The sequence below is a fragment of the Acinetobacter terrae genome (assembly GCF_002135195.1).
Classification (GTDB): domain Bacteria; phylum Pseudomonadota; class Gammaproteobacteria; order Pseudomonadales; family Moraxellaceae; genus Acinetobacter; species Acinetobacter terrae.
The window spans coordinates 1-50010 of sequence record NZ_NEGF01000018.1; the positions used below are offsets into that span (position 1 = coordinate 1).

Annotated in this window: 45 protein-coding genes and 1 pseudogene; 22 read left to right on the forward strand and 24 right to left on the reverse strand. The window is 40.4% G+C overall.

The window, feature by feature from the left end; all coding sequences use genetic code 11:
* Window positions 1-376: 376 nt before the first annotated feature.
* Complete coding sequence (locus tag B9T23_RS15530) at window positions 377-946, reverse strand: peptidylprolyl isomerase (protein ID WP_086194718.1); 570 nt, start codon at window positions 944-946, stop codon at window positions 377-379.
* A gap of 102 nt (window positions 947-1048) precedes the next feature.
* On the opposite strand from B9T23_RS15530, the gene B9T23_RS15535 reads away from it, so the two are divergent.
* Complete coding sequence (locus B9T23_RS15535; protein WP_086194747.1) at window positions 1049-1717, forward strand: acetoacetate decarboxylase family protein; 669 nt, start codon at window positions 1049-1051, stop codon at window positions 1715-1717.
* Between the two features lie 58 nt (window positions 1718-1775).
* Here B9T23_RS15535 and B9T23_RS15540 read toward each other — a convergent pair whose 3' ends face one another.
* Window positions 1776-2846: an alpha/beta hydrolase gene (locus B9T23_RS15540; RefSeq protein ID WP_086194719.1), complete on the reverse strand. Its 1071-nt coding sequence runs from the start codon at window positions 2844-2846 to the stop codon at window positions 1776-1778.
* Between the two features lie 202 nt (window positions 2847-3048).
* On the opposite strand from B9T23_RS15540, the gene B9T23_RS15545 reads away from it, so the two are divergent.
* Window positions 3049-3579 (forward strand): hypothetical protein, encoded by a 531-nt coding sequence (locus B9T23_RS15545; RefSeq protein ID WP_086194748.1) that lies wholly within the window; start codon window positions 3049-3051, stop codon window positions 3577-3579.
* A gap of 237 nt (window positions 3580-3816) precedes the next feature.
* Here B9T23_RS15545 and B9T23_RS15550 read toward each other — a convergent pair whose 3' ends face one another.
* The gene (locus B9T23_RS15550) at window positions 3817-4053 is read right to left on the reverse strand and encodes a hypothetical protein (RefSeq protein ID WP_143222538.1); all 237 of its coding nucleotides are present in this window, start codon (window positions 4051-4053) and stop codon (window positions 3817-3819) included.
* 271 nt (window positions 4054-4324) lie between these two features.
* Between B9T23_RS15550 and grpE the strand changes: the two genes are divergently transcribed.
* From grpE to B9T23_RS15570, 4 genes are all read left to right on the forward strand, one after another.
* The gene (grpE, locus tag B9T23_RS15555) at window positions 4325-4873 is read left to right on the forward strand and encodes a nucleotide exchange factor GrpE (protein WP_086194721.1); all 549 of its coding nucleotides are present in this window, start codon (window positions 4325-4327) and stop codon (window positions 4871-4873) included.
* 122 nt (window positions 4874-4995) lie between these two features.
* Window positions 4996-6939, forward strand: coding sequence for a molecular chaperone DnaK (gene dnaK / locus B9T23_RS15560; RefSeq protein WP_086194722.1), 1944 nt, complete (start codon window positions 4996-4998; stop codon window positions 6937-6939).
* 129 nt (window positions 6940-7068) lie between these two features.
* Window positions 7069-7980: a matrixin family metalloprotease gene (locus tag B9T23_RS15565; RefSeq protein ID WP_086194723.1), complete on the forward strand. Its 912-nt coding sequence runs from the start codon at window positions 7069-7071 to the stop codon at window positions 7978-7980.
* A 120-nt stretch (window positions 7981-8100) separates the two neighbouring features.
* Complete coding sequence (locus B9T23_RS15570) at window positions 8101-8478, forward strand: hypothetical protein (RefSeq protein ID WP_086194749.1); 378 nt, start codon at window positions 8101-8103, stop codon at window positions 8476-8478.
* 84 nt (window positions 8479-8562) lie between these two features.
* Here B9T23_RS15570 and erpA read toward each other — a convergent pair whose 3' ends face one another.
* The 4 genes from erpA to B9T23_RS15590 all read right to left on the reverse strand — a co-directional run bounded on the left by erpA (window position 8563) and on the right by B9T23_RS15590 (window position 12516).
* The gene (gene erpA / locus B9T23_RS15575) at window positions 8563-8898 is read right to left on the reverse strand and encodes an iron-sulfur cluster insertion protein ErpA (protein WP_067723871.1); all 336 of its coding nucleotides are present in this window, start codon (window positions 8896-8898) and stop codon (window positions 8563-8565) included.
* 117 nt (window positions 8899-9015) lie between these two features.
* A complete protein-coding gene (locus B9T23_RS15580; protein ID WP_171255166.1) occupies window positions 9016-10026 on the reverse strand; it encodes a putative solute-binding protein in 1011 nt (336 codons plus the stop codon).
* A gap of 238 nt (window positions 10027-10264) precedes the next feature.
* Window positions 10265-11275, reverse strand: coding sequence for a putative solute-binding protein (locus B9T23_RS15585; RefSeq protein WP_086194724.1), 1011 nt, complete (start codon window positions 11273-11275; stop codon window positions 10265-10267).
* Between the two features lie 233 nt (window positions 11276-11508).
* Entirely contained in the window at window positions 11509-12516 is a 1008-nt protein-coding gene (locus B9T23_RS15590) for a putative solute-binding protein (protein WP_086194725.1), read from the reverse strand.
* A 212-nt stretch (window positions 12517-12728) separates the two neighbouring features.
* Between B9T23_RS15590 and abc-f the strand changes: the two genes are divergently transcribed.
* Window positions 12729-14663: a ribosomal protection-like ABC-F family protein gene (gene abc-f / locus B9T23_RS15595; RefSeq protein WP_086194726.1), complete on the forward strand. Its 1935-nt coding sequence runs from the start codon at window positions 12729-12731 to the stop codon at window positions 14661-14663.
* Between the two features lie 340 nt (window positions 14664-15003).
* Here abc-f and B9T23_RS15600 read toward each other — a convergent pair whose 3' ends face one another.
* The 5 genes from B9T23_RS15600 to dnaA all read right to left on the reverse strand — a co-directional run bounded on the left by B9T23_RS15600 (window position 15004) and on the right by dnaA (window position 21813).
* On the reverse strand, window positions 15004-15369 hold the full coding sequence (locus B9T23_RS15600) for a hypothetical protein (protein WP_086194727.1): 366 nt from the start codon (window positions 15367-15369) through the stop codon (window positions 15004-15006).
* 173 nt (window positions 15370-15542) lie between these two features.
* The gene (gene gyrB, locus B9T23_RS15605; protein ID WP_086194728.1) at window positions 15543-18014 is read right to left on the reverse strand and encodes a DNA topoisomerase (ATP-hydrolyzing) subunit B; all 2472 of its coding nucleotides are present in this window, start codon (window positions 18012-18014) and stop codon (window positions 15543-15545) included.
* A 54-nt stretch (window positions 18015-18068) separates the two neighbouring features.
* Window positions 18069-19151 (reverse strand): DNA replication/repair protein RecF, encoded by a 1083-nt coding sequence (gene recF / locus B9T23_RS15610; protein WP_086194729.1) that lies wholly within the window; start codon window positions 19149-19151, stop codon window positions 18069-18071.
* 27 nt (window positions 19152-19178) lie between these two features.
* Window positions 19179-20324, reverse strand: a complete 1146-nt coding sequence (dnaN, locus tag B9T23_RS15615; protein WP_067723863.1) for a DNA polymerase III subunit beta — start codon at window positions 20322-20324, stop codon at window positions 19179-19181.
* Between the two features lie 109 nt (window positions 20325-20433).
* Window positions 20434-21813, reverse strand: coding sequence for a chromosomal replication initiator protein DnaA (gene dnaA / locus B9T23_RS15620; protein WP_067723862.1), 1380 nt, complete (start codon window positions 21811-21813; stop codon window positions 20434-20436).
* A 658-nt stretch (window positions 21814-22471) separates the two neighbouring features.
* On the opposite strand from dnaA, the gene rpmH reads away from it, so the two are divergent.
* The 5 genes from rpmH to mnmE all read left to right on the forward strand — a co-directional run bounded on the left by rpmH (window position 22472) and on the right by mnmE (window position 26570).
* On the forward strand, window positions 22472-22606 hold the full coding sequence (gene rpmH, locus B9T23_RS15625) for a 50S ribosomal protein L34 (RefSeq protein WP_000831329.1): 135 nt from the start codon (window positions 22472-22474) through the stop codon (window positions 22604-22606).
* Window positions 22607-22635: 29 nt separating this feature from the next.
* A complete protein-coding gene (gene rnpA, locus B9T23_RS15630; RefSeq protein WP_004650901.1) occupies window positions 22636-23025 on the forward strand; it encodes a ribonuclease P protein component in 390 nt (129 codons plus the stop codon).
* Between the two features lie 9 nt (window positions 23026-23034).
* The gene (gene yidD, locus B9T23_RS15635) at window positions 23035-23355 is read left to right on the forward strand and encodes a membrane protein insertion efficiency factor YidD (protein WP_086194730.1); all 321 of its coding nucleotides are present in this window, start codon (window positions 23035-23037) and stop codon (window positions 23353-23355) included.
* Between the two features lie 5 nt (window positions 23356-23360).
* Window positions 23361-25115 carry a membrane protein insertase YidC gene (yidC, locus tag B9T23_RS15640; RefSeq protein WP_086194731.1) on the forward strand — a complete coding sequence of 585 codons (1755 nt, stop codon included), beginning with the start codon at window positions 23361-23363 and terminating at the stop codon, window positions 25113-25115.
* Between the two features lie 99 nt (window positions 25116-25214).
* Entirely contained in the window at window positions 25215-26570 is a 1356-nt protein-coding gene (gene mnmE, locus B9T23_RS15645; protein ID WP_086194732.1) for a tRNA uridine-5-carboxymethylaminomethyl(34) synthesis GTPase MnmE, read from the forward strand.
* A 41-nt stretch (window positions 26571-26611) separates the two neighbouring features.
* Here the strand turns inward: mnmE and B9T23_RS15650 are convergent, their stop codons facing one another.
* Both B9T23_RS15650 and B9T23_RS15655 read right to left on the reverse strand, forming a co-directional pair.
* Complete coding sequence (locus B9T23_RS15650) at window positions 26612-27784, reverse strand: MFS transporter (RefSeq protein WP_228145946.1); 1173 nt, start codon at window positions 27782-27784, stop codon at window positions 26612-26614.
* Between the two features lie 117 nt (window positions 27785-27901).
* Window positions 27902-28168, reverse strand: coding sequence for a metal/formaldehyde-sensitive transcriptional repressor (locus B9T23_RS15655; protein ID WP_086194750.1), 267 nt, complete (start codon window positions 28166-28168; stop codon window positions 27902-27904).
* A 56-nt stretch (window positions 28169-28224) separates the two neighbouring features.
* Here B9T23_RS15655 and dmeF point away from each other — a divergent pair.
* Together dmeF and B9T23_RS15665 are read left to right on the forward strand one after the other, a co-directional pair.
* Window positions 28225-29201 (forward strand): annotated as a pseudogene (gene dmeF, locus B9T23_RS15660) (CDF family Co(II)/Ni(II) efflux transporter DmeF).
* Between the two features lie 81 nt (window positions 29202-29282).
* Window positions 29283-29984: a DsbC family protein gene (locus B9T23_RS15665; RefSeq protein WP_086194734.1), complete on the forward strand. Its 702-nt coding sequence runs from the start codon at window positions 29283-29285 to the stop codon at window positions 29982-29984.
* A gap of 87 nt (window positions 29985-30071) precedes the next feature.
* Here the strand turns inward: B9T23_RS15665 and B9T23_RS15670 are convergent, their stop codons facing one another.
* The 5 genes from B9T23_RS15670 to B9T23_RS15690 all read right to left on the reverse strand — a co-directional run bounded on the left by B9T23_RS15670 (window position 30072) and on the right by B9T23_RS15690 (window position 35239).
* The gene (locus B9T23_RS15670) at window positions 30072-30329 is read right to left on the reverse strand and encodes a GlsB/YeaQ/YmgE family stress response membrane protein (RefSeq protein ID WP_067723856.1); all 258 of its coding nucleotides are present in this window, start codon (window positions 30327-30329) and stop codon (window positions 30072-30074) included.
* 178 nt (window positions 30330-30507) lie between these two features.
* Window positions 30508-31035: a hypoxanthine phosphoribosyltransferase gene (gene hpt, locus B9T23_RS15675; RefSeq protein ID WP_067723855.1), complete on the reverse strand. Its 528-nt coding sequence runs from the start codon at window positions 31033-31035 to the stop codon at window positions 30508-30510.
* A gap of 222 nt (window positions 31036-31257) precedes the next feature.
* Window positions 31258-32574, reverse strand: a complete 1317-nt coding sequence (gene guaD, locus B9T23_RS15680; RefSeq protein ID WP_086194735.1) for a guanine deaminase — start codon at window positions 32572-32574, stop codon at window positions 31258-31260.
* Between the two features lie 207 nt (window positions 32575-32781).
* Window positions 32782-33738 carry a TerC family protein gene (locus B9T23_RS15685; RefSeq protein WP_086194736.1) on the reverse strand — a complete coding sequence of 319 codons (957 nt, stop codon included), beginning with the start codon at window positions 33736-33738 and terminating at the stop codon, window positions 32782-32784.
* Window positions 33739-34048: 310 nt separating this feature from the next.
* Entirely contained in the window at window positions 34049-35239 is a 1191-nt protein-coding gene (locus B9T23_RS15690) for a sugar transporter (RefSeq protein ID WP_086194737.1), read from the reverse strand.
* Window positions 35240-35412: 173 nt separating this feature from the next.
* Between B9T23_RS15690 and B9T23_RS15695 the strand changes: the two genes are divergently transcribed.
* Both B9T23_RS15695 and B9T23_RS15700 read left to right on the forward strand, forming a co-directional pair.
* Window positions 35413-35697: a GNAT family N-acetyltransferase gene (locus tag B9T23_RS15695; RefSeq protein ID WP_086194738.1), complete on the forward strand. Its 285-nt coding sequence runs from the start codon at window positions 35413-35415 to the stop codon at window positions 35695-35697.
* A gap of 52 nt (window positions 35698-35749) precedes the next feature.
* Window positions 35750-36034, forward strand: coding sequence for a GNAT family N-acetyltransferase (locus B9T23_RS15700; protein ID WP_086194739.1), 285 nt, complete (start codon window positions 35750-35752; stop codon window positions 36032-36034).
* Window positions 36035-36107: 73 nt separating this feature from the next.
* On the opposite strand, the gene B9T23_RS15705 is transcribed toward B9T23_RS15700, so the two are convergent.
* Window positions 36108-37190: a zinc-dependent alcohol dehydrogenase family protein gene (locus B9T23_RS15705; RefSeq protein ID WP_067723849.1), complete on the reverse strand. Its 1083-nt coding sequence runs from the start codon at window positions 37188-37190 to the stop codon at window positions 36108-36110.
* Window positions 37191-37730: 540 nt separating this feature from the next.
* Between B9T23_RS15705 and B9T23_RS15710 the strand changes: the two genes are divergently transcribed.
* Window positions 37731-38648: a hypothetical protein gene (locus B9T23_RS15710; RefSeq protein ID WP_086194740.1), complete on the forward strand. Its 918-nt coding sequence runs from the start codon at window positions 37731-37733 to the stop codon at window positions 38646-38648.
* Window positions 38649-38685: 37 nt separating this feature from the next.
* Here the strand turns inward: B9T23_RS15710 and mpl are convergent, their stop codons facing one another.
* The gene (gene mpl, locus B9T23_RS15715) at window positions 38686-40050 is read right to left on the reverse strand and encodes a UDP-N-acetylmuramate:L-alanyl-gamma-D-glutamyl-meso-diaminopimelate ligase (RefSeq protein ID WP_086194741.1); all 1365 of its coding nucleotides are present in this window, start codon (window positions 40048-40050) and stop codon (window positions 38686-38688) included.
* A 253-nt stretch (window positions 40051-40303) separates the two neighbouring features.
* Between mpl and B9T23_RS15720 the strand changes: the two genes are divergently transcribed.
* The 4 genes from B9T23_RS15720 (at window position 40304) to B9T23_RS15735 (ending at window position 44424) form a co-directional block, all read left to right on the forward strand.
* Entirely contained in the window at window positions 40304-40642 is a 339-nt protein-coding gene (locus tag B9T23_RS15720; protein ID WP_067723880.1) for a DMT family protein, read from the forward strand.
* 180 nt (window positions 40643-40822) lie between these two features.
* Window positions 40823-41335: a 5-(carboxyamino)imidazole ribonucleotide mutase gene (gene purE / locus B9T23_RS15725; RefSeq protein WP_067723847.1), complete on the forward strand. Its 513-nt coding sequence runs from the start codon at window positions 40823-40825 to the stop codon at window positions 41333-41335.
* 27 nt (window positions 41336-41362) lie between these two features.
* Complete coding sequence (locus B9T23_RS15730) at window positions 41363-42484, forward strand: 5-(carboxyamino)imidazole ribonucleotide synthase (RefSeq protein ID WP_086194742.1); 1122 nt, start codon at window positions 41363-41365, stop codon at window positions 42482-42484.
* A 653-nt stretch (window positions 42485-43137) separates the two neighbouring features.
* Complete coding sequence (locus B9T23_RS15735) at window positions 43138-44424, forward strand: lytic murein transglycosylase (RefSeq protein WP_086194743.1); 1287 nt, start codon at window positions 43138-43140, stop codon at window positions 44422-44424.
* A 74-nt stretch (window positions 44425-44498) separates the two neighbouring features.
* On the opposite strand, the gene B9T23_RS15740 is transcribed toward B9T23_RS15735, so the two are convergent.
* Window positions 44499-45509: a zinc-dependent alcohol dehydrogenase family protein gene (locus B9T23_RS15740; protein ID WP_086194744.1), complete on the reverse strand. Its 1011-nt coding sequence runs from the start codon at window positions 45507-45509 to the stop codon at window positions 44499-44501.
* Window positions 45510-46120: 611 nt separating this feature from the next.
* Window positions 46121-47248 (reverse strand): anhydro-N-acetylmuramic acid kinase, encoded by a 1128-nt coding sequence (locus tag B9T23_RS15745; RefSeq protein ID WP_086194745.1) that lies wholly within the window; start codon window positions 47246-47248, stop codon window positions 46121-46123.
* Window positions 47249-47328: 80 nt separating this feature from the next.
* On the opposite strand from B9T23_RS15745, the gene tyrS reads away from it, so the two are divergent.
* Window positions 47329-48543, forward strand: a complete 1215-nt coding sequence (gene tyrS, locus B9T23_RS15750) for a tyrosine--tRNA ligase (RefSeq protein WP_067723842.1) — start codon at window positions 47329-47331, stop codon at window positions 48541-48543.
* 458 nt (window positions 48544-49001) lie between these two features.
* Here the strand turns inward: tyrS and B9T23_RS15755 are convergent, their stop codons facing one another.
* Window positions 49002-49283, reverse strand: coding sequence for a hypothetical protein (locus tag B9T23_RS15755; protein ID WP_086194746.1), 282 nt, complete (start codon window positions 49281-49283; stop codon window positions 49002-49004).
* Between the last annotated feature and the right edge of the window lie 727 nt (window positions 49284-50010).

Consider the following 50010-nt stretch of genomic DNA (forward strand, 5'->3'; position numbering starts at 1 on the left):
GACTTTAATTTCTCAAATAAACTTCGAGTAATTTCTACCATCAATCAATGAAAATAATTTCGATCGATCAACCGGTAAAAATCCACACAAGTTGTTCTTCATAATCTCTTAATGATCTATCTTGCTCTTCGTCAGAGACAAGAAGCAACAAGATAATCTCAACAACTCAACGCTTCGCGCTTCGTTCGTTTCAACATATCTCGTTGGTATGCGCCCATTATAGGGCAATTTCCTACACGTGCAAGTGCTTTTAACCGCTTGCTTTATCAAGTGTGTTTTTTTTATGCACCAATTTGGGTCATTTTTATACAAAACCAATCTAAGATGTTGTTTTAAAGCAAAAATATTAATTTAGATATTTCTGCTTTAATTTGTATTAGTTTTTCTCGGGTGCTGCTTTAACAGTCACACTGACGATTTTCACTGCTTGCTTTGGTACATTTTGATGCATTCCAAAGTTTGCAGTCGGAACTTTCGTGATTTTATCGACCACATCCATTCCTTTAATGACTTTACCAAACACGGCATAACCCGCATTCATCTGGCTTTTATTTAGAAAGTCGTTATCTACCGTATTAATAAAGAATTGGCTGCTTGCTGAATTAGGGTTGTTGGTACGCGCCATCGCTAAGGTGCCACGGGTATTTTTCAAACCATTATAGGATTCATTTTGAATTGGAGCTTTGGTTTGCTTCTCCACCATGTTGGCATCCATTCCTCCACCCTGAATCATGAAGCCCGGAATCACGCGATGAAAAATAGTGCCGTTATAAAAGTTATCCTTTATATAGCTTTCAAAATTTTTCGCTGAAATAGGTGCTTTATCGTTAAAGAGCTCTATTTCAATATTTCCCATGGATGTTTTCATTTCTACAACCGAGTTTGCAGCGATCGCTTGCAAACTGATAAAGGCAGCACCAATAGCGAATAGGGTTTGTTTTAACATTTCTTTACTCTTCTACTTCAAGTTGTAATTGTCAATGTCTATATATTAATCGTTCACTATAAATAAAACAGCATCTCTTTTTGAGATAAAACGAGAATGACAATGAGTGAAGAATTAACCACTACAACTTTTCATCACCATCCACCGCGGCATTTACTGGGTGATGCCTTTATTTTGAATTATTGGTTAACGCCAAACTTTATTAAATCTAATCAAGCTTTCCACCTTGCTCCCTCCCCCATTGGACGAGTGATACAGGTTATATTGGTTCGCTATCATGAATCCCCAGTGGGTCCCTATGATGAGCTTCTGATTTTAGATCATCCTTTAATGAGTAAAAGACGTTTATCTTCGATTCCTAAAATTTATGTATCCACGGAAACTTCTGTGGTTCATGGTCAACATTTTTGGGGAATTCCGAAACAACTGGCTCAATTCGAATGGTTGATGAAAGATGATGTTGTGTATTGCAACGTTTTATTTGAACAGCAAGAAATGAGCTTGTGTTTACAGAAGTACAAACATAGTCAGGCTTTCTATATTAATAGTCATCATTTACCCGCACGACTGCTCAACATTCATCAGACCTGGCAAGGTTTGCATTATCAATTCATTCCTCAATTTCGTGGCAAGCTATGTAAACTTAAACAAGTCTCTTGGAAAAATACGCTGGATGTCTTTCCAAATTTTTCTCAAGCCAAATATTTGCAGAGTTTTTATGTTCCGGAATTTAGACTCACACTACCTACAGCCAAGATTGAGAAAAAATAAAAAGTGTTTCACGTGAAACACCCTCTATATAGACAGTCGAATTTATTAAAAAAAAAGCTTAAGCGTGTTTATCCCAAAACTTTCTATAGTTCTTACTGATTTCAATCACGTACTTTTTAGCTCGATAAGAAATTGGGGTTAGGTTTACAAAGCCATGGGCTTGATCACTGTATTCCTGATAATGCACTTTCACACCACGATGACGTAACTTGTAGGCATAAATTTCACCTTCATCATGCAATACATCATGACCTGCTGTAATCACAAATGCAGGAGCTAATTTGTCATGTTTTCCATAGGTTGGTGAAATAATCGGATCATCCAATTCGACTTGATGAGTTTCTGCATAATAGTGCGTTACAAAATCAATATCCGTCCCTGTTAAAACCAGCCCTTCTTTATAAGCATGGAACGATGGATGACGGCTTTTAAAATCTACCGCAGGATAGAGCAGCAATTGCGCTTGCGGTGCATGAACTTTATTAGCACTACGCTGAGCAACGACTGCACTAATATTGCCGCCTGCACTATCGCCTGCGACAGAAATTCTGTTTTTTAAGATTTTAAGCTGTTTTCTGTTTTGATATACCCATGCCAGTGCATCTTCACAGGTTTGGATCAGTTTTGTCGGGCTGGCTTCTGGCGCTAAAGGATAGTCAATACTCAGCACCTGAACCTTCGCATAGACCGCAAGTAAACGACAAACCTCATCATGAGAGTCTAGACTCCCCACCACAAAACCACCGCCATGATAAAACACCACCATGGGAAGTTTTTTATTCGGTGCAGGATGATAATGTCGCGCGAAGATGGTGCCACTATGTAAAGGTAGCCGTAAATCTTCAACACGATTTACTGGGGTGGGTTTACTCTTAATCGACTGCATTTGTAAATCAAAGGTTTTACGCGCGTGGATAACATCTTCACCGACGAAACCACTATTCCCTTGTCTTAACTGTGCTGCCATCATGCATTGAATTAAAGGGTCAAGCTCAGGATATTCGTGGGGATATCTTAAAATTTTAACTAAAGATTTTTGTGCAAAACTCGGCAATCGATCCAAAGTGCGTGCTGCCGTGCCTTGCCCTTTTTCTATCATCGTCTGTAGCGTTCGATTAAAAGCACCCATAATGTAGCTTCCCTTTATTATATTCTTCACATTTTCTACATGATCAGCCGATACGTGACCATAATCTTATATAAGTCTAATCATCTGTATACACAGTAAAAACATTCATACGCTAATCTTCTTTTTATACCTTGTCATTGACAATTTTCATGTATATTTCGGAGTGTTTTTGCTACTCCTTAAAAGAAGAAGGATGCAAGCCATGACTAAAAAACTGATTATACTCTCTTTAGCGACCACATTTTTAGCCGTAGGTTGTGTGGCATTTCCAGAAGATGGCGGTTATTACGATGGAGGTTATAATGATCGCTATGACCGGCGTTATGATCGGGATTATGACGATCGATATGACCGAGAGCGGGATCGTCAACGTTGGGAATATCAACAGCGTCAAAACCGCTTGGAATTGGAACGTAAAAAACGTGAGCTTGAGCGTCGTCAGTGGGAACAGAATCGGCAAAAACAATCTGATTGGGAGCGTAAAAAACGTGAACAACAGCATCAATTAGAACAGCGTAAGAGAGCTGCCGAACAAAATAGAAACAACCAATCCAATTGGGATCGCAAAAAGCGTGAACTTGAACGCCAACGCCAACGCTCAGAACAACAGCGTAAAAAAGTGGATGTACCACATCGTCAAAAAACGCAACAGCAAGGTAAATACCAAGAAAGACGTTGGGATGATCATCGTCGCGATACTGATAAGCGAATTGGTGATCGTCGCGATAATTAAAATCCTTTCTCTGCTCAATGCCCTTCCAGTAAAGGGTATTTTTTTGATTTTATAAAAATCATGATCATCAAAAGTTAATACTATAAGGATTTAACCGTTATTCAACACCAAAACTATAGCTAAACAGATATATTAGAGCAGTGATTAAGGATAGCTTGCTTTATTTTAGGCAAAAAAAAGGCTTACCCATAGGTTGGGTAAGCCTAGAAAACACATTTCAAAAATACCAAGAAGAAACTACAGCGATAGAATCTGGGTGAAATAATAATCAGCCTGTGCTTTTTTGTAAAATAGATAATTTATTTCATAATGATCGTTTTTAAGTATAAGTTGGATATTACCCATCATAATATGAACCGTCTTTGTATTTTCTTTCTCTTTTCCTATCTCATTCCTAACGCCCATCCTCCATACAAATTGAGGTAGAGCAACAAAACTTGATTCTTCCATTAACTGATCATCAAGCTCTGACAATAAGCTGCTTTGTTGTTTTATCCCCTAGCTCAATTTTGACCATAAAGAACCTTATAATTTTTGCCTCAATGTTCGAAAAACCAGGTTTTTTGATAATTTTAATCAAATTAAACAGATTTAATTGATTGTGTCGCTTGAATTTTTATCGCCTGCCCCGACCTTTGTATTAATCATGAATTTTATCACTCATGGCAGTTCAGGATTAACCCAGTTAGCACTGAAGCCAAAAGGACTGTACATGTTTAAGAACCCATTTAAACGGAGTAAATCTATGGCGGCTGAGCAAAACGAACAAGCTCAAGATCTAGGGCAAGAGCAAGCTGATCAACAAACAGCACAAACTCAAGCTGAAACGGAGCAAGCTGAAGTTTCAGTTGAAGATTTACAAGCACAGATCACTAATCTGGAAGAAAGTTTAAAACTTGAAAAAGCACGTACAGCCAATGCGGTATATGAAGCGCAAAAAAGCGTGGAACGCATTCAACGTGATGCTGAAAAGCATAAAGAAACGGTGATTGAAAAATTCGCCAAAGAATTACTCGACACCGTCGATAATTTAGAACGCGCCATTCAAGCTGCGGGTGATACTGAATCTCCATTACTTGAAGGTGTGCAACTTACTTTGAAATCACTGCTCACCACACTAGAAAAATTCGGTGTAGTCGAAGTGAATATGAACAACGGTTTCAATGCAGACTTGCATCAAGCAGTGGGTATCGCACCTGATGCTAAAGCAGGTGAAATTGGTACTGTATTGCAAAAAGGTTATACCTTGTCGAACCGTTTACTTCGTCCAGCAATGGTCTTAGTGGGTCAATAAGGTAAAGAAATTTGAGAGTTTTTCACTTTTTTTAATGAAATAAACTTGAAAAATTTTGAATGGCTCTCATATCGGATAACAAGCAAAAGCATTGCAAAAAATAATTTTGAGGAAGCATCCAAATGGCTAAAATCATTGGTATTGATTTAGGTACTACAAACTCTTGCGTAGCAGTACTTGAAGGTGACAAAGTTAAAGTTATCGACAACGCTGAAGGCACTCGTACAACTCCATCAATTATTGCGTACAAAGATGGCGAAATTTTGGTGGGTCAATCTGCTAAACGTCAAGCGGTAACCAATCCTAAAAACACATTATTCGCGATCAAACGTTTGATCGGTCGTAAGTACCAAGACCAAGCAGTTCAAAAAGATATCGGTCTTGTACCTTACAAAATCATTCAAGCAGACAATGGCGATGCTTGGGTTGATGTAAACGATAAAAAATTGGCACCACAACAAGTTTCTGCTGAAATCTTGAAAAAGATGAAAAAAACTGCAGAAGATTATTTGGGTGAGACTGTTACAGAAGCGGTGATTACTGTTCCTGCTTACTTCAATGATGCACAACGTCAAGCAACCAAAGATGCAGGTCGAATTGCAGGTCTTGATGTTAAACGTATCATCAACGAACCAACTGCTGCTGCGCTTGCGTTCGGTATGGACAAAAAAGAAGGCGACCGTAAAATCGCGGTTTACGACTTGGGTGGTGGTACTTTCGACGTATCAATCATTGAAATCGCTGACCTTGATGGCGACCAACAAATCGAAGTATTGTCGACTAACGGTGATACCTTCCTGGGTGGTGAAGACTTCGATAACGCTTTAATTGAATACTTGGTTGAAGAGTTCAAGAAAGAACAAGGCTTTAACTTAAAACAAGATCCACTTGCGTTACAACGTTTGAAAGAAGCTGCTGAAAAAGCGAAGATCGAGCTTTCTTCTTCTAATGCAACTGAAATCAACCTACCGTACATCACTGCTGATGCGACTGGTCCTAAACACTTGGTGATCAACGTAACTCGCTCTAAACTTGAAGGTTTAGTTGCTGACTTAGTTGCTCGTACGATTGAGCCTTGCCGTATTGCGCTTAAAGATGCTGGTCTTTCGACTTCTGACATCTCTGACGTAATCTTGGTTGGTGGTCAATCACGTATGCCAATGGTTCAACAAAAAGTTCAAGAATTCTTCGGTAAAGAGCCACGTAAAGACGTGAACCCTGACGAAGCTGTAGCAATGGGTGCTGCGATTCAAGGTGCTGTACTTTCAGGTGACAAAACTGACGTATTGCTTCTAGACGTAACGCCATTGACTCTTGGTATTGAGACTATGGGCGGCGTGTTAACAGCGATCATCGAGAAAAACACCACGATTCCTGCGAAGAAATCTCAAGTGTTCTCAACAGCTGCAGACAACCAGCCTGCTGTAGACATTTCTGTGTTCCAAGGTGAACGTAAAATGGCGCAGCAAAACAAATTGTTGGGTAACTTCCAATTAGGCGATATTCCACCTGCTCCACGTGGTGTGCCACAAATTGAAGTATCTTTCGACATCAACGCTGATGGTATCTTGAAAGTGTCTGCGAAAGACAAGAGCACTGGTAAAGAACAATCAATTCAAATTAAAGCAAACTCTGGTTTGAGCGATGCTGAAATTGAAGCGATGATTAAAGATGCTGAAGCGAATGCTGAAGAAGACCGTAAGTTCGAAGAACTTGCTAAAGCACGTAACGAAGCAGATGCACTTGTTTCTAGCGCGCAAAAAGCAGTTAAAGATCTTGGCGAACAAGTGACTGCAGATGAAAAAACTGCAATCGAAACTGCGGTTTCTGAGCTTGAAGCTTCAACCAAAGAAAATGACGTTGAAGAAATCAAAGCAAAAACTGAAGCACTTCAAAACATCATCATGCCAATTAGCCAACGTGCTTATGAAGCGGCTCAAGGCGCTCAAGGTGGTGCTGAAGGTTTTGACCCGAACGCTTTCCAGGGTGATGCAGGTCAATCTCAAAAAGCGGACGATGGCGTTGTAGATGCTGAGTTCACTGAAGTTAAAGATGACAAAAAATAATTTGTCGCTTTAATTTGGCTCGAAAGAGTTAAAAAAACCGCGCGAAAGCGCGGTTTTTTATGTTTAAAAAGATAGGATTAGCTGAAATTTTCAGCTACATTAATTTAAAAATAATGATTTTAAAATGCTATGCGTGCTCTCTTCTTTGCCATCGGGGCTTTATTGTTCATTTGGTTATTCTTTCCATCGCAACAGGATAATAAGCGAGAACATCGCACGGTCACAGATAAAATACTTCATCCTTTTGATTCAAGTGTGCGATTTCGCTTAGGCGATGTCGACCCACGATTTGGCATGAGCCAAGCAGAACTGATTCAGCTCTGTAAAGATGCTATCGGCATTTGGCAGCAAGGCTCAGAAAAACCTCTGCTGGTTTATGATCCAAAGGCAAAATTAACGGTCAATTTGATCTATGACCAACGCCAAGCTGACCATAAAGCGCATAAAACCAGCCAACAACTTCTGGAGGCGGCTCAAAATGTGAATCAACGGATTTCAGAGAATTTAGACAATCGCTATAGCTACCTAGAACAACGCCATCAACAACTGCAAGCCCAGCGAGATCAGTTATCCAAGGACGTTGAACAACTCAACCAACAACGCGTGAGTTGGATGCGTATTGAAAACGAAAATGGGCCAAATCGACAACGCATAGAACAACAATATCAGCAATTGAAAGCCCAAGCACAACAATTAGACCACGACATTGCTGAGCTTAAAGATCAAAACAACCAATACAATCAACAAGTCGAGCAGCACAATCAAAATATTGATTCCTACAATATCAATGTGAATCATCTCAATCAACGCTTCCCGGCACGCGAATTTCACAAAGGCATATACAATGGAAAGCGCATTGAAATTTATCAATTTGATACGATGGATGATTTACGTCTAACCATTGCACATGAGTTAGGACATGCCTTGGGCTTAGCACACAATCAAGATCCTCAAGCGCTGATGTACCCTGTAATGAAAGATCAGCAACTGCAAAATTTCAGATTATCGGCAGCAGATTTAGCCTTGTTGCAGGCACGTTAAGCCACGACCGAGATACAATGCAAAAATCCCTTACTTTTTATAAGTCTATGCATGGCAATAGAACGGAAATCAGGCTCATTTCATGTTATTGTAATGGGAAGAAATGACAACATAAAATCTCTGGAGACGCGTGTGAGTTACTACCATATTCTGATTGAAATGAATGATCACATTAGTACAATTGAGCAAACACGTGAGCTTGAAATCTTTGATATTATTGAGATTCAGCCTTATCTGCATTCTATTTTATTGCCATTTTTAAACGAACAACTGATTGAGCTGGAAGATGAAAATATTGAGTTTAAAGATATTCTGCATTTAGAAATAAAACAGACTTTATTACCCATTCAGCATTTGATTGAAGAAGAACAACGCTTACTTCCAAGTGATACAGATGTAACGATTACAGCACATGAAATTTTTAACAATCGTGATTTAAGCCAAGATGTGACAACTGTTATTTTTGATATTTTAGAAGCCGCTAAATTAGAACCATAATTTTTAATGATGTTCTCACACAATCATAAATTCTATTTTTCATAAAAAAGCCCTCCAAACAAGGAGGGCTTTTTTAGTTTTTTATTAAAGAGAGAAAGATGAACCACAGCCACAGGTTGTTGTTGCATTTGGGTTTTGAACCACAAAACGTGAACCTTCCAAGCCTTCAATATAATCGACTTCTGAACCGACAAGATATTGATAGCTTAAAGAATCAACCAGCATTTTTACGTCGCCATTCACAAATTCAGCATCATCTTCATTCATGCTTTCAGCGAAGTTAAAGCCGTAAGAGAAACCAGAACAACCGCCACCTGTAACATAAACGCGTAACATTAATTCTTGGTTGCCTTCACTATCACGCAATTGGCGTACTTTATTCGCAGCATTGTCGGTCAGCACCAGAGCTTGGGCATTCATGTTGGATTCCTCTGTTCAATTCAGTTGTCTTTAAAAGATAAAGACCATATTTCAAGTATAGCATACCCAATATATGGTCAGTATTTGAAGATTTAAAGTCAAATCTGAGTATTTTTCTCAAGATTGTTTGTAGTTCTCATCTTGAAGACTACATTCAAAATTCTTTGGATCTTCCTTACAACGGAATTGCCATAACAATTTCATCATACGTTTATCATATACACCACGTTTGGTTAAATCGACACGCGATTCGCGCATCAATTTTTGATAGCCTGGCTTATCTACTGCAGGAATTTGCATCCAATATTTTTGTGGAATATCCGCTTTCATTTTGCCCAAAATACCAAATGCACGCGGTAACTGACCTCTTACCCATTCACGTGATTTTTGTCCATAACCTTCCGGGAATTTATCTGGACGGATAATAATATTACCGGTCACTTGTAGAATTGGATAATTCACAATCGCGCCTTTATTACCCAAACCTTTGTGTAATTCTAGCGGTTTAAATACAGCAGCAGGTGCCCCAATAATATCGACCTGACCATTGTTAAATTTGGCCCCGAAATTGGTTACATCCGCACTGACCGCCTGTGCACCAATTTGCTGAACCATAATTTTTTGTGCTTCGTCATAATCCAGGACTGCAATTTTTTTACCTGCAGCTTTAGCAACCGTGTTGATGTTACGGTCATTCACCATTAAAAAAGCATCACCGACTGGAATGACACCCACCACTTCATATTTGCCACGTACCATATGTTTGGCAAAAGTCGGGCTGGCTAAGCCTTGCATCACTTTAACTGCAAGTTTTAAATCAGGAATCGCACCAATGGCATCTAAAGAGCCGGTAAAATCGTTGAACTGACGCCCACGCATCCCTGTGACACTAATCGCATCACATTTACCTGCTTTAAAATCTTCAGCAATGACCGCTTCGTTTTGGCCGACACGTAATTCAATATCTGCACCCCAATTTTTGGCTGCTAATTGATAATCTTTCATCAGGGTAAACACATCACCACTTTTACCCACCAAATCGAATACGCACATCACTTGTTTTGCTTGGCTAACACCGGTTACAGCACACAGACCTACACCAAGTAGCAGTGCTTTAGACCATTGCATCATGACTTTTTCTTCCTTGTGTCTTTGTTTTTATTCAGTCGAAGACTGAATCTTTTTGAGTTTTTATTCATCACGAAAAACAAGCATAGAAAGCTTATTTTCATTTTTATGATAAAAATTTTATATCATTATTTTTTAAGATTACGCCTTTTTTGACTGACAACAATGGCAAAAATGACATATTAAACTTGACAAAAAAGCCTAGAGTTAATCTAGGCTTTATTCTTTAAAATCAAAGTTATTCACCACCAAGTGAACATTCAAAATTCGCCTTATCGACAGAACAGCGTGCTTTTTTCAATACGGTCATCATGCTGGCATCATAAACTCCACGTTTGGTCATATCCATACGACCTTCACGTAACATTTTTTGATATTTAGTTTTATCTTCTGCGGTTAAATTCATTTTAAACTTGGCTGGAATACTGGCTTCAAGACGATCAATCATCGCAAAACTTTTTGGCAAGTGTTTCACGAACCAATCACGCGATTTTTGCCCAAAGCCCGCTGGGAACTGATCAGGACGGATAACAAAATCTGAGGTCACTTGCAGTACCGGGAAATTGAACATTGCACCATTTGTGCCTAAACCTTTATAGATTTCCAAAGGTTTGTACGCATAGGCAGGTGCACCCACCATATCGACCTGACCATTATTGAATTTCGCCACAAAGTTCGATACATCCGAGATCACGGCTTGTGCGCCTACACGTTGCACCATGATTTTTTGCGCATCATCATAACCTAATACTGCAAATTTTTTGCCTGCGGCTTTTTCAATTGAATCAATACTCTTATCACGTACAAAAATAAAAGCTGAACCTAAAGGTGCAATACCGGCAACTTCATATTTTTTACCGCTTAAATTGCTGACCATTTTTGGCGCATTACGTTTATCGAGCGCAAATGTAATCGCACGCTGAGCAATGGCATTGCTCGGTGCACCGCCTAAAGCATCAATAGAACCGACAAATTTATTGTATTGACGTGCACGCATTGCCGTCATAAAAACGCCATCACATTTGCCTGCTTTAAAATCATTATCAGCAACAGCTTCGTCTTGACGCGGAATTAAATTAATATCGGCTCCCCATCCTTTGGCAGCCAGTGCCCATTCTTGCGCCATTTGATAAGATTCACCAGATTTACCCAGTAAATCGAATACACAAACATTCACCTTTTCTGCTTGTGCAGTTGTGGCTAAACCAAGAGCAGAAAATGCTGCTAATGCGAGAATCGTTTTTTTCATTGTAGTGGTCCTTTTCAGAATCTTGTTGTTTGATGAGTGTCCATTCATGGCACAAATATTATGCAAGTTTATTTAAAATAAATAGAGCATTTACTCCATTTATTTTCAACTTAAATGTCAGTTGATTCACATTCTTTTAATTTACTAATAAAATCATAAATTTAACTAATAATAGTTTTAGGTATTACTTAGAAAATTTTAGATATTTTACAAATTACTACACAACACTCGAGTTATTCACCACTTAAAGAGCACTCAAAATTGGTTCGCTCCACAGTACAACGGGCTTTTTTCAATACAGTCATCATGGTCTGATCATAAATTCCTTGTTTGGTTAAATCAATTCGCCCTTCACGCAGAATTTTTTGATATTTCATTTGGTCTTCCTTGCTTAAATTCATGCGGTATTTTGCCGGAATTTCAGCTTCCATACGCTTGACCATCGCAAAGCTTTTCGGCAATTGTTTTACGAACCAACTACGCGATTGCATGCCAAAACCTTCGGGGAATTTATTTTTACGTATAATCAGATCGGCGGTGACATTCACCACGGGGAAATTTATCATCGCACCGTGCGTACCTAAACCTTTATAAATTTCTAGCGGTTTAAAGGCATAAGCGGGTGCAGCAACAATATCGACTTCAGCTTGATTAAATTTTTTGATGAAATTTGAAATCTCGGACATGACTGGAACAGCGCCAATACGCGTCACCATAATTTTTTGAGCATAATCATAATGTAATACAGCGAATTTCTTGCCTTCTGCACGGGCTAAAGAATTAATCGATTTATCACGGACAAAAATATAAGCTGAACCAATTTGTCCAATCCCTGCCACTTCAAAGGTTTCTTTCCCCATGGTATTGATCAGGCGTTTTTCATTACGTTTATCGAGCACATAGCTAATAGATTTTTGCGCAATATCATTGGTCGGTACGCCGCCAATCGCATCAATTGAACCTGCAAATTTATTGTAGGCACGCGCACGCATGGAGGTCATATAAAAGGCATCACACTTCCCGGCTTTAAAGTCTTGTTCGACTTTGGCTTCATCTTGATAAGCTATTAAATTGACATCTGTACCCCAGTTTTTACTGGCCAATGCCCATTCTTCAATCAGCTTATAAGATTCACCCGATTTTCCTAACAAATCAAAAACACAGACATCCGCTTTGGCATGCAATATATTTGATGTTATTAATGTGGCCAGTGCAGATAAAATCAAAAATCCTTTTTTCACGCTCAATAATCCTTATTTTTATTCGTCATTTATAGCGTGTGACTATAAGCATATTTACTGATAAAACCTAGCACAGAGCATCAATTTTAATAATCTGTACTGTACACAAAATGCACTTGAAATAATTCATCGATATAAAACAGTTTAGTTTTTTGTTTTCGCGGTTACTTCCTTTAGAATACGCACACTATTCTTGTTATTTAGATATTTTAATGATTCAGTTAGATCAACTTTCTATACGTCGCAGTGGACGTGTTTTATTTCAAAAAGCATCCATGCAACTCCATCCAGGCTGGAAAATTGGTTTAACTGGTGTAAATGGCGCAGGAAAATCCACGCTATTTTCTGCACTGCTCGGTGGTATGGAATCGGATGGTGGTTCTTTAACTCGCCCAGCGGTTTGGACCGTTGCACATATGGCTCAGGAAATCAAAGCTTTAGATATGAAAGCCATTGATTTTGTATTGTCTGGCGATGAAGAATTTTGGGAAATTCAAAATAAATTAGATCACCCAGAAAGCTTAAGCGATGATGAGCTTGCACATTTATACGGTCGTTTTGACGAAATTAATGGCTATTCTGCACCGTCTAAAGCATCGCAATTAATGGCGGGTTTGGGTTTCTTTGAACATCAGTCTCAACTCGATGTTTCAAGTTTCTCCGGTGGTTGGCGTATGCGTCTGAACCTTGCGCGTACCTTGATGAGCCGTTCAGACTTGTTGTTACTCGATGAACCGACCAACCATTTAGATTTAGATGCCATTTTATGGTTAGAAGACTGGTTAAAAGCCTATGAAGGCACACTGATTCTGATTTCGCATGACCGTGATTTCCTAGATGCAATTACCGATCATATTTTACATATCGAAAATCAAGAACTGATTCTTTACACAGGCAACTATTCAACTTTCGAACGTACCCGTAGTGAACGCTTGGCTCAGCAACAACAAGCTTATGAAAAGCAGTTAGAAACTCGCGCGCATTTGCAGAAATATATCGACCGTTTTAAAGCGCAAGCAACCAAAGCAAAACAAGCGCAAAGCCGTATTAAACAACTTGAACGTATGCAAGAGTTGTCTGCAGCGCATGTCGATACACCCTTTACCTTCTCATTCCGTGAACCGACTAAGATGAGTTCGCCACTGCTTGAACTTGAGCATGCGGATATTGGTTATGGTGACAAACTGATTGTGACCAATGTCAGTTTACAAATCACCCCCACCAGTCGTATTGGTTTACTGGGGATGAATGGTGCAGGTAAATCCACGCTGATTAAATCACTGGTCGGTGATTTACAACTGCTGCAAGGTACGCGTAACGATTCTGAACTGTTAAATATCGGTTACTTTGCCCAGCATCAAATGGATGCTTTGGATGGTAATGCTAGCCCAATGCTACAATTATCTCGTATTGCCGATAAAAAAATCAGTGAAGCCAGCTTGCGTTCTTTCCTCGGGAGTTTCGGTTTTAGTGGCGAACGCATGGATACCCCAAGTGAAAGTTTCTCGGGGGGTGAACGTGCCCGTTTAGCACTGGCACTGATTGTATGGCAACGTCCAAATGTGTTGATTCTGGATGAACCGACCAACCATTTAGACTTGGATATGCGTCATGCATTAACCATGGCATTACAAGATTTTGAAGGCGCTGTGGTGCTGGTATCCCATGAACGTCAACTCATTGCCAGTGTGTGTGACGAGTTGATCTTGGTGCATGGCGGTCAAAGCCGTGAGTTTGATGGTGATTTGACTGCATATGCAGACTGGTTACGCCAAGCGCGTATCGAGATGATGAAGTCAGGTCAACAACCTGCTGCACCTGTGAAATCTCAAGTGGAAGTTAAGCCTACGATTTCTAAATTGGATAAAGAAGCACAACGTAAAGAAGCTGCGCGTCGTCGTGAACTCAGCCGCCCTGTTCGCAAGAATATTGAAAAAATTGAAGCTCAGATTGCCAAAACGCAACCTCGTTTAGCGGAAATCGAAACATTACTCGGTGATAGCGCATTATATGAAGCAAATCGTAAAGATGATTTGTTGAAGCTCATGAACGAGCAAACCGAGTTAAAAGCGAAATTAGCTCAAGCTGAAGAACAAATGTTAGAGCTGATGATGGAGTTGGAAGAGCTGGAAGGTGCGTTCGAATAAGCCCATTTACCACTCTTAAGCAAAACTAAAGTGATGCTTATTTTATGATCGCAGTACAATTTCAAACGTGTACTGCGATTTTTTAATTTTTCTACACAACACTTTTATAGCGATATCCCTTACCCAGATGTCAGTGTGTTTAAATTTAAAAATCACCACCTATTAATTTTAAATTCAAAACAGACTTTTAAATTTAAAAACTTATCCACAATACACACAAAACCAACTTTGAATTTAAAATAAAAATGCCATTTTAAGCTGTGGATAAATTACTTTTCACATTTTTATTCAATAAAAATAAACTTATCCACATTCGTGTTTTCAAAGAAAATAAGACTTTTTATTCATCCTGCTTTGGCTTTTTGCGTTTTAAAAACCTGAGTTCGATAATTTTCCAAGCACCTTCAATGACCCATAATTCCTGAATTTTGCTCTGATCTTCTAAACCAATTAAAACCTTACAGTGCTTCAAATCTCGATCAAACTCAAACTCTTCAAATTCAACGTTAGGCTTTTGCGGTTTCCATACGCCATTTTTCACTGCATGAGCAATACGTTCATAACGGGTAAAATTGCTTTCAACTCGACCTTCCTGCTCATAAACCACCTTAAATTGTTCATGTTCATACCGAGCCAACACCTCAAAATTACCGGTAAAAAATGCATTGCTCCAAATATCCCGGATCTGTTCCAGTTGATTATCCATTGTACTAACCTCGTAATATTGCATGATGATCTCCTATGTATATGATTCATCATGACAGAGGAATAAGTCATTTTTATAAAACAAATATGGCTAAAAGTTAATCGTATTTAAATAAAAATAGCATAAAAAAAGCACCCCGAAGGATGCTTTTTACAATTTAACTCATCAATAGATTAAGCGTCGATATCCGCATTTAAGGCATTCTCTTCAATGAAGGCACGACGTGGTTCTACATCATCACCCATCAAACAAGAGAACATGCGATCTGCTTCAATCGCATCATTAATGGTGACTTGCAACATGTTACGGTTTTCAGGATCCATGGTGGTTTCCCAAAGCTGTTCCGCATTCATCTCACCCAAACCTTTATAGCGCTGGATCATCATGCCGCGACGTGAATCGGCTAAAATATGCTGCCAAACCTGATGGAAAGTGGTGACATTAATTTTGCGATCGCCTTTCTGCAAATACGCACCGTCTTCAAGCAAGCTAAACCAGCTCTTCGAATTTTGCAGTAAACGCTTATATTCACCTGAAGCCAGTAGTCCAGAATCAAGTAAATACGAGTGCGGCAAGTTATGTACATATACGGTCACACGTGGCCAGTAATGTGCAACTTTTTCACCGTTGGCATGTTCTTTTTCAAACACTTCCAAAGTGATTTCAGGACGTAAGCTTGGTTGATATTTTTCAATCGCAGCACGTAACTGTTCAGACCATTGTTTCACATAATTTTCATCATGATTTTGATCAAGTTTGAATGCATCCAGACCCAACAAACCATCAAGCAAACTTGCAGGATAGCGGAGGGTTAAACGGTTCAAACTTTTCTGTGAAACCTGGTAATCTTCAATGACTCCTGCCAGTGCTTGACCTGTAATTGCAGGAGATTCAGCACTGATATGCAGGGATAAATCATCAATCGCATTTGAAATCAGGAAGGTTTCTAAAGCATCATTATCTTTAAGATACTGCTCCTGCTTGCCTTTTTTCAATTTGTACAACGGTGGCTGTGCAATATAGATATAACCACGTTCCACAAGTTCAGGCATTTGACGGAAGAAGAAAGTCAACAGTAGCGTACGAATGTGCGAACCGTCGACGTCAGCATCGGTCATGATGATGATTTTGTGATAGCGTAATTTGTCTGGATTGTATTCTTCACGACCAATACCACAACCGAGTGCAGTAATCAGGGTGCCCACTTCTTGTGAAGAAATCATTTTGTCGAAACGTGCACGTTCCACGTTCAGGATCTTACCTTTCAGTGGCAGAATCGCCTGCATCTTACGGTTACGACCCTGTTTTGCAGAACCGCCCGCAGAGTCACCTTCGACCAAGTACAATTCAGACAATGCTGGATCTTTTTCTTGGCAATCAGCCAATTTACCTGGAAGACCTGCAATATCAAGTGCGCTCTTACGGCGCGTCATTTCACGCGCTTTACGTGCCGCATCACGCGCACGTGCCGCATCAATAATTTTGCCGGCAATTGATTTTGCCGCTTGTGGATTTTCCAGCAAATAGGCAGAAAATTCCTTGTTCATCGCCTGCTCTACAGCAGGTTTAACTTCACTTGAAACCAATTTTTCTTTGGTTTGTGAAGAGAATTTTGGATCTGGCACTTTCACTGAAACAATCGCAGTTAAACCTTCACGTGCATCATCACCAGTAACCGCGACTTTTTCTTTCTTCAGAATATTTTCGCTATCCAGATACTGGTTTAAACCACGGGTTAATGCTGCGCGGAAACCGGCTAAATGCGCACCACCATCTTTTTGTGGAATATTGTTGGTAAAGCAGCGCACGTTTTCTTGATAGGTATCATTCCACTGTAAAGCGACTTCAACAGTAATCCCTGTTTCCGGCACTTGGCTGGTGAAATGGAAAATATCATTTAAATGGGTTTTGCCTTGATTGATATATTTTACGAATTCAGACAAACCGCCTTCATAATCAAACACATGTTCAGCATTAATACGCTCATCACGCAATACAATGCGAACGCCGGCATTCAAGAATGAAAGTTCACGCAAACGACGCGCTAAAATATCAACATTGAAAATGGTTTGGCTAAACGTTTCTGGACTTGGATAGAAACGAACCGTTGTTCCTGTTTCCTCAGTGTCGCCAATGGCACGTAACGGATATACTGGATCGCCGTGACAATACTCTTGCTCGTACACTTTACCTGCACGACGAATATTCAGTAATAATTTACTCGACAATGCATTTACAACAGAAACACCTACCCCGTGCAAACCACCTGATACTTTATAGCTATTATCGTCAAACTTACCGCCGGCATGAAGAATGGTTAAAATTACTTCAGCAGCAGATACGCCTTCTTCTGGGTGAATATCAGTTGGAATACCACGACCGTTATCTGAAACACTTACCGATTCATCTTCATGGATGATGACTAAGATTTCATCACAGTGACCCGCCAAGGCTTCATCAATTGCATTATCGACAACCTCAAACACCATGTGATGCAAACCTGAACCATCGTCAGTATCACCGATATACATACCTGGACGCTTACGAACAGCATCGAGGCCACGTAATACCTTGATACTAGAGGAATCATAAGCCTTTTCATTGGTTGGTTCTGTTTGAGAAGCAGCTTGATCTTCTGAACTCATGGTTTCTCCCTAGTGAAATATAGGTCTATCCAAAGATGGGTAAAATCTAAAAAACTATTGCACGACAACTTGAACTTGACCGTTTTCAACATTGAATAATTGATATGAAATAGACAAATCATGTAAATGTTTTTTTACTGATTCATGCTCTAAAGTGGTAATAAAAACTTGACTACCCAGTTGGCTCAATCGCTCAATTAATCGTCGTTGTGCAGTTAAATCTAATTCTGCTGTCACATCATCTAATAATACCACAGTTTCCTTATTACAGGCATGTAGCATTGCAATCTGTGACAGTTTTAAGGCGACAATCAACAGCTTTTTTTGACCGCGTGAAAGCACCACATCAGCATCACCCAGCGTTGTTTTTAAACGTAAATCTGCACGGTGTGGACCATACTCGGTATAGCGCCTATCGAGGTCTTTTTGATGATGTACAGTTAAGTCATGCAGCAAGCCAAGCTCGGTATGAAAACCGGGAACATATTCCATTTGAATATCGAGATTGGGCAATAACTGTTTTAAATCCTGTTCAAAATAGACTTTCCACTGTTCCACAATTCCACTGCGCTGTGAATGCAGCATTTCGCCATATTCAGCCAGCATTTTATTCCACGGCTCCAAATCATTCAGGCTGAGATTTCGTCTCGATTTCAGCAAACTGTTGCGTTGTTTTAAAGCGCGCGAATAATACTGCCAGGCATGATAAAAATCCGGTTCCACGTGGAACATCAACCAGTCAATCAGTTGGCGGCGAGGTTTGGCCCCATAGTCGATAATATCGGTACTTTGTGGATCAATATGCTGCAAAGGTAATATTTTAGCCAGTTGCCCTTGGGTCGCAATATGATCGCCATTGACTTTAATCAGTTGCTCACCGGACAAAAATTTTTGCATGCCAATTTTTTCGGTCGCAGATTGCGCAAAAACAATCGCGTCACTTGTTTCATTTTGAATATAGTTTTTCGGGATATGGGTGCGGAAAGAACGCCCGGTCGCCAGCAAATGAATCGCCTCTAGAATCGAGGTTTTACCTGAACCATTCTGGCCATAAAAGACATTAAACGGCTGCAACTCTTGGAGTGCAACCGTTTTTAAGTTTCGAACACGTTCTATATTTAAACGCGTGATAAACATAATGTGATCTTGTCAAAAATCTGCAAATTAAACCCGCATCGGCATCACAACATAGGTCTGATCTTGTTGTGCCGGATCGTGTACCAATACAGATTGATTGGCTTCAGTCATGGTCATATAGACATCATCACCATCCAAAGCACCTAATACATCCAATAAATATTGCGCATTAAATGACATTTCCATCGGTGCATCCGCATATTGAATGGCTAGATCTTCAATCGCCTCATCTTGCTCTGGATTATTGGCGCGAAGTTGTAAACAATCAGCACCAAAATTCAGGAACACACCACGTAATTTTTCATTACTCAAAATCGCCACACGTTGCAGAGATTGTTTAAATACATCATGTGCGATCAATACGTTTTTATCGCCACCACGCGGAATTACACGACGGTAATCCGGGAATTTCCCGTCAATCAACTTGGTGGTGAAACGAACCGTAATATCACCCTGCTCTTTGTCGCGGCTTGGTGTGCTAATGGTCACATTTAACAATTCACGACCAATCAGCAAAGATAATTGTTCATCTTCAATACTGAGTAAGCGTTGCAATTCCGCCACTGCTTTGCGTGGCACAATTGCTTGAATAGCTTGAGTTGCAGTTGAAGTTGCTGCTGTTTCACACAATGCTAAACGATGACCATCGGTGGTGACTGCGCGAAGCTGATTTTGATCAATTTCAAGTAATGTACCAGTTAAATAAAAACGGACATCTTGCACTGCCATCGCGAAAGCGGTTTTTTCAAACAGGCGTTTTAACTCGCGCTGAGTCACAGTCACCTGGGTACCTTGAGCATTTTCAGTGCTCAATAACGGATAGTCTTCCGCAGGCAAAGTTCCCAACACAAAACGGCTATTACCCGATTTTAAAATGCAGCGATCTTCAGTAATTTGCAGGTCAATCAATGCCGCAGTCGGTAAAGATTTACAGATGTCCATCAGCTTACGTGCAGGAACAGTGGTCTCGCCCACTTGCAAGCATGCACCTTCAGCCAGCGTAGTACTGGCAACCAGTTCCACTTCCAAATCGGAACCGGTAATAGTTAACGACTCGTTACTGACCTGGATCTTTACATTAGAAAGAATGTTTAAAGTATGGCGACGTTCAACCGCTCCTACGACATGTGACAGAACATTAAGTAAGCTTTCTTTCGCGATTTTCAAACGCACGATACATTCCTCTAACTACTGAAGATAAATAATAAATAAATGTGTTTTTAGCAGTGTACTATGCGGCAGAATATGCCGCATTGCAAGAATAGAATTTGATCAAATTCGATCAACTTTGCAACAAACGTTGCAAGTTTTTATAGTCTTCATTGAAGATCGGATCTTCTTTACGAAGGCTTAATACTTTCTCACAGGCATGCATCACGGTACTGTGATCACGACCACCGAAGGCCATGCCAATTTCGGGAAAACTATCGCCGGTCAATTCACGCGCAAGCCCCATTGCCAACTGCCGTGGACGGGCATAAATACGGGTACGTTTCGGACCAACAATTTCTTTTAGCGGAATACGGAAATATTCACTTACCACGCGCTGGATATTTTCAGTACTGATGGTTCTGGCACGAATCGCCAACACATCTTTTAACGATTCACGCACCACATCCAGATCAATTGGGGTGCCTTTAAAACGTGAAATAGCCACGACTTTATTCAACGCACCTTCAAGCTCACGAACATTGGCCACGACTTGTTGTGCCACAAACAAAGCACAATTACGCGGCAACTCAACCCCGATGTTTTCAGCTTTTTTCAACAAAATTTCAATACGGGTTTCAATATCTGGTGGTTCCACACCCACCGACAAGCCCCAAGAAAAACGCGAAACCAAACGTGCATCCAGTTCAGTCAATTCTTTAGGATAACGATCTGAAGTCAAAATGATTTGTTTCGACTCATCCAACAAGGCATTAAACGTATAGAAAAACTCCACCAAACTGGCTTCTTTGCCGGCCAGCAAATGAATATCATCGACTAGCAACAAATCCAACGAGCGGCAATTTTTCTTAAATTCTTCCACTTTGCCTTGTTGTAATGAGCTGACAAAATCCTGGACAAAACTTTCGGCAGTCATATACATCACGCGCGCATTAGGTTTGGCTTGTAATAAAGCATTCCCCACCGCTTGCATTAAATGGGTTTTACCTAAACCTGTCGGACCATACAAAAATAAAGGGTTATGTTGAGAAGCACCCAATTGGGTTAAAACTTTACGACAAGTTTCCGCCGCCATCTGGTTCGAGCGACCTTCCACAAATAACGAAAAGGTAAATAATGGGTTTAATAAACGCTTACGGCTATTTTTAACGCCTGATTCTTCTTTTTCTTTTCGCGGTCTGGCCATCGGCGTGGCAACCGATTGCAAAGCAGCAGTCGTCGTTGCCGGTTGTTCATGGGCGGATAAAATTGCACCTGGACGGGAATCCACCAAAATTTCAACTTTGCGCACCCGGCCTTCAGACATTTGCTCTGCCAAAATCGTGATCAGCTCAAGATGATGTTCCTGAATATAACGGGTCCAATACGGATTGGGTGCATAAAGTTTTAAGGTGTCGTTAAGCTCTTCAGCCACCAAAGGGCGAATCCACATTGTAAAGACATTACCCGAAAGCTCTTGTCGCAAACGAGTTAAACAGTCAGTCCAAAGCATGTGAAACCCCTATTTATTCCATTAGTTATAAAAAATCATTTGAGCCCGACCAAGCGGGTCGCCATTCTATCGAAGTTATCCACATCTGTCATGGCAAAATTAAAGAAATATCACTCAAAAAAGTAAATTCCAGTTTAAATTTAAATTTAAATCATGGTGTGGATAAGATTATCCGCAAGCTGTGGATAAAATATACCACAAAGTTATCCCCAATTTAACAAGGTTATAAAAACATGGATATCCACAACCTAACTTTATGTTTATGAAGATTAAAAATAGCTTTTCCACAGAAAAACAGCTCCCTAATAGTAATAAATTTAAATTTATAAATTTGAATTTAATTATAAGAACGGTTGTTGATGGGGATAACTCTGAATATTTTTAAATTTAAATTCAAAAGTGAAGAAAACAATCTTACCAATACTAAGTTGTGGATAATGTTGTGAATATTTCTGTTTATAACTTATGTTGCATTATTAATCAATAACTTATGTTGTGTGTAAAATTAAAACAATTTTTAATGTGATAAAAAATCTCATATTTTTCATTTTTTTAAAAAATACCTTATTTTGAAAGAAAGTTTGTTTTTGATTGACAGCTCACTGAATGAACACTAAAATCGCGAACCTTCATAGAAGATCATTTTTGGAGTTTCAATATGAAACGTACATTTCAACCATCAGAATTAAAGCGTAAGCGTGTTCATGGTTTCCGTGCTCGTATGGCTACTAAAGCTGGTCGTCAAGTATTAGCTCGCCGTCGTGCAAAAGGTCGTCATAGCTTAACTGTTTAATTAGTTAAGTTATTACGATTTTGGGTGTCATGACACTTTATGGCTTCAGCACAGACGTACGCATACGCTGTGCTGCCGATTATAAAAGTGTGTTTGATGGTGCGCTTTTTAAAGTGCATCAACCCCACTTCTTATTTTTGGCAAAAAATTCCGAACAGCCTTCCAGCCGTTTGGGTATTGTTGTTGCCAAGAAAAAAGTGCGTCGCGCACATGAAAGAAATAGAGTAAAACGTCTTGCTCGCGAAAGTTTTCGCCTTCATCAACAGCAATTAGATTTATTAGATATTGTGGTCATGCCTAAAGTCGGCATTGAAGCAATCCCTAATGCAGAATTGCAACAGCAATTACAATTTGCTTGGCAGAAATTGCAACGCCTTGCCAATAAGCATAAAAAGATAGCTCCCTCCCCACAAAAGTAGAGAAGGCCAATGGTACGTTTACTGCATTGGTTGATTCGATTCTATCAGATCGCGATTAGTCCTTTATTGGGACCCCGTTGTCGTTATATTCCAACATGTTCTCAATATTCTTTAGAAGCAGTCCATTCTCATGGTGCTGTGCGTGGTGCGTGGTTAGCTAGCAAACGTATTTGCCGTTGTCATCCTTGGGGTGGTTCGGGTTATGACCCTGTTCCTCCAAAAGCAATTCGTTTTATTTCATTTCAGCAAATGGATTCTCAAACGCTTCACGTTGCTGTACCCTTTCGTGATCGTTTATTGAACCGAAATCACTCTAACTACTTGGGATAATAGATATGCAACAATGGGCCAGGTTTGCAATTCTAGGGGCTATGTTTGTCGTCGCATATTTGCTTATTTTGGCTTGGCAAAAAGATTATGGTCATGCAGAGACTAAACCGCAGCAAGAAGCTGCCGTGGTTTCACATGAAGTATCTGCAGATTTGCCAAATGCTCAAACAGCTCCAGCAGCGTCTGACGTGCCTCAAGCAAATATTGCCACTCAGCAAACTACAACAGATGCCACTGCACCTGTAAGTCAACAGCTTATTTCAGTACAAACTGACCTTTATCATCTTTGGATTAATCCTAAAGGTGGTGACATTGTTCGTATTGAATTATTGAACCACGATAAAAATAAAGACAGTGATGAACCGTTTGTCATGCTGGAAAGCGATGCAAAACGTACTTACGTTGCTCAGTCTGGCTTGATTGGTTTAAATGGACCTGACAGCAACCGTAATGGTCGTCCGGTTTATGAAGTTGAAAAAGCAGCTTATAGTTTGGCTGATGCAAAAGCTGAAAAAACCAAAGATGGTAAAGCGGTTAAAGTTTTATCTGTACCGATGGTTTATAAAACGGCTGATGGTGTAGAGATCATTAAAACATTTACCTTTAAGCAAGGTGAATACCCGATTATTGTCAACCACAAAGTTGTGAACCGTAGTGCTCAGAACTGGCAAGGTCAAATGTTTGGTCAAATCAAACGTGATAATTCGGACGATCCAGGTAAATCAGACCAAGGCATTTTCACACTAGGCACATTCCTAGGTGGTGCGTGGGGTACACCTGAAGAACACTACAACAAGCTTAAATTTGACAACTTCAATGATGAAAAATTGAATGTTGAAGCAAAAGGTGGCTGGGTTGGTGTTGTTCAACACTATTTCGTAAGTGCTTGGATTCCAGGTGATCTTAAACTGACTCAAGCCAATGGTCAGCCGTATAGTGCGAAATTGGAATCGCGTCAATCCACTGATAATATGAATATTATTGGTTTCACTTCACCGATGATCAATGTACCTGCAGGTACTGCGGCTGAATTGGATGCGACGTTCTATTCAGGTCCTAAAATTCAGTCTGAACTGAAAGATTTGGCGATCGGTTTAAACCAAACTGTGGATTATGGTTGGTTGTGGCCAATTGCGAAGTTATTGTTCCTGGGTCTTCAATTCTTCCATAACATTGTCGGCAACTGGGGCTGGTCAATTATCCTGTTGACTGTGTTGGTGAAACTGATTCTTTGGCCATTATCTGCTAAGAGCTATCGCTCTATGGCGAAAATGCGTGTGATTGCACCTGAAATGCAACGCATGAAAGAAGAGTTCGGTGAAGACCGCATGCGTTTCTCGCAAGAAATGATGGCGCTGTATAAACGTGAACAAGTCAACCCATTATCAGGTTGCTTGCCACTGCTTTTACAAATGCCGATTTTCTTGGCCTTGTACTGGGTATTGATGGAGTCGGTAGAACTTCGTCACGCACCGTGGTTAGGCTGGATTCAAGATTTATCTGCAATGGATCCATGGTTTATCCTGCCGTTATTGATGGGTTTGACCATGTTTATTCAGCAGTCATTAAATCCGCAACCGGCTGATCCGATGCAGGCGAAAGTCTTCAAAATCATGCCAATTATCTTCACCGTATTTATGTTGTTCTTCCCTGCGGGCTTGGTAATGTACTGGATTGTCAACAACAGTATTACTATCTTGCAGCAAAGTTTGATCAACAAAGGTGTTGCGAAAGAACGCGAAAAACGCGACGTTGTTTAAGTAACGACTGATTGCGAATAGCTGAATAAATCCGCTTAAGATGGTAATCTTAGGCGGATTTTTCTTTGGCTGTAATTTAGGACTTTTTAGGTGAATTTTATGCAAAACCGAACAACGATTGCTGCAATTGCAACTCCGCCTGGACGTGGTGGTGTGGGGGTGATTCGTCTGTCTGGTCCAAAATCCTATGCCATTGCAGAAGCATTAACTCAAAAGGCTTTACCAAAAGCACGCTTTGCCGGTTTCCGTCAGTTCTATGATGCTGCGGGCGAAGTCATGGATGAAGGTTTAGCCATCTGCTTCCCCAATCCAAACTCGTTTACCGGTGAAGATGTAGTTGAGTTGCAAGGTCATGGTGGACCTGTGATTCAAAATGCTTTGCTGGGGCGTTTGCTTGAATTGGGTGCGATTTCGGCCAAAGCCGGTGAATTTTCGATGCGTGCCTTTGAAAATGGCAAGCTGGATTTGGTTCAGGCCGAAGCGATTGCCGATTTGATCGATGCCACTTCACAAGCCGCTGCACGTTCTGCGGTACGTTCTTTACAAGGGGCGTTTTCGACCCGAGTAAATACCGTATTAGAGAAATTGATTCATCTACGTTTACATGTGGAAGCTGCCATTGATTTCCCTGAAGAAGAAATAGACTTTTTGGCCGATGGTAAAATTTTAGCTTTGCTTGAAGATGTGCAAAGTTCAGTGACGGCAGTACAAAAGTCGGCACGTCAAGGTCAGTTATTGCGTGAAGGCTTACAGGTGGTGATCGCCGGTAAACCGAACGCAGGTAAATCTTCCTTGTTGAATACTTTGGCCGGAAATGAACGTGCTATTGTGACCGATATTGCTGGTACCACCCGTGATGTCTTGCATGAAAAAATCACCTTAAATGGCTTGCCGATCACTCTGACCGATACTGCAGGTCTGCGTGAAACTGGGGATATTGTCGAGAAAGAAGGCATTCGCCGCGCGATTAAAGAAATTGAACAAGCCGATTTGTTACTGTTGGTGTATGACTTAAGCCAAGGTGAAGATCCACTGCAACTGGCACAAAACTATTTTGCCGAGCATCTGGAGCCACGCCGTCTAATGTTAATCGCCAACAAGTGCGATTTAACCGGTGCAGTTGCTGAAATTGGCGATTATCAGGGATTTCGTCATATTACCGTCTCAGCCAAGCAGGAAACTGGTGTTCAGTCGCTTATAGATGCGATTACAGCGCATGCAGGCTTCCAGCCAGAAGAAGATACCTTTATTGCACGTACACGCCATTTAGACGCAATGAAACGTACTCAAGTGTATCTTGCAGAAGCACATGAGCAGTTGGTGGTGTATCAAGCGGGTGAATTGGTGGCAGAGTCTCTTCGTCTGGCGCAAAATGCCTTGTCCGAAATTACTGGGGAATTTAGTGCAGATGATTTGTTAGGGAAAATTTTTGGATCATTCTGTATTGGAAAATAATCCAGTCGATTTTAAAAACCGCCTTTATAAAGGCGGTTTTTTTATGATGTAATTTTCTTATGCCAAAATATCAGCGAAAGACAGAGTAAACCAACGCCTACGCAAAATCCTAAAACCCCAATGGTTAAACCAAAATGATCAGCTAAATAACCCACCGCAATAATCGGTACAATCGTGCCTAAATAACCAATAAATAAATAGGTCGACATCACAGCTGCACGGTTATCCGTGGTCGTCATCTGGTGAATTAAACCGAATGCACCCAATAAGCCCAGTCCATGTCCTACACCGACCATAATGTCGCTGATAAAGAACAAAATACTCCACTGCATACTCATGCATAAGCCTAGTAAAACAAAGCTTACAACTAAAGTTATCAGCCCTAAACTCAGGCTTTTTGCTGCAGGAAGATGTTTAGCGGAAAATTGTACGACAGCAGAAACCAGTAAAATACTGGCAATCGCTGAACCACTGACCAATGGTCCATGCCAGGGAATCAGGTTTTTTACGAAGGATGGCGACAGAGAGGCAAATAAACTAAACGCCCCAAAAGCGCTGAATGCAGTTAAACCGGCAATAAAAAATAAGGCTTGATGCTGGGCTGCAGGTATTTCTAAACGTGGTGCAATTGAAAAAGGCTGGGCTTTAAATCGTGGGACTTTAACCAGAAATAAACCAAAAAAGCATAAAATCGCGGCTGCAATAATGGGTAAATAAGGGGTAATTAACGGTTGGGTAGAGAACTGAGCAATCAGCCCGCCAATAAAGGGTCCCAAGCCAAAACCAATCACGGTAATGATGGAACTTAATTGCGGTGCATTTTGTTTATGACTATCTGGAATGGTGGTGATTAATCCAAGCATCGCAGAGGTACTGATCAGCCCTGATGCAATCCCAATAATAAAGCGACCCAAAGCCAACCAAAGTGCATTCGATGCAATGGATGAGAGCGCTAAGCCCAAGATGACAAATACGATACCGATTTGTAAGGTACGTAGGAATCCAAAACTGTTGCTGGTTCGACCTAAAAATAGCAAGGTCGCCAGACAGCCAAACATATAGGCCACAAAGATATAGGTAATATGGCTAGGCAGTAAATGCCACAGTTCTTGATAGATCGGATATAAAGGGCTCGCGAGTGCGGTTCCAATGGTTCCAATACAAAGTGCCAGACTGACCATTAAAAATGGTCGCCATGATTGTTGAGTCGTCATGTAGAGTCACAGAAACACCCGCCATAGGTTTGAAAATAGCGGATATTTGGAGAGGAAAGAAGAGCTATAGATTAATTCTTATCCGCCTAGGGCGTCAATTTATAAGATGTAAACCATTTAACTATAACGCTTTAATAATTTTAAAAATTCAGCAAGTTCCTGTTCATTAATTTCAGTTTCTTCACTAATCACGTGATGACGTAAATGTGATTCGATCAATTCACTCATTAGGCCATTCACGGCGCCTTTAATGGCAGCAACTTGCTGTAATACCGTAATACATGAATGCTCAGGGCTGTTTAAGGCTTGCTCTACGGCGTTAATTTGTCCTTGTAAGCGTTTGACTCGATTATGAATTTTCTTATCTTGATGTAAATGACCCAACACAATTCTCCAAAAAATAAATATACTATGGGGGAGTATATTTAAGCGCTAAAATTATGCAAAAAGCCCCATTGACCAGAACACACGCTCATCAGTTTGATGAAGGTAATCCCCTCGCCCAAAAACGTATTCTATTGGCGACTATTCTAACGGCAGTGATGATGCTATTAGAAGTGATTGGAGGCTGGATTTACAACTCTATGGCGTTGCTTGCCGATGGTTGGCATATGAGTTCACATATGTTGGCCTTGGGACTGGCTTATTTTGCCTATCGTTCTGCACGTCATTATGAACATGATGCCAGATTTAGTTTTGGCACCTGGAAAATTGAAATTTTAGCCGGATATAGCAGCGCGATCTTATTGATGGTGGTGGCGATATTTATGGCATTCCAGTCGATAGAACGACTCTTAAATCCCATAGATATCCATTATAACCAGGCCATTCCCATTGCAATTCTGGGTTTGGTGATTAATCTAATCTGTGCTTGGTTACTGCATGATGATGATCACCATCACCATCACCACGAACATGAAAATGAGCACGCTCATACACATCACGACCTAAACCAGAAAGCTGCATTTATGCATGTAGTGGCAGATGCAGTGACTTCAGTGTTTGCGATTATTGCGCTGTTTGCTGCAAAGTATTTAGATTGGGGTTTTCTGGATGCAGTACTCGGGATTGCAGGTTCGATTTTGGTGGCAAAATGGGCCATTGGCCTGATTAAAGAAACAGGAAAAACTTTACTCGATGCGGAAATGGATCATCCGGTAGTGGAAGAAATCCGGGAAGTGATTGCTGAATTTTCAGTGGTTGAAATTACCGACCTGCATGTTTGGAAAGTCGGTAAAGGAAAATTTTCCTGTATTTTAGCTTTAGCAACCGATTCCAATTTGAACGCAGACCAAGTCCGTAAAGCACTGTCTATTCATGACGAAATTGTGCATATTTCGGTAGAAATAAATCCGCTATAAATCATGTCAATGTTCCACGTGAAACCTTGATGATGAAATATGTGTGCTTTCAGTAAGGACTGCTAAAATTAACTGAATCTGTCGTTAAATTTTAAGTAGAATCGCGTTGAACAATTGGAATCTATGAGCAAAAAAACATGATAAAAAAAACATTGGCATTCGCCTTGGTCAGTTTTATTTCAAGCTTAAGTTTGGCGAATGTTGATACGGTCAAAAGCAACCTCACCAAACAACACCCAAAATTGAACATTGAAAATATTCAAGCCACCGATATGAAAGGCATTTATAGCGGTTCAATGGATGGTCAAGTGGTGTATGTAGGTGAAGATGCGCAACATATTCTGGTGGGTTCAATGTACCGTTTAAGTGATCAGAAAAATTTGACCAAAGATTTAGTGCTTAAACAAAACAGCATTGATTGGAAAAAATTGCCTTTACAGGATGCAGTGAAAAGTGTGCGAGGTAATGGGAAACGCCAGATCGCGATTTTTTCTGACCCAAATTGCCCGTATTGCAAACAACTTGAGACTGAATTAAACAAATTGAATGATGTCACGATTTATACTTTTATTTATCCAATCAAAAACCAGTCAATTGCTGTTTCAAAGCAAGTTTTTTGTGAAAAAGATTCTGCCTTGGCTTGGTCAAATTTGATCAGTAAAGGGATTCAGCCAAGTTCTAAAAAGACCTGTGCCAATCCGGTTGAGCGTAATTTGAGTTTAGGAAAATCATTGGGTTTAAATGGAACACCAGCCATTATTTTTTCCAATGGTTTTAAGGTGATGGGTTCCCACCCTGCTCAAGAAATAGAAAAAATGTGGAAAGAGCTGGGTCTATAACAGGTTTATTTCCTGATGAATTAAGCCATAAAAAAGCACCTTAATAGGTGCTTTTTTATTGGAGTAACTGAGCATTTGAAGACGGATTTAAACCCCTGATTTTTTTGCAATCAGATTATAAAGGAATAGGATAATGATGGCGCCGATCACCGAAGCAATAAAGCCTGCGGCAGAGTTTTCACCATAGAGGCCGAGTAAACGTCCACCGTAAGTTGCCAATAAAGAACCTGCGATACCCAACAAAGTCGTAACAATAAATCCTGATTTATCATTTCCAGGATGAATTGCGCGTGCAATTAAACCCGCAATAAAACCGACCACGATCGCAACTATAAGTGACCACATATATCTTCTCCATTTATCGTTTGTTTATAGACTTTCATTACGCTTTCATTTTTATAATTAATCATTTATAGAAAATGAAACAGGCGAATCCTGCTAAAAACTGTTGTGTTTTTGTTCTTGTTGAAATGTGAATGATAAAAAAAAGTGGCCTTCGGCCACTTTAAGTATCTGGTGGGTCTTATAGACCAATTTCGCCAATAAATGGAATGTGGCGATATTTTTGGTCGAAGTCCAAGCCATAACCGACAATAAACTTATCTTCCACTTCAAAGCCTAAAAACTTCACTTCAAGTTCAATTTCACGGCGTGAAGGTTTGCTAATTAAAGTACACAGTTCAATTGAATTAGGATTACGCGTCGTTAAAATTTCCAGAACTTTGCTGAGGGTATTCCCTGAGTCAATAATATCTTCGATAATAAGAACATCTTTACCGCGAATTTCGCCGTCCAGGTCTTTTAAGATTTTGACATCACGTGTTGAAACCGTACCGCCACCGTAACTTGATACCGTCATAAAGTCGAGTTCATGCGGTTTGGTAATTGCACGACATAAATCAGCCATAAAAATGACTGAACCACGCAGTAAACCAATCAGAACAAGTTCTTTGTCACTATTGGCATAGTGAGCATCAATTTTTGCACCAAGCTCTTTGACTTTCGCGTGAATTTCTTCAGCTGAGATCATTACGCTCATATGAACGGTCATGGGTAGATACCTAAAAGCAAATCAAAAAATAAAAAAGGTGTTGACCAGCAACACCTCAAAAGACGTTTTAATTTTAATACATCTGCTCAAGAGATGCATCTTTTTTGCGGCTGAAAATGTAATCAGGCCTTGGTTTGTGGGGTATCACGCTTAAGCAACACAGCACAAGCCACACCTATTGCAACCAACAACAACATCTTTTTATAGGATCTTTTTGTCGTCTTATTCTTTGACATACGCCGGTTCTCCATAAATATAAGTCGCCTGGATATTACGATCATCGCCCATGATCATCAGTGCAAATAATGCATCTTCAATGCCTTTGGCGCGTTCTTGACGCAGTGCCTGTAGTGCGGTGGCCTTTAAATCGAGCACAATAAAATCGGCTTCTTTACCCAGGTTAAAGTTACCCAGTTTATCGTCCAGATCTAAAGCCTTGGCTCCGCCCAATGTGGCGTGATACAAGGATTCAAATGCAGAGAGTTTATCACCCTGAAGCTGTTGCACTTTGTAGGCTTCATTTAGAGTTTGCAGCTGGTTAAATGAAGTACCGGCACCAATGTCTGTACCCAAGCCAACTTTAACCTGCTTTTCCCAGGTTTTTTTCAAAGGAAATAAACCACTGCCCAAGAACAGATTTGAGGTTGGGCAAAAGGCAATCGCTGAGTTGGTCTGATGCATACAGTCCCATTCAGCATCTTCTAAATGCACGCAATGGGCAAATACCGAACGCTGCCCGGTTAAGCCATAATGATGATAAACATCCAGATAGCCTTTTTGTTCTGGAAATAAATCTTTTACCCAGGCAATTTCATTCTTGTTTTCACTTAAATGGGTGTGTACATACACTTCAGGATATTCAGCTTTTAACTGTCCTGCTTTTGCAAGTTGTTCTGGTGTAGATGTGGGGGCGAAACGCGGAGTAATCGCATAGAGGTTACGACCTTTGCCATGCCATTTTTCAATTAGTGCTTTAGAGTCGTGATAAGAACTTTCTGCTGTATCACACAGGTCTGCAGGGGCATGACGGTCCATCATCACCTTGCCGGCAATTAAACGCATTTGATGCTGTTCAGCCGCTTCAAATAAGGCATTGACTGATTCAGCATGTACACTACAAAAAACCAAGGCAGTTGTCGTACCATTTTTCAATAATTCCTGAACAAAAAATTGCGCAATTTTGTCGGCATAGGCTTTGTCCTTAAACTGCAATTCTGTAGGAAAGGTATAGGTGTCGAGCCATTCTAGTAGTTGTTCCCCATAAGCACCAACCATCTCGGTTTGTGGGAAATGGATATGGGTATCGATGAATCCCGGCACAATCAGTTGCTCAGGATAATGTTCCAGCGGCATATCTTGATTCAGCAAATTTTGCCCATCTTGCCATGTCCCAAACCATGTAATTTTCCCAGCGTGAGTGATGAGCAAGCCATCTTCAATATAACGAATGGCTTGAGCAATATCGGAGGCTTGGGAAACAGTGTGTTGAATATCAAGAAAGCGACCACGAACGGCGCGTTGAGCCTGAATAGGAGACATGCAATAACCTTTTAATTTCTCATTTTTTCAATTGATTGTACCTGAAATATTTTGCTTAAACCCTATCGCATCAGTTTTAAGTCCTCCCCCTGTTCTATGGATCAAGCATGATGTTTTGGCTTTGAAAAAGCAGCCGTAAATTACAATACATGGCATAAAAAAGCCTTCCATCTATGCGATGAAAGGCTGGATCATTTTATTTAAAGATTACAGTTGCTCTTGCTGCTTGTTATAGCGAATTGATAACCACGCGGTAATCGCCAGTACAATCACAATAAAGCTGAGTGATATCCAGATGGGCATATGGAACACATCGAGCATCAACATTTTAAAACCAATAAACAGCAAGATAATTCCTAAGCCATAAGGTAAGTAATGCATTTTGGATGCTGCACCTGCCAGCAAGAAGAACATGGCACGCAAACCCAAGATCGCCATGAGGTTGGCTGTCAAGACAATAAAGGGATCACTGGTGACCGCGAAAATAGCCGGAATGGAGTCGACTGCGAAAATGACATCTGAGCCTTCAACCAAAATCAACACCAGAAATAGTGGCGTTGCCCATAACACACCGTTTTGACGCACAAAGAAGTTATGCCCATCTAGCTGAGGGGTAATACGCATATGTTTGCGTAACCACTTCAATATAGCCATATCTTCAATATTGGGATTGTCTTCGTGGCCTCTAAGAAACTTAAAGCCGGTATAAACCAGGAAGGCACCGAAGATATAAAGCACCCAAGAGAATTCCTGAACGAACCATGCACCGATAAAAATAAACAGGGTGCGCAATACAATGGCGCCCAGTACGCCATAGAGCAAAATTTTACGTTGCAAGGCTGGAGGAATGGCAAAGGCGGCAAAAATCATCAACCAGACAAATACGTTATCAATCGCGAGGGATTTCTCTAACAGATAACCTGCAAAGTATTCCATGGTTTTTTGATTGGCTAAGGCAATACCCGCCGTTTGCTGCAAATACAGCCATAAAGCGCCAGCGAACAGTATGGACACACTGACCCAGGCAATGCTCCAGTAGGCTGCTGACCTAATTTTAACGGGCTGGTCTTCTTTATTTTTGAAGCCGATAAAGTCGACGATGAGCATCACTGCCACCATCGCAAAAAATGCCAGATACAACCCAGGGTTGCCGATGGATTCCATAAAAAATCTCCACATCCGACAACTGGTCATAAAAAAACCTTGACCTGTTGCCAGATGATATAAACATCTGTGTCAACATGATCAAGGTCTTGCCTACATCTGAATATCCATATTTGGTAATTTCAGATGCTCAGATACCGACTTTTTGCAAAGTGTAATGACGATATTCTGACACGTCGGCTAGAATTACTTCTAAGGACGCTTGGAGGAGGCTACTCCCCTTGTTCAACTCAATTTTGTTTTGGATCTAATCCAAATGTGGCGCAAGAATCGCATATTTATGTGAATTGTGCAAATTTTATCTAGCGACTTACATTTTAATAAAATCTTTACGTTGCACCAAAATGAATGCCAAGACTGTACCTACAACAGCAACCAAGCCACCCACGATTCCAATCTGACTTAAGCCATAATTGGCCGTGACCACGCTACCTAATAATGCCCCAGCGCCAATCCCGACATTATAAAGGCCTGAATAAATCGCCATGGCGACATCGGTCGCATCCGATGCAAGGTTGAGGGTTTTAGCTTGTAGTGCCAAGCTAAAGCAAATAATACTCATGCCCCAAAATAAGCTCAGCACACTCAAACTGTTAAAACCTTGAGCAAGTGGCAACAGTAGCAACATGGACATCGCCAATAAAGCACTGCTTAAAGGAATCGCAATTTTGGGATATTTATTGCCAAACTTACCAAACAGATAAGACCCAATAAAACCGGCACCGCCGTAAATGAGTAATAAGCTGGTGGTCTGAGAAGAACTAAAATGGGCAATATTTAAGGCAAAGGGTTCGATATAACTGTATGCGGTAAATTGTGCAGTAATGATGATAATGGTCAAGACAAACACGATCACCAAGCTGGGGCGTTTAAATAAAATGCCAATACTTTTGAGTGAACCTGAATTGACACTGGGCAATTTGGGTAAGGTTTTTGCCAGTGTCAGACAGACGATTGCAGCGCCAATGGCAATTAGAGCAAAGGTATTGCGCCAGCCATAGGCTTCGCCAATCATGCGACCAAATGGAATCCCCAAGACCATCGCTAAAGCTGTACCTGTCGCCAGTAAACCCAGCGCCTGAAATTCTTTACCTTTAGGCGCAACACGTACTGCTAAAGAGGCGGTAATAGACCAAAACAGCGCATGGGAAAATGCAATCCCGATTCGGCTAGCTAAAAGCACATTAAAGTTCCAGGCAAAATAAGATAAGCCATGACTGAGAATAAATACGACAAATAAAGCAATCAGTAGAAAACGGCGTTCGACATTGCGCGTCATCAGCATCATCGGTAATGAGATCGGTGCAACCACCCACGCATAGAGGGTAATCATGATGCCGACATCAGTGGCTGGCATATTGAAACTGTGGCCAATATCACTCAGCAATGCCACGGGGATAAATTCGGTGGTATTAAAAATAAAGGCTGCAAAGGCTAAGGTAATGACACTGATCCATTGCCGCGTGGGATTGGGTGGAATTTCAGAAGATAAGGATGACATAGTTAGAGGGTTTGAGAAGTAACGTTAAAGTTTAGGCTTAAAGCTTAAAATTGTTAAGTTTAATCCTCAGTAGCAAAAGTGCTAACCATATATAGAGAAAGCAAAAAACTTAACAATATTCAGCAAGCGTTTATGGCATGTTTATTCATCTTCGCCCAAATGAGAGAATAAAAATGTTAGAAATTCAGCAAAAAGATGATGGTAAAAAAGGTGAATTTTACATTGGTGACAATGGGCAACATTTAGCGGAAATGGTCTATACCTGGGCGGGTGAAAACGTATTTATTATTGAACATACCGATGTAGATGATTCCCTGCGTGGACAAAGTGTGGGCAACAAATTACTTGAGCGTGTGGTCGCTTTTGCACGAGAGAAAAATGTCAAAATCATTCCGCTCTGCCCTTTTGCCAAGTCAGTTTTTGATAAAGATTCATCTATTCATGATGTGTTGAAATAAGTTATTTTTAAAGTATTCTAATTTCAGTCAAGTAAAAAATTGAGGGATAGCGATGCAGTTTCAACATGATGATAATGGTCAAAAAGGCGAATTTTTTACTTTGAATGATTCAGGTCAACGGATTGCAGAAATCAGTTATATCTGGACAGGTGAGCATCAAATTATCGCCAATCATACTTGGGTGGATGATGCCTTGCGTGGACATGGCGTAGCACGCCAGTTGCTGGATGTTTTAGTGGAATTCGCACGTCAAAAAAGATTGAAAATTGTCCCAACCTGTTCATATGTCGAGGTAATATTTAAACGCGACAAAAGCTTTGCAGATGTTGTGGCTTAAGTTTGTCGTGATTTAAAAAAGCCCAAAAAACTTGGGCTTTTATCATTTTGGAGATTTATGTTTTTTGAGCCAATTAAGCAAGATCGATAATCACCTTCATCGCATTCTCATCTGCGGCATGTTTAAACACATCATAGGCTTTCTCAAATTCAGCAAATTTAAAGTGATGGCTGGCCAAGCGTTCCAAAGGCAGTTTTCCGGAACAGCAGGTTTTCAGCAACATGCCTGTAGTATTGGTATTCACCAAACCAGTGGTGATGGTCAGGTTTTTAATCCAGAGCTTTTGCAGTTCAAAATTAACCGGCTTGCCATGTACACCGACATTGGCGATATGACCGCCTTCTTTTACCACGTTCTGGCATATATTCCATGTTGCCTCTGCACCCACTGCCTCTATCGCACAATCGACACCACGACCTTCGGTAATCTCTAGAATACGTGCGATTGCATCTTCCTTGCCGGAATTAATGGTATGCGTTGCGCCTAGTTCTTTTGCAAGTGCGAGACGGTTATCATCCATATCTACCGCAATAATTTGCGCGGGTGAATAAAATTGTGAGGTCAGTAAGCAACCCATCCCGATCGGGCCTGTTCCCACGATTGCAATGCTATCCCCCGGTTTGACATCGCCATATCGAACGCCAATTTCATGCGAGGTCGGTAATACATCGGATAAAAACACGGCGATATCTTCGTTTAAACCTTCCGGTAAGGGATAAAGAGAGGTATCGGCAAAAGGAGTCCGCACATATTCTGCATGGGCACCATCAATCATGTAACCCATAATCCAGCCACCTCCGTTACGGCAGTGAGCATAGAGTTGTTTCTGACAATTTTCACAAGTCCCACAGCGGCTGACGCAGGAAATAATCACCCGATCGCCTTTTTTAACGTTCTTGACGGCCGAGCCGACTTCTTCAACGATACCAATACCTTCATGGCCTAAAATACGACCGTCAAATTTACCGGTCTTCTTCTTGGCCTCTTCCTGAATTTCGGGGTTTTTACCTTTCCAGATGCCTAAATCTGTACCGCAAATGGTGGTTTTGGTGACCCGGATAACCGCATCCGTTGCATCAATAATCTGGGGGATGGGACGGTCTTCAAAACGGATATCATTTTCGCCGTAGTAGACCATTGCTTTCATTGTTGTCATCAGCTTATTCCTTTTAGTATTCGCCTACTTTCATTACGTATTGATATATTTTAAATTTTTCTCAAAATTGAAGCCTGTTTCTTTAAATTGAGTCTAACCAAATATGAGCAGTAGCATGAAAGAAGTATATTGGAGGCTCTGCGGTATTTGTCGCTTGTTTAATTGGATACACAGAGCTTCGCTCTCTAAGCTATCAACAGTAATTGATGAAGTCATTACGTGGACAGGTTTGCTTACATAATGATCTGGTTTAATGACGACTGAACTGGTTAAAGACAAAAAATTATCAATACGAACTTTTATTTCAGGTTATTTGGGGGAAGTTCTTATAAAAATGATTAAAAACTATGCCTGAAACTTGTTATGTCATTGTGATGTTTGGATGGGATTGGAATTTGGAGGATTTAGCTACTTAAATTTAATTGTGTAAGAAGATCAGCAGATATTGGGTTTTAAAAAAATATAATTTAAATAATTACTTGAATAAATATTATTCACACCAATTGAATAAAAAATATACATTTTTATTTGGGGTTGTTAATGAAGTTTAAGCAGAAATCTTTTAGGAAAATTCCTGATAGTTTGTCTCAGTTCGGAAAGGATTTTTTATTAGGTGTGAAGTTATCAACTTTAGAGGATAAACATATTGAAAAATTTTCAGATAAATTGAATTGGAAGGATGGAGAGAGTTTTTTACCTAATAAAATAGGAAGATTTAGTAGAAGAAATGCAGATGGTAGAGAAATTATTCGTAAAGACTTGCCGAAAGAAAAAGTAACACGTTCTTTTTGGACTACTAGATCTCAGTTTGATGGTAGGGATAGTCGAACTACAGTTTCAGATTTTATTACTAGAACATATGAACGTTATCCAAGAGAAACTATTGCAGCACAGAATATTCCAGTTCTATGTATTGAGAATGATAAGGAACTATTTTTCTTTATAAAAATTGATCCTATTGATAGTGATGAATTATTTATACATAAAGTGAATTTAGCGCTTGAAGTCTTTGGTAGTGAATTAGATATCCATATTCCAGCTAAAGATGGTTTTGTGGCTTTGCCAACCAAAATGCATTTTGTTAATTGGGTCATTTTGCCGAAAGGTACAAAATTAGAAATGGAAGAAGCAATAAGGAAATCCTTATCACCAAAATTGAAGCCTTCAATTCGACCTGTGATAGAAAAAAGAATGTCTGAAATTCATAATTTTGGGCCTGATGAAATTGTATTAGGTTTTGGTGGGTACAAAGGTTATGTCGTTTATAACTTTCCATCTAAAGGAATATCAGTTTTAGAAAGTGATAATCCAAATAATGCAACATATGTATTTGAACACTCTAAGTGGAAAGATTTGTCCAAATTATCTAAAACAGAAATATTAGCTAATGATTTATTTAAAGAAAGAATTATTCATGACCAATCTTGGAAAGTTCAAGTTAATAAATTATTAGCCTAAAAAAAGCCCGCTTCGCGGGCTTCTTCATACTTCAATCTTACGCTTTCAACGCCGTAATCAACTTCTGATGTAAACCGCCAAAACCGCCATTCGACATAATCACCACAGCATCGCCCTCGCCTGCTTCACTGCTTACTGTATTAATGATGTCATCCAGTGAACGCGCAACAACTGCTTTATTTGGTGCAGCGTCAATCACCGGTTGTAAATCCCAGTCCAGACCTTCAGGTTGATACCAAATCACTTCATCGGCCAAACGTGCAGAATGGGCCAAGCCATCTTTATGACTCCCCATACGCATGGTGTTTGAGCGCGGTTCAATAATTGCCCAAAGTTTACGTTCGCCTAAGCGTTTACGTGCGCCGTCTAGCGTAGTTTCAATCGCGGTTGGGTGATGGGCAAAGTCGTCATAAACTTCAATACCTTTCACAGTATCAAGCAATTCCATACGACGTTTTACACCGCCAAAGTTTGACAATGCTTCACAAGCCGTTTCAATTGAAATGCCAACATGTTCAGCAGCCGCAATGGTCGCCAAGGCATTGGCGACAGAGTGCTGACCGGTCATGTTCCATTTAACAATGCCTTTAACCACGCCATTTTCTAACACTTTAAAGTGTGAACCATCAGCAGAGAGTTGTTCCGCAGAAAGTGAGGCTTTCTCATTGGCATCCAATGAAGTGCGAACCACAGGTGTCCAGCAGCCCATGTCCAAAACTTCATCAATATTGGTTTCAGTAATTGGTGCAATAATGCGGCCTTCACTTGGAATGGTACGTACCAGATGATGGAATTGTTTTTGAATTGCAGCCAGATCATCAAAGATATCGGCATGGTCAAATTCAAGGTTATTTAAAATCGCCGTTTTAGGATGGTAATGCACAAACTTGGAACGCTTGTCGAAGAATGCAGAATCGTATTCATCCGCTTCTACACAGAAGTATTTACCACCACCTAAACGTGCACTTTCACTAAAACCGAGTGGTACGCCACCAATCAAGAAACCAGGGTTTAAACCGGCCTGATCAAGTACCCAGGCGAGCATAGTCGTTGTGGTAGTTTTACCATGCGTACCGGCTACGCCAAGGACATGCTTACCTTGTAATACGTGATCTGCTAAAAATTGCGGACCTGAAATATACGGTAAACCTTCATTCAGCATATATTCCACAGCATCAATGCCACGTTTCATGGCATTTCCGACAATCACCAAATCTGGATGTGGCTGCAAATGGCTACGGTCATAGCCTTGCATTAAGGTAATACCTGCATTTTCCAGTTGGGTCGACATGGGTGGATAGACGTTCGCATCTGAACCCGTCACCTTATGTCCTAAATCACGTGCTAATAATGCCAGCGAACCCATAAAGGTGCCACAGATACCCAAAATATGCAGATGCATTCGTTTTAACTCCACTGCTTTTTTGACACATCACGGTGTTGTTGGTGGTGTCATTATTGATTCAATTTGAAAGCAACGATATCAAGGGTTTTGCGGAAAAGATAGTCTTTCTTGTATCTATTTATGGGATTGCATCATGCGTTTTATATCGCTGTTAGAGGTGTAGGGTTTGCTGGAAAAATCATGGATAAAATGACATGCTTTTTCAGTGGAAAAACGTAAAATATTCACGATTATTCCAGATAAATTGACTATGTTCTTTCCGCTGCTGCTTTTAATTATTTCTAACTGTTTTATGACCTTGGCTTGGTATGGTCATTTGAAGTTTTTACATGGTGCACCGCTTTGGCAAGCGATTTTATTTGGCTGGGTGATTGCGCTACTGGAATACAGTTTTATGATTCCTGCAACTCGGTTGCTTGCACAACAAGGCTGGGCTGTGGGACAAATGAAAATTACCCAAGAAGTGGTGACGTTGCTGGTGTTCGTGCCTTTTATGATTTTTCTTTTTAAACAACCTTTTAAACTGGATTATTTGTGGGCAGGTCTATGTTTAGTGGGCTGTATTTATTTTGTCTTTCGTAGTCAATAAACTGAGCACTGCCCTGTTTTTATCTATTTCTATAAAAAATACTGAAAATATCAGCCTGCTTGAGCTGTTAAATTTTGGTGAGATGAAAAATCAGTCTATAATATCGGGCTTGTGATTCATTTAAAGCTTGGCATTTGTCGAGATTTATCCTTCCTTACATTCGTTTATGGAATATTTGCAATGAATGCGGCTGCTGCAGACACTCAACCTCTCGTTGGAATTATCATGGGTTCTCAATCTGATTGGGCAACTCTCGAACACACTGCCAATATGCTTAAACAACTTGGCGTCTCATTTGAAGCGGAAGTTGTTTCTGCGCATCGTACGCCAGACCGTTTATTCGAATATGCCGAAACAGCACGTGATCGTGGTATTCAGGTGATTATTGCCGGTGCCGGTGGCGCAGCGCATTTACCAGGTATGTGTGCAGCAAAAACTGATCTACCTGTATTAGGCGTTCCAGTAAAATCTTCAATCTTGAATGGTGTAGATTCATTGCTTTCAATCGTACAAATGCCTGCAGGTATCGCAGTAGGTACATTGGCGATTGGTCCTGCTGGTGCAACCAATGCCGCGATTATGGCAGCACAAATTTTAGGTTTAACACGTCCTGAAATTGCAAAAAATGTTGCTGAATTCCGTGCTGCGCAAACTGAAAAAGTGGCGAGCAAAAATATTCCGGGTCAAATCTAAAGCCAAGCTTAAAACGGGACACACGTTATGGATAAAACCATCGGTATTTTTGGTGGTGGTCAACTCGGCCGTATGATGGCACAAGCTGCCCTACCGCTGAATATTCAATGCACCTTCTTTGAAGCCAATACAGATTGCCCTTCCGCCGCGATGGGTCAGGTGATCTCAAGCAAAGCTGAAAATGGCTTACAACAGTTCATCGAAAGTGCAGATGTTTTCAGCCTAGAGTTTGAAAATACACCGCTTGCAGATGTTGATGTTTTAACCAAGCAAAAAGAATTGCATCCGCCACGTCAGGCTTTGGCCACTGCGCAAAACCGTTTGCTTGAAAAAGCTTTATTCGATCAACTCGATATTCCTGTTGCGCCGTATAAAGCAGTCAATTCTTTAGACAGTTTAAAAGCTGCGGTGGCTGAATTAGGTTTACCGATTGTTTTAAAAACAGCTACTGGCGGCTATGACGGTAAAGGTCAATTCGTTCTTCGTACTGCAGATCAAATTGAACAAGCATGGGCGGAACTTGGGCCTGCGGGTTCACTGATTGCTGAAAGCTTTGTGACGTTTTCGCGTGAAGTATCGATTATTGCGGTACGTGGTCAAAACGGTGACGTGAAAACGTGGCCTTTGGCCGAAAACCATCACCACAACGGCATTTTATCGCATTCGATTGTTCCTGCACCGAACAGTGCAGATTTACAACCTGTGGCGCAAGACTACATCACTCGCCTGCTTAATCATTTGAATTATGTCGGTGTGTTGACGCTTGAGTTGTTTGTGACTGATAAAGGCTTGTATGCTAATGAGATGGCACCACGTGTGCATAACTCAGGTCACTGGTCAATTGAAGGTGCTGTCTGCTCGCAGTTTGAAAACCACATTCGTGCGGTTGCGGGTTTACCTCTCGGTTCAACTGAAGTGGTTCGTCCAACAGTGATGGTGAATATTATTGGCAAGCATCCGAAATCTGAAGATGTCTTGGCTTTAAATGGCGCACATTTGCACCTGTACAACAAAACTGAACGTACAGGCCGTAAAATTGGTCATATCACTCTGATGCCAAACGATAGCGCTGAATTAACCACTTTATGCCGTCAATTGGCGAAAATCTTGCCAGAACCTTTGGCATTGACTCAAGATATGAGCATTTAATCCTTCGATTGAATGATAAAAAAGCGGTCATGCCAATGACCGCTTTTTTTATGCCTGAAGTTCGGGCATGATTGCGCCTCTTTTGAGCTTATGCACCGTTTATCGGAATAGAATAAAAAATAACTGTATGTAAATTGTACAATCCTTTATAAATAGGCTGCATAAAAAAAACAAATAGAATTGTGCTGTATTTCAGTTTTACTGCTGTAAAACGATGCAGAAATTTTTAAATTCAAAAGATAAAAAATAAATTCAAAGCAATATGAATTTAAATTCAAACTAGTGTATTTGAATTTAAAAAATATGAATTCAAAGTTATATCTGGTGATATGAATTTAAACTTTTAAATTTAAAAACAGACTTTTGAATTTAAAGTTTTATGCATTTAAGAGCATAGAAATAAAAGAAATTAACTTATCCACAACCTGTTTGAATTTAAAAAACGCGGTTTAAATTTAAATTCATATTTTGAGTGTTTTTTGAATTTAAAAGTTTTAAAAATATGGATTGTGGATAACTTTTTAAATTTAAAAACAGAATATGAATTTAAAATGAAGGAAAATGAATTTAAATTTACGATTTGATTCAGAAATTAACGACTGATGGTGGTATGGTAAAAACATAATTTAAATTCAAATGCCATCAGGGATACTATGCGTCGCTTAGCTTTCGTTTTAGGTTCAGTTTTTCTTGCAATGACTCAAGCCAATGCTGAGCTGATTATTAATGGCCAACGTGTCACAGTGACTTCAACTACGCCTACAAATCAAATTTTTAGCCCGCAAAATAATTTTCAGCAATGTATTGCCAATTTACGTACTCAAGCCATAACTTCTGGTGTGAATGGGTCGACCTATGACCGCTATACGCAAAATTTAACGCCTGATTATTCCGTCATTGAAAAACTAAATTATCAACCTGAATTTTCTACCCCAATTTGGGATTATTTATCCGGTCTGGTGGATGAAGAGCGGGTGCAACTGGGACGTCAAAAATTAGCCCTGCATCGAGATGTACTTAATCGCGTTGCAGCAACTTATGGTGTTCCTGCTGAAACAGTGGTGGCAGTTTGGGGTGTAGAAAGTAATTTTGGTGATATTGCCGGAAGTTATCCTTTATTGCAGGCTTTGGGTACTTTAAGTTGTGAAGGTCGTCGTCAAAGTTATTTCCGTGGAGAATTCTTTACCACGATGCGAATTTTACAACGTGGTGATTTAACCGAGCAGCAAATGAAAGGCTCGTGGGCTGGGGCATTTGGCCATACCCAGTTTATGCCTTCAACTTACGAAGAGCTTGCGGTTGATTTTGATGGCGATGGTCGTCGCGATTTGGTTTCTAGCACCACAGATGCTTTGGCTTCAACGGCTAATTTCTTGAAAAAACGCGGCTGGCAAACCGGAATGCCGTGGGGCTTTGAAGTTCGTATACCGGAAGGTATGTCGATTAGTGATGAAGGACGTCGCAATAAAAAGTCATTAAGTAGCTGGGTGAGTCGTGGTGTGGTTCGTGCCGATGGCAGTCCATTAATACAAGGGAATTTATCTGACAGCAGTTCAGCTGGATTGATGGCACCTGCAGGTGCAAATGGTCCGGTATTTTTAGTCTTTAAAAATTTCGATGCTATATATAGTTATAACGCTGCGGAAAGTTATGCGTTGGCGATTGCACATTTGTCTGATCGTTTACAGGGTCAGGGCGGATTTAGCAAAGCCTGGCCAACTGATGATGCAGGAACATCGCGCGCAGAACGACGTGAAATTCAGCAGTTTTTACTGAATAAAGGTTATGCGATTGGTGCAGCCGATGGCTTAATTGGCGATAAAACCCGTCAAGCAATTCGCCAAGAACAAAATCGTTTAGGCTTGAGTCCAACAGGTCGTGCAGGTCAACAAATTTTACGTGCATTTCGAAATGAAAATGCGCAGAAAATGATGAAATAAGAATGTTTTAGAAATAAAAAGGTCTGCACATGCAGACCTTTTTATTTATTGCACTCAATTTCTCATTCGACGTATTAATCGTGACGAATACAAATTTTACCAAAGTGCTTACCCGTTTCTTGATACTTGAATGCTTCAGATAATTGATCAAGGCTAAATACCGTGTCGATCACAGGCTTCCAATCATATGTTTCAAGGGCTTGGATCATTTCTTTTTGGTGAGTACGACTACCAACAATTAAGCCTTTGATTGATAATTGTTTTGCCATGAGTTCAACGGTTGGGATTTCACCCGCATAACCTGTGAGTACACCAATCAGTGCGATATGACCGCCGACTTTACATGCGCGAATCGATTGTGCCAATGTTGCTGGACCACCGACTTCAACGACAATATCAGCACCTTGACCATGGGTGAGTTCAAGCACTTTATCACCCCAATTTGCTTCATCGCGGTAATTAATGACGTGATCGGCACCGAGTTCCAAAAGCTTCTGTTTCTTTTGGTCTGAAGATGTGGTTGCAATGACTTTTGCACCCATTGATTTCGCCATTTTTAAAGCAAAAATCGAAACACCGCCTGTTCCTAAAACTAAAACCGTTTGTCCTGCTTGTAGATGGCCATCGACGACAAGTGCACGCCAAGCTGTTAAGCCTGCTGTGGTGAGTGTAGCTGCTTCTTCATGGTTATATTGTTTTGGCGAAAGCGTGAACGCTGTCGCAGGTGCATTGACTTTATCAAGTGCATAGCCCTGAACACCGTCCCCTGGAACAGTCGCAAAGTCAGAGAGGGTCGCTGGGCCATCTTGCCATGTTGGAAAGAAACACGATACGACATGATCACCCACTTTAAATTCAGTGACACCTTCACCCACTGAGGTTACAACACCTGCACCATCAGACAGTAAGATACGGCCTTCTTCTGTTGGGAAATCACCACGAGCAACCAATAGGTCATGGAAGTTCAATGAATTGGCACGAATATCAACCTGAATTTCACCTGCTTGTGGTGCAGAAATTTCAGCTTGTTCTTGTACGTGTAAACGATCAAAACCACCTGGTTTTTGTACAATGATTGCTTTCATGAATCTAACCTTTTTCATTCGTATTTGCCCATTATGGACTATGCTTGATCTATTCGCCTACAGCTGTAAGACTTGCTATAACATTGATGTTGAATATTTCAACATGAGAGAAAATTCTGTGAGTTTAAGTGCTTGAAATTGCATTATTCGCTTAATCGATAGTCGCTATGCACCTAAGTGGTGCCAACTGATTTATCTTGAGAGGCTGAGTTTTTATAAAGGTCGTGATCAATCATGGACTCGTAAAATTGATCGGATTGCGAATTAGCATACTTGATATGGTTGTAACACTGCGTACAAGCTCTATAGCAAAACTGCATCTAGAAAGTTTATCGTGCTCGTATTTAATGTCCGGCATGGTTTTATCTATCGCGAGGGCGTTAGCGTTCTTTTGGACTCATTTTGAATAAGAAAATAGAGATTGCCTTGAATCTCATGGGGTGGAGCGAGCAAACTCATCAAAATAAAGATATTGAATTGAGATAATTTGTAAAACTTGCTTCGATTGGAGCTGAGTATGCTTTTGGTATTTGAATGGAATGGCAATAGGATCGGATCCAAATGCCTGAAACGGTCATCAGGCATTTTGATCTCATTGAGATTGATCTGATTTAAATCGATGTAATGGTACCTAAAACACGATAGCCTGCCGCACCTGTGACGGTCGGTAGGTTGCCACTTTGCTGATTCATAAAACGCATCGCTAGCCATGCAAAAGCAGTGGCTTCAACCCATGTAGGCGCTAAACCAATTGCAGAGGTAGTTTGTACTGACCAATTGTGTTTGCGCAAACGCCAGCGCAATTGCTCGAGTAAATGTGAGTTGTAGGCCCCACCACCACAAACATAGACTTCACCGGTATCCATGTCGGAACGGTAAATGGCTTTTTTAATCGCCCGTGTGGTGAGTTTTAATAAGGTTGCCTGAACATTTTCAGGGGTATCTTCTAACTCGTTATATTCAAGATCATTGCGCCAGTCGGAAATTTGTTCATCTAACCATTCTAGGTTGAAGTCTTCACGACCGGTACTTTTCGGCGGTTCTTTAGAAAAATATTCATGGCCTTGTAAACGATCGAGCAGGCTTCGAATCGGTTGACCGTATGCTGCCCAGTTACCGTTTTCATCATAAGGCTGACCGGTATAACGATGACACCAGGCATCCATCAAAATATTGGCAGGTCCAGTATCAAAACCATATACAGCATCTGGATTACCTGCAGGTAACATGCTGACATTGGCAATGCCACCCAAATTTAAAATTACACGGTGAATGCTTGGGTGTTGAAATAAGGCTTGATGAAATGCAGGAACTAAAGGTGCACCTTGACCACCAGCAGCCATATCACGACGTCGGAAATCTGAAATTACTGGAATCTGGGTCATTTCAGTAATGATATTGGGATCGCCAATTTGCAAGGTAAAACCATGTTCAGGACGGTGGCGAATGGTTTGTCCATGTGAACCAATGGCTTTAATCTGGCTACGATCTAGCTGGTTCTTTTCAATCAGCTCATTAATGCCACCACCAATCATTTGCGCTAAAGCAACATCTGCTTTGCCCATGCGATCAATTTCGTTGTCACCGGGTAAAGTCAGCGCCATCAGTTCATCACGTAAGTCCAAATCGAATGGCAAGGTGAGGGTGGCATGAAGCTGCAATGGATCAAATGAAGCAGCCACAATGTCAACGCCATCCATGCTGGTGCCGGTCATTACCCCAATATAGATCGCTGTCATGATGATAGTTAAGCCTGCATTATGCTGAAAAAGTGTTAGTATATCGCACAAATTGTATAACTGATGTATTGGGTTTTGTGATGTCAAATTTCCTGCCGGCTGAAGAACAACTTGCCCTCATCCAACGAGGCACTCATGAGATTATTTCTGAAGAGGATCTGTTAAAGAAACTCAAAGAAAATCGTCCTTTAAAAATTAAAGCGGGTTTTGACCCAACAGCACCTGACTTACATTTAGGTCATACTGTACTGATTAATAAGCTAAAAGTGTTCCAGGATTTGGGTCATGAAGTGACTTTCCTGATTGGTGACTACACTGCCATGATTGGCGACCCGACAGGTAAAAGTGCAACACGTCCGCCATTGTCGCGTGAACAAGTGTTGGAAAATGCAAAAACTTATCAAGAACAAGTCTTTAAAATCCTTGATCCGAATAAAACCAAAGTTCGTTTTAACTCTGAATGGTTTGCACAAAAAACCGCAGCCGATCTCATTCAATTGGCGTCTCAGCAAACTGTGGCGCGTATGCTTGAACGTGATGACTTTACCAAGCGTTATAACAACCATCAGCCGATTGCGATTCATGAATTCTTATATCCATTGGTACAGGGTTATGACTCAATTGCGCTTGAAGCAGATGTGGAGCTAGGTGGTACAGACCAGACCTTTAACTTGTTGATGGGTCGTACGCTACAAGGTCGTTATGATCAGGAAGCGCAAGTCTGCATTACAGTGCCTATTCTTGAAGGTTTAGATGGCGTGAATAAAATGTCTAAATCTTTAGGGAATTATATTGGCGTATTTGATGCACCAGGCGCGATGTACCAAAAAGTACTTTCAATGCCGGATTCTTTGATCGAGCGTTATTTTGATCTACTCAGCTTTAAATCACTGGATGAAATTGCAGTGTTATTAAAAGAAATGCAAGAAGGTCGTAATCCTCAAGAGATTAAGAAGATCCTTGCATTAGAGTTGGTAGAGCGTTTCCATGGTGCGGAAGCAGCTGAGAATGCACATAAAGGTGCAGGCAATATCATTACTGAAGGTGAATTGCCTGAAGGCACCCCAGAAGTGACCATTTCACGTGCTGAATTTGGCGGTGAAATGTTTATTGCTTCTATTTTACGTACTGCCGGTTTAACCAAAAATGCCGCACAGGCCAAAGATGCCGTGGCGCGTGGTGCTGTAAAAGTGGATTGGGAAGTGGTTGATGCTGGTTTCTCGGTCAACGAGAACAAAACTTACATCATTCAGGCAGGTAAAAAAGCAATCGCTAAAGTGACCTTCATCGACTAATGGTTTCTTGAATTTTTTATTTAAGTTATTGAAATAAAAGCAGGCTTTGGCCTGCTTTTATTTTTTATATCGTATATTAATATTTTGAATAAGCAAATTCAAAAAAAACCTTATAAAAACAACAGTTAAATTTTGCCAAATCTGTTGCATTCTCTTTTGCTTATGTATAGGATTTATCCATCTAGACATTGTGTAGAAAACATATCTAGAGGGTACGTGTATAACAAAAGCTCCACAGTTTTAAGTCTCTTCCCCAAGAGACTTTTTTAAATTTTTACCAATAACTATAATAATGACATCATGGATCGAACTATAGATTCAACTCCAAGGAAGAGGTTTTGGGAGAGATCTCTTTCTTTTTTTTCTATCTAAAATTTAGTCAATTTTAATTTACCTGATTTTTTTCACTACCTAGATAGCAAAAAATCCCCTATTTAAGGAGATTTTGATGAGCGTGGTTATTTTTCAGAAGTTATAAGTATTGCTGCAGTATTAAAGTGAATAAAATTGAATTTGGGTAAAATCATTTTGACTAAGCTGCCGAAACATAAGGCAGTCATAATGGTTCCTTCTAGCACCTCAATAATCGTATGTAGGCATAAAGAAGCACTGACCACTGCAATTAAAACTAAAATAATATCGCCATAAGTTTTGCATGAACCGAAATTGAAACTAAAACGAATCGCAAATGCTTGATACAAACCTTCCCCAACCAAGAAGACTAAATTGCCTTTTACCACTAGGCACACTCCAAAAGCCGTGATCAGACAGCTCAATAAGCATAACAATAATTGGATGGCGTATTTTCGACGAATAGCTAGAACTACACCAAAGGTTAATAAAGCCAGTCCACTAAATAAGAATAAAAGTCTCAAGGGGAATTGAGTTGGTATCTAGAGTGAATACTGGGTTTTAAATATGCTTACTTATATGTAAGGGGCATTCAGGTAGGTCGTTGGCTTGTTTGTGTAGCTTTGATTTAAGTGAAGGGTATTTATGTTTGGATTAGAAATTTCGAAGATAGATATAGCCATAGAAAAAAGTGATGGATTGATAATATATGGCGGTAGTTGAAATATAAAATTCCAAGAAAATTGAAAAAAACCAATTTTTTCATCAGAAAAGTATAAAAAATGACTAAAAAACATGGTTTTTTACTGATTTTGTAGAAAAAACAGACATGCGTGATAAATATATCATTTTAGGGGTTGCGCCCCTTCAGAAACTGTATAGAATACGCGGCATACCAACGAGATATGTTGAAACGAACGAAGCGCGAAGCGTTGAGTTGTTGAGATTGCCTTGTTGTTTCTTGTCTCTGACGAAGAGCAAGATAGATCATTAAGAGATTATGAAGAACAACTTGTGTGGATTTTTACCGGTTGATCGATCGAAATTATTTTCATTGATTGATGGTAGAAATTACTCGAAGTTTATTTGAGAAATTAAAGTCAGAAAATTGATGAG

Coding starts and splice junctions, on each gene's coding strand:
- B9T23_RS15530 (WP_086194718.1), bottom strand. CDS start 946: ATGTTAAAACAAACCCTATTCGCTATTGGTGCTGCCTTTATCAGTTTG.
- B9T23_RS15535 (WP_086194747.1), top strand. CDS start 1,049: ATGAGTGAAGAATTAACCACTACAACTTTTCATCACCATCCACCGCGG.
- B9T23_RS15540 (WP_086194719.1), bottom strand. CDS start 2,846: ATGGGTGCTTTTAATCGAACGCTACAGACGATGATAGAAAAAGGGCAA.
- B9T23_RS15545 (WP_086194748.1), top strand. CDS start 3,049: ATGACTAAAAAACTGATTATACTCTCTTTAGCGACCACATTTTTAGCC.
- grpE (WP_086194721.1), top strand. CDS start 4,325: ATGGCGGCTGAGCAAAACGAACAAGCTCAAGATCTAGGGCAAGAGCAA.
- dnaK (WP_086194722.1), top strand. CDS start 4,996: ATGGCTAAAATCATTGGTATTGATTTAGGTACTACAAACTCTTGCGTA.
- B9T23_RS15565 (WP_086194723.1), top strand. CDS start 7,069: ATGCGTGCTCTCTTCTTTGCCATCGGGGCTTTATTGTTCATTTGGTTA.
- erpA (WP_067723871.1), bottom strand. CDS start 8,898: ATGAATGCCCAAGCTCTGGTGCTGACCGACAATGCTGCGAATAAAGTA.
- B9T23_RS15580 (WP_171255166.1), bottom strand. CDS start 10,026: ATGCAATGGTCTAAAGCACTGCTACTTGGTGTAGGTCTGTGTGCTGTA.
- B9T23_RS15585 (WP_086194724.1), bottom strand. CDS start 11,275: ATGAAAAAAACGATTCTCGCATTAGCAGCATTTTCTGCTCTTGGTTTA.
- abc-f (WP_086194726.1), top strand. CDS start 12,729: ATGATTCAGTTAGATCAACTTTCTATACGTCGCAGTGGACGTGTTTTA.
- B9T23_RS15600 (WP_086194727.1), bottom strand. CDS start 15,369: ATGGATAATCAACTGGAACAGATCCGGGATATTTGGAGCAATGCATTT.
- gyrB (WP_086194728.1), bottom strand. CDS start 18,014: ATGAGTTCAGAAGATCAAGCTGCTTCTCAAACAGAACCAACCAATGAA.
- recF (WP_086194729.1), bottom strand. CDS start 19,151: ATGTTTATCACGCGTTTAAATATAGAACGTGTTCGAAACTTAAAAACG.
- dnaA (WP_067723862.1), bottom strand. CDS start 21,813: ATGCTTTGGACTGACTGTTTAACTCGTTTGCGACAAGAGCTTTCGGGT.
- rpmH (WP_000831329.1), top strand. CDS start 22,472: ATGAAACGTACATTTCAACCATCAGAATTAAAGCGTAAGCGTGTTCAT.
- rnpA (WP_004650901.1), top strand. CDS start 22,636: ATGACACTTTATGGCTTCAGCACAGACGTACGCATACGCTGTGCTGCC.
- yidD (WP_086194730.1), top strand. CDS start 23,035: ATGGTACGTTTACTGCATTGGTTGATTCGATTCTATCAGATCGCGATT.
- yidC (WP_086194731.1), top strand. CDS start 23,361: ATGCAACAATGGGCCAGGTTTGCAATTCTAGGGGCTATGTTTGTCGTC.
- mnmE (WP_086194732.1), top strand. CDS start 25,215: ATGCAAAACCGAACAACGATTGCTGCAATTGCAACTCCGCCTGGACGT.
- B9T23_RS15650 (WP_228145946.1), bottom strand. CDS start 27,784: ATGACGACTCAACAATCATGGCGACCATTTTTAATGGTCAGTCTGGCA.
- B9T23_RS15665 (WP_086194734.1), top strand. CDS start 29,283: ATGATAAAAAAAACATTGGCATTCGCCTTGGTCAGTTTTATTTCAAGC.
- B9T23_RS15670 (WP_067723856.1), bottom strand. CDS start 30,329: ATGTGGTCACTTATAGTTGCGATCGTGGTCGGTTTTATTGCGGGTTTA.
- hpt (WP_067723855.1), bottom strand. CDS start 31,035: ATGACCGTTCATATGAGCGTAATGATCTCAGCTGAAGAAATTCACGCG.
- guaD (WP_086194735.1), bottom strand. CDS start 32,574: ATGTCTCCTATTCAGGCTCAACGCGCCGTTCGTGGTCGCTTTCTTGAT.
- B9T23_RS15685 (WP_086194736.1), bottom strand. CDS start 33,738: ATGGAATCCATCGGCAACCCTGGGTTGTATCTGGCATTTTTTGCGATG.
- B9T23_RS15690 (WP_086194737.1), bottom strand. CDS start 35,239: ATGTCATCCTTATCTTCTGAAATTCCACCCAATCCCACGCGGCAATGG.
- B9T23_RS15695 (WP_086194738.1), top strand. CDS start 35,413: ATGTTAGAAATTCAGCAAAAAGATGATGGTAAAAAAGGTGAATTTTAC.
- B9T23_RS15700 (WP_086194739.1), top strand. CDS start 35,750: ATGCAGTTTCAACATGATGATAATGGTCAAAAAGGCGAATTTTTTACT.
- B9T23_RS15705 (WP_067723849.1), bottom strand. CDS start 37,190: ATGACAACAATGAAAGCAATGGTCTACTACGGCGAAAATGATATCCGT.
- B9T23_RS15710 (WP_086194740.1), top strand. CDS start 37,731: ATGAAGTTTAAGCAGAAATCTTTTAGGAAAATTCCTGATAGTTTGTCT.
- mpl (WP_086194741.1), bottom strand. CDS start 40,050: ATGCATCTGCATATTTTGGGTATCTGTGGCACCTTTATGGGTTCGCTG.
- B9T23_RS15720 (WP_067723880.1), top strand. CDS start 40,304: ATGTTCTTTCCGCTGCTGCTTTTAATTATTTCTAACTGTTTTATGACC.
- purE (WP_067723847.1), top strand. CDS start 40,823: ATGAATGCGGCTGCTGCAGACACTCAACCTCTCGTTGGAATTATCATG.
- B9T23_RS15730 (WP_086194742.1), top strand. CDS start 41,363: ATGGATAAAACCATCGGTATTTTTGGTGGTGGTCAACTCGGCCGTATG.
- B9T23_RS15735 (WP_086194743.1), top strand. CDS start 43,138: ATGCGTCGCTTAGCTTTCGTTTTAGGTTCAGTTTTTCTTGCAATGACT.
- B9T23_RS15740 (WP_086194744.1), bottom strand. CDS start 45,509: ATGAAAGCAATCATTGTACAAAAACCAGGTGGTTTTGATCGTTTACAC.
- B9T23_RS15745 (WP_086194745.1), bottom strand. CDS start 47,248: ATGACAGCGATCTATATTGGGGTAATGACCGGCACCAGCATGGATGGC.
- tyrS (WP_067723842.1), top strand. CDS start 47,329: ATGTCAAATTTCCTGCCGGCTGAAGAACAACTTGCCCTCATCCAACGA.